The sequence below is a fragment of the Campylobacter concisus genome (genome assembly GCF_002092845.1).
Classification (GTDB): Bacteria; Campylobacterota; Campylobacteria; order Campylobacterales; family Campylobacteraceae; genus Campylobacter_A; species Campylobacter_A concisus_AQ.
The window spans coordinates 56760-113576 of record NZ_LVXF01000040.1 but is presented as its reverse complement, the minus strand read 5'-3'; the positions used below and the strand labels follow the sequence as shown (position 1 = coordinate 113576).

Annotated in this window: 63 protein-coding genes, 4 tRNA genes and 1 other RNA gene (2 of these 68 running past the window's edge); 40 read left to right on the top strand and 28 right to left on the bottom strand. The window is 37.5% G+C overall.

The genetic code is table 11. The features are described from left to right. The 3 genes in view from A3854_RS08675 to A3854_RS08665 are tightly spaced (at most 15 nt apart) and all read left to right on the top strand, a layout consistent with a single transcriptional unit that may run on beyond the window. Positions 1–988: the 3' portion of an AI-2E family transporter gene (locus A3854_RS08675; protein WP_084042133.1), read on the top strand. It extends 53 nt beyond the left edge of the window; 988 of the gene's 1041 nt are visible here — the last part of the coding sequence; its start codon lies beyond the left edge, outside the window; it ends in the stop codon at positions 986–988. Positions 989–1003: 15 nt separating this feature from the next. After that, the gene (locus A3854_RS08670) at positions 1004–1375 is read left to right on the top strand and encodes an HIT family protein (RefSeq protein WP_084042132.1); all 372 of its coding nucleotides are present in this window, start codon (positions 1004–1006) and stop codon (positions 1373–1375) included. Continuing rightward, complete coding sequence (locus A3854_RS08665; protein WP_084042131.1) at positions 1368–2255, top strand: cache domain-containing protein; 888 nt, start codon at positions 1368–1370, stop codon at positions 2253–2255. Before A3854_RS08670 ends, A3854_RS08665 begins: the two co-directional genes overlap by 8 nt. A 49-nt stretch (positions 2256–2304) precedes the next feature. On the opposite strand, the gene ssrA is transcribed toward A3854_RS08665, so the two are convergent. Next, positions 2305–2663: a transfer-messenger RNA gene (gene ssrA, locus A3854_RS08660) on the bottom strand. 26 nt (positions 2664–2689) lie between these two features. Next, positions 2690–3094: a phosphorelay protein gene (locus A3854_RS08655; RefSeq protein WP_084042130.1), complete on the bottom strand. Its 405-nt coding sequence runs from the start codon at positions 3092–3094 to the stop codon at positions 2690–2692. An 85-nt stretch (positions 3095–3179) separates the two neighbouring features. Between A3854_RS08655 and panB the strand changes: the two genes are divergently transcribed. Next, on the top strand, positions 3180–3989 hold the full coding sequence (gene panB / locus A3854_RS08650; RefSeq protein WP_084042129.1) for a 3-methyl-2-oxobutanoate hydroxymethyltransferase: 810 nt from the start codon (positions 3180–3182) through the stop codon (positions 3987–3989). Between the two features lie 47 nt (positions 3990–4036). Here panB and A3854_RS08645 read toward each other — a convergent pair whose 3' ends face one another. The 11 genes from A3854_RS08645 to A3854_RS08595 form a co-directional block, all read right to left on the bottom strand. Then, on the bottom strand, positions 4037–5056 hold the full coding sequence (locus A3854_RS08645) for a bifunctional 3,4-dihydroxy-2-butanone 4-phosphate synthase/GTP cyclohydrolase II (protein ID WP_084042128.1): 1020 nt from the start codon (positions 5054–5056) through the stop codon (positions 4037–4039). 264 nt (positions 5057–5320) lie between these two features. Then, positions 5321–5397 (bottom strand) — tRNA-Asp (locus A3854_RS08640). 8 nt (positions 5398–5405) lie between these two features. Next, positions 5406–5481 (bottom strand) — tRNA-Val (locus tag A3854_RS08635). An 18-nt stretch (positions 5482–5499) separates the two neighbouring features. Beyond that, positions 5500–5575 (bottom strand) — tRNA-Glu (locus tag A3854_RS08630). A 13-nt stretch (positions 5576–5588) separates the two neighbouring features. After that, positions 5589–5664: transfer RNA gene (locus tag A3854_RS08625), tRNA-Lys, on the bottom strand. Positions 5665–6247: 583 nt separating this feature from the next. Further along, positions 6248–6508 carry a 30S ribosomal protein S18 gene (rpsR, locus tag A3854_RS08620; protein WP_021091467.1) on the bottom strand — a complete coding sequence of 87 codons (261 nt, stop codon included), beginning with the start codon at positions 6506–6508 and terminating at the stop codon, positions 6248–6250. A gap of 15 nt (positions 6509–6523) precedes the next feature. Then, positions 6524–7081 (bottom strand): single-stranded DNA-binding protein, encoded by a 558-nt coding sequence (locus tag A3854_RS08615; RefSeq protein ID WP_084042127.1) that lies wholly within the window; start codon positions 7079–7081, stop codon positions 6524–6526. Between the two features lie 13 nt (positions 7082–7094). Beyond that, positions 7095–7514 (bottom strand): 30S ribosomal protein S6, encoded by a 420-nt coding sequence (gene rpsF / locus A3854_RS08610; RefSeq protein ID WP_021091458.1) that lies wholly within the window; start codon positions 7512–7514, stop codon positions 7095–7097. A 77-nt stretch (positions 7515–7591) separates the two neighbouring features. Beyond that, positions 7592–8590, bottom strand: coding sequence for a DNA polymerase III subunit delta (holA, locus tag A3854_RS08605; RefSeq protein ID WP_084042126.1), 999 nt, complete (start codon positions 8588–8590; stop codon positions 7592–7594). Further along, entirely contained in the window at positions 8583–10502 is a 1920-nt protein-coding gene (locus tag A3854_RS08600) for an RNB domain-containing ribonuclease (RefSeq protein ID WP_084042125.1), read from the bottom strand. The genes holA and A3854_RS08600 overlap by 8 nt, the downstream gene beginning before the upstream one ends. Next, positions 10499–11317 (bottom strand): HDOD domain-containing protein, encoded by an 819-nt coding sequence (locus tag A3854_RS08595; RefSeq protein WP_084042124.1) that lies wholly within the window; start codon positions 11315–11317, stop codon positions 10499–10501. The genes A3854_RS08600 and A3854_RS08595 overlap by 4 nt, the downstream gene beginning before the upstream one ends. A gap of 142 nt (positions 11318–11459) precedes the next feature. Here A3854_RS08595 and ilvC point away from each other — a divergent pair, with 142 nt between their 5' ends. The 4 genes from ilvC to ruvX are packed head-to-tail and all read left to right on the top strand — an operon-like array spanning position 11460 to position 15024. Next, on the top strand, positions 11460–12482 hold the full coding sequence (ilvC, locus tag A3854_RS08590) for a ketol-acid reductoisomerase (protein WP_054196937.1): 1023 nt from the start codon (positions 11460–11462) through the stop codon (positions 12480–12482). Positions 12483–12485: 3 nt separating this feature from the next. Next, positions 12486–13877, top strand: coding sequence for a divergent polysaccharide deacetylase family protein (locus A3854_RS08585; protein WP_084042123.1), 1392 nt, complete (start codon positions 12486–12488; stop codon positions 13875–13877). Beyond that, positions 13874–14644: a DNA-processing protein DprA gene (locus A3854_RS08580; RefSeq protein ID WP_084042122.1), complete on the top strand. Its 771-nt coding sequence runs from the start codon at positions 13874–13876 to the stop codon at positions 14642–14644. The genes A3854_RS08585 and A3854_RS08580 overlap by 4 nt, the downstream gene beginning before the upstream one ends. Continuing rightward, positions 14641–15024 carry a Holliday junction resolvase RuvX gene (ruvX, locus tag A3854_RS08575; protein ID WP_084042121.1) on the top strand — a complete coding sequence of 128 codons (384 nt, stop codon included), beginning with the start codon at positions 14641–14643 and terminating at the stop codon, positions 15022–15024. The genes A3854_RS08580 and ruvX overlap by 4 nt, the downstream gene beginning before the upstream one ends. A 21-nt stretch (positions 15025–15045) precedes the next feature. On the opposite strand, the gene A3854_RS08570 is transcribed toward ruvX, so the two are convergent. From A3854_RS08570 to A3854_RS08540, 6 genes are all read right to left on the bottom strand, one after another. Beyond that, on the bottom strand, positions 15046–15846 hold the full coding sequence (locus A3854_RS08570) for a hypothetical protein (RefSeq protein WP_084042120.1): 801 nt from the start codon (positions 15844–15846) through the stop codon (positions 15046–15048). After that, positions 15843–16865 carry a tRNA preQ1(34) S-adenosylmethionine ribosyltransferase-isomerase QueA gene (gene queA, locus A3854_RS08565; RefSeq protein WP_084042119.1) on the bottom strand — a complete coding sequence of 341 codons (1023 nt, stop codon included), beginning with the start codon at positions 16863–16865 and terminating at the stop codon, positions 15843–15845. Before queA ends, A3854_RS08570 begins: the two co-directional genes overlap by 4 nt. Continuing rightward, on the bottom strand, positions 16858–17616 hold the full coding sequence (gene tatC / locus A3854_RS08560; RefSeq protein WP_084042118.1) for a twin-arginine translocase subunit TatC: 759 nt from the start codon (positions 17614–17616) through the stop codon (positions 16858–16860). The genes queA and tatC overlap by 8 nt, the downstream gene beginning before the upstream one ends. Beyond that, positions 17616–18014: a Sec-independent protein translocase protein TatB gene (tatB, locus tag A3854_RS08555; protein ID WP_084042117.1), complete on the bottom strand. Its 399-nt coding sequence runs from the start codon at positions 18012–18014 to the stop codon at positions 17616–17618. Before tatB ends, tatC begins: the two co-directional genes overlap by 1 nt. 67 nt (positions 18015–18081) lie before the next feature. Then, positions 18082–19128 carry a radical SAM family heme chaperone HemW gene (hemW, locus tag A3854_RS08545; RefSeq protein WP_084042116.1) on the bottom strand — a complete coding sequence of 349 codons (1047 nt, stop codon included), beginning with the start codon at positions 19126–19128 and terminating at the stop codon, positions 18082–18084. A 55-nt stretch (positions 19129–19183) separates the two neighbouring features. Continuing rightward, a complete protein-coding gene (locus A3854_RS08540; protein WP_084042115.1) occupies positions 19184–20068 on the bottom strand; it encodes a helix-turn-helix domain-containing protein in 885 nt (294 codons plus the stop codon). A gap of 106 nt (positions 20069–20174) precedes the next feature. Between A3854_RS08540 and A3854_RS08535 the strand changes: the two genes are divergently transcribed. From A3854_RS08535 to cmoA, 12 genes are all read left to right on the top strand, one after another. Beyond that, positions 20175–22121 carry a TonB-dependent receptor domain-containing protein gene (locus A3854_RS08535; protein ID WP_084042114.1) on the top strand — a complete coding sequence of 649 codons (1947 nt, stop codon included), beginning with the start codon at positions 20175–20177 and terminating at the stop codon, positions 22119–22121. Position 22122: 1 nt separating this feature from the next. Then, positions 22123–23220, top strand: coding sequence for a PepSY-associated TM helix domain-containing protein (locus A3854_RS08530; protein ID WP_084042113.1), 1098 nt, complete (start codon positions 22123–22125; stop codon positions 23218–23220). 63 nt (positions 23221–23283) lie between these two features. Next, positions 23284–23748, top strand: a complete 465-nt coding sequence (locus A3854_RS08525) for an RNA pyrophosphohydrolase (protein WP_021091471.1) — start codon at positions 23284–23286, stop codon at positions 23746–23748. Continuing rightward, complete coding sequence (locus A3854_RS08520; protein WP_084042112.1) at positions 23748–24950, top strand: aspartate kinase; 1203 nt, start codon at positions 23748–23750, stop codon at positions 24948–24950. Before A3854_RS08525 ends, A3854_RS08520 begins: the two co-directional genes overlap by 1 nt. Continuing rightward, positions 24950–25492, top strand: a complete 543-nt coding sequence (locus A3854_RS08515) for a HobA family DNA replication regulator (RefSeq protein WP_084042111.1) — start codon at positions 24950–24952, stop codon at positions 25490–25492. Before A3854_RS08520 ends, A3854_RS08515 begins: the two co-directional genes overlap by 1 nt. After that, positions 25493–26113, top strand: a complete 621-nt coding sequence (locus A3854_RS08510) for a DNA polymerase III subunit delta' (protein ID WP_084042110.1) — start codon at positions 25493–25495, stop codon at positions 26111–26113. Next, on the top strand, positions 26110–27249 hold the full coding sequence (gene folP, locus A3854_RS08505; protein WP_084042109.1) for a dihydropteroate synthase: 1140 nt from the start codon (positions 26110–26112) through the stop codon (positions 27247–27249). Before A3854_RS08510 ends, folP begins: the two co-directional genes overlap by 4 nt. Positions 27250–27280: 31 nt before the next feature. Next, positions 27281–28141, top strand: coding sequence for an NADAR family protein (locus A3854_RS08500; protein ID WP_084042108.1), 861 nt, complete (start codon positions 27281–27283; stop codon positions 28139–28141). A 41-nt stretch (positions 28142–28182) separates the two neighbouring features. After that, positions 28183–30126, top strand: coding sequence for an NAD-dependent DNA ligase LigA (gene ligA / locus A3854_RS08495; RefSeq protein WP_084042107.1), 1944 nt, complete (start codon positions 28183–28185; stop codon positions 30124–30126). Next, complete coding sequence (tlyA, locus tag A3854_RS08490) at positions 30116–30829, top strand: 23S rRNA (cytidine-2'-O)-methyltransferase TlyA (RefSeq protein ID WP_084042106.1); 714 nt, start codon at positions 30116–30118, stop codon at positions 30827–30829. The genes ligA and tlyA overlap by 11 nt, the downstream gene beginning before the upstream one ends. Then, positions 30795–31688, top strand: a complete 894-nt coding sequence (locus tag A3854_RS08485) for a bifunctional riboflavin kinase/FAD synthetase (RefSeq protein ID WP_084042105.1) — start codon at positions 30795–30797, stop codon at positions 31686–31688. The genes tlyA and A3854_RS08485 overlap by 35 nt, the downstream gene beginning before the upstream one ends. Continuing rightward, positions 31685–32389: a carboxy-S-adenosyl-L-methionine synthase CmoA gene (cmoA, locus tag A3854_RS08480; RefSeq protein WP_084042104.1), complete on the top strand. Its 705-nt coding sequence runs from the start codon at positions 31685–31687 to the stop codon at positions 32387–32389. The genes A3854_RS08485 and cmoA overlap by 4 nt, the downstream gene beginning before the upstream one ends. A gap of 147 nt (positions 32390–32536) precedes the next feature. On the opposite strand, the gene A3854_RS10045 is transcribed toward cmoA, so the two are convergent. Together A3854_RS10045 and rpsO are read right to left on the bottom strand one after the other, a co-directional pair. Further along, positions 32537–34816 carry a molybdopterin oxidoreductase family protein gene (locus tag A3854_RS10045; RefSeq protein ID WP_307781498.1) on the bottom strand — a complete coding sequence of 760 codons (2280 nt, stop codon included), beginning with the start codon at positions 34814–34816 and terminating at the stop codon, positions 32537–32539. A 413-nt stretch (positions 34817–35229) separates the two neighbouring features. Next, a complete protein-coding gene (gene rpsO / locus A3854_RS08465; RefSeq protein WP_004317763.1) occupies positions 35230–35502 on the bottom strand; it encodes a 30S ribosomal protein S15 in 273 nt (90 codons plus the stop codon). A 146-nt stretch (positions 35503–35648) separates the two neighbouring features. Between rpsO and A3854_RS08460 the strand changes: the two genes are divergently transcribed. Genes A3854_RS08460 through A3854_RS08430 form a run of 7 tightly spaced genes read left to right on the top strand, consistent with a single transcriptional unit; the run spans position 35649 to position 42153 of the window. Beyond that, positions 35649–36053, top strand: coding sequence for an RrF2 family transcriptional regulator (locus A3854_RS08460; protein ID WP_054196916.1), 405 nt, complete (start codon positions 35649–35651; stop codon positions 36051–36053). 2 nt (positions 36054–36055) lie between these two features. Continuing rightward, entirely contained in the window at positions 36056–38248 is a 2193-nt protein-coding gene (gene flhA, locus A3854_RS08455; protein ID WP_084042103.1) for a flagellar biosynthesis protein FlhA, read from the top strand. Between the two features lie 9 nt (positions 38249–38257). Further along, complete coding sequence (locus A3854_RS08450) at positions 38258–39283, top strand: DHH family phosphoesterase (protein ID WP_084042102.1); 1026 nt, start codon at positions 38258–38260, stop codon at positions 39281–39283. Beyond that, positions 39280–39507 carry a hypothetical protein gene (locus A3854_RS08445; protein WP_021089755.1) on the top strand — a complete coding sequence of 76 codons (228 nt, stop codon included), beginning with the start codon at positions 39280–39282 and terminating at the stop codon, positions 39505–39507. Before A3854_RS08450 ends, A3854_RS08445 begins: the two co-directional genes overlap by 4 nt. Before the next feature lie 9 nt (positions 39508–39516). Further along, positions 39517–39927: a tetratricopeptide repeat protein gene (locus tag A3854_RS08440; protein WP_084042101.1), complete on the top strand. Its 411-nt coding sequence runs from the start codon at positions 39517–39519 to the stop codon at positions 39925–39927. Between the two features lie 16 nt (positions 39928–39943). Continuing rightward, entirely contained in the window at positions 39944–40873 is a 930-nt protein-coding gene (locus tag A3854_RS08435) for an aspartate carbamoyltransferase catalytic subunit (protein ID WP_021091436.1), read from the top strand. 2 nt (positions 40874–40875) lie between these two features. Beyond that, a complete protein-coding gene (locus tag A3854_RS08430) occupies positions 40876–42153 on the top strand; it encodes a dihydroorotase (protein WP_084042100.1) in 1278 nt (425 codons plus the stop codon). Between the two features lie 82 nt (positions 42154–42235). On the opposite strand, the gene A3854_RS08425 is transcribed toward A3854_RS08430, so the two are convergent. Genes A3854_RS08425 through A3854_RS08410 form a run of 4 tightly spaced genes read right to left on the bottom strand, consistent with a single transcriptional unit; the run spans position 42236 to position 45191 of the window. Continuing rightward, the gene (locus A3854_RS08425; protein ID WP_084042099.1) at positions 42236–43525 is read right to left on the bottom strand and encodes a M28 family peptidase; all 1290 of its coding nucleotides are present in this window, start codon (positions 43523–43525) and stop codon (positions 42236–42238) included. Between the two features lie 16 nt (positions 43526–43541). Continuing rightward, positions 43542–43799: a heavy-metal-associated domain-containing protein gene (locus tag A3854_RS08420; protein ID WP_009294141.1), complete on the bottom strand. Its 258-nt coding sequence runs from the start codon at positions 43797–43799 to the stop codon at positions 43542–43544. Further along, the gene (locus A3854_RS08415; protein ID WP_021092272.1) at positions 43792–44115 is read right to left on the bottom strand and encodes a hypothetical protein; all 324 of its coding nucleotides are present in this window, start codon (positions 44113–44115) and stop codon (positions 43792–43794) included. The genes A3854_RS08420 and A3854_RS08415 overlap by 8 nt, the downstream gene beginning before the upstream one ends. Then, positions 44112–45191, bottom strand: a complete 1080-nt coding sequence (locus tag A3854_RS08410; RefSeq protein WP_084042098.1) for a transglutaminase-like domain-containing protein — start codon at positions 45189–45191, stop codon at positions 44112–44114. The genes A3854_RS08415 and A3854_RS08410 overlap by 4 nt, the downstream gene beginning before the upstream one ends. A gap of 93 nt (positions 45192–45284) precedes the next feature. Between A3854_RS08410 and A3854_RS09665 the strand changes: the two genes are divergently transcribed. The 4 genes from A3854_RS09665 (at position 45285) to A3854_RS08395 (ending at position 48316) form a co-directional block, all read left to right on the top strand. Further along, positions 45285–45452 (top strand): hypothetical protein, encoded by a 168-nt coding sequence (locus tag A3854_RS09665; RefSeq protein ID WP_178139671.1) that lies wholly within the window; start codon positions 45285–45287, stop codon positions 45450–45452. Position 45453: 1 nt separating this feature from the next. After that, positions 45454–46323: a tRNA 5-methoxyuridine(34)/uridine 5-oxyacetic acid(34) synthase CmoB gene (gene cmoB, locus A3854_RS08405; protein ID WP_084042097.1), complete on the top strand. Its 870-nt coding sequence runs from the start codon at positions 45454–45456 to the stop codon at positions 46321–46323. Between the two features lie 8 nt (positions 46324–46331). Further along, positions 46332–46865 (top strand): thioesterase, encoded by a 534-nt coding sequence (locus A3854_RS08400; RefSeq protein ID WP_084042096.1) that lies wholly within the window; start codon positions 46332–46334, stop codon positions 46863–46865. A 200-nt stretch (positions 46866–47065) separates the two neighbouring features. Continuing rightward, positions 47066–48316 carry a porin gene (locus A3854_RS08395; protein ID WP_084042095.1) on the top strand — a complete coding sequence of 417 codons (1251 nt, stop codon included), beginning with the start codon at positions 47066–47068 and terminating at the stop codon, positions 48314–48316. Between the two features lie 168 nt (positions 48317–48484). Here the strand turns inward: A3854_RS08395 and A3854_RS08390 are convergent, their stop codons facing one another. Further along, positions 48485–49087 carry an MBL fold metallo-hydrolase gene (locus A3854_RS08390; RefSeq protein ID WP_084042094.1) on the bottom strand — a complete coding sequence of 201 codons (603 nt, stop codon included), beginning with the start codon at positions 49085–49087 and terminating at the stop codon, positions 48485–48487. 120 nt (positions 49088–49207) lie between these two features. Here A3854_RS08390 and A3854_RS08385 point away from each other — a divergent pair, with 120 nt between their 5' ends. The 6 genes from A3854_RS08385 to kdsB are packed head-to-tail and all read left to right on the top strand — an operon-like array spanning position 49208 to position 54533. Beyond that, positions 49208–49945: an NAD+ synthase gene (locus tag A3854_RS08385; protein ID WP_084042093.1), complete on the top strand. Its 738-nt coding sequence runs from the start codon at positions 49208–49210 to the stop codon at positions 49943–49945. 10 nt (positions 49946–49955) lie between these two features. Then, positions 49956–51086 carry a DegT/DnrJ/EryC1/StrS family aminotransferase gene (locus A3854_RS08380; RefSeq protein ID WP_084042092.1) on the top strand — a complete coding sequence of 377 codons (1131 nt, stop codon included), beginning with the start codon at positions 49956–49958 and terminating at the stop codon, positions 51084–51086. Further along, positions 51079–51999, top strand: coding sequence for a tetraacyldisaccharide 4'-kinase (locus A3854_RS08375; protein ID WP_084042091.1), 921 nt, complete (start codon positions 51079–51081; stop codon positions 51997–51999). Before A3854_RS08380 ends, A3854_RS08375 begins: the two co-directional genes overlap by 8 nt. A gap of 50 nt (positions 52000–52049) precedes the next feature. Continuing rightward, complete coding sequence (cutA, locus tag A3854_RS10040; protein ID WP_084042090.1) at positions 52050–52379, top strand: divalent-cation tolerance protein CutA; 330 nt, start codon at positions 52050–52052, stop codon at positions 52377–52379. Next, positions 52360–53823, top strand: a complete 1464-nt coding sequence (thrC, locus tag A3854_RS08365; protein ID WP_084042089.1) for a threonine synthase — start codon at positions 52360–52362, stop codon at positions 53821–53823. Before cutA ends, thrC begins: the two co-directional genes overlap by 20 nt. After that, complete coding sequence (gene kdsB, locus A3854_RS08360) at positions 53820–54533, top strand: 3-deoxy-manno-octulosonate cytidylyltransferase (protein ID WP_084042088.1); 714 nt, start codon at positions 53820–53822, stop codon at positions 54531–54533. The genes thrC and kdsB overlap by 4 nt, the downstream gene beginning before the upstream one ends. Positions 54534–54638: 105 nt before the next feature. Here kdsB and A3854_RS09660 read toward each other — a convergent pair whose 3' ends face one another. Continuing rightward, positions 54639–54812 carry a hypothetical protein gene (locus tag A3854_RS09660; protein WP_021091517.1) on the bottom strand — a complete coding sequence of 58 codons (174 nt, stop codon included), beginning with the start codon at positions 54810–54812 and terminating at the stop codon, positions 54639–54641. Then, the gene (locus A3854_RS08355) at positions 54813–55058 is read right to left on the bottom strand and encodes a DNA-binding protein (protein WP_072594609.1); all 246 of its coding nucleotides are present in this window, start codon (positions 55056–55058) and stop codon (positions 54813–54815) included. Between the two features lie 347 nt (positions 55059–55405). Here A3854_RS08355 and A3854_RS08350 point away from each other — a divergent pair, with 347 nt between their 5' ends. The 3 genes in view from A3854_RS08350 to dnaK are tightly spaced (at most 35 nt apart) and all read left to right on the top strand, a layout consistent with a single transcriptional unit that may run on beyond the window. Beyond that, a complete protein-coding gene (locus A3854_RS08350; protein ID WP_084042138.1) occupies positions 55406–56200 on the top strand; it encodes an HrcA family transcriptional regulator in 795 nt (264 codons plus the stop codon). Then, positions 56197–56739, top strand: a complete 543-nt coding sequence (gene grpE, locus A3854_RS08345; protein ID WP_084042087.1) for a nucleotide exchange factor GrpE — start codon at positions 56197–56199, stop codon at positions 56737–56739. Before A3854_RS08350 ends, grpE begins: the two co-directional genes overlap by 4 nt. Before the next feature lie 35 nt (positions 56740–56774). Further along, positions 56775–56817 carry the 5' portion of a molecular chaperone DnaK gene (gene dnaK, locus A3854_RS08340; RefSeq protein ID WP_084042086.1) on the top strand. 1832 nt of this gene lie beyond the right edge of the window, so the window shows 43 of its 1875 coding nt (coding positions 1–43); its start codon is at positions 56775–56777; the stop codon falls past the right edge of the window.

Sequence of the window (56817 nt, the reverse complement as noted above, 5' to 3'; positions counted from 1 at the left end):
GGTCTATCTTTTTAAACCATATCTGCTTGATATTTTTATCGCTGCACTGCTTGCTGTCGCGGTTTCAAATGTCCAAATCGCGTTTTTATCGCTCACTAAAAACCGCAAGACGCTTTCATCGGCTCTTACCACATCTGTGCTTCTTTGCTTATTTATCGCCCCACTTCTTTATGCGGTGGTTGAGATCGCAAAATACGCAGCTGGCTTTGATATAAACAATGTCACAAAGACTATCGAATTTATCAAAAATTATGATTTTAGGATGCCTGAGTCGATAAATTTTTTAGAGCCAAAGATAAAAGAATTTATCGGTGGACTTGATATTAAGATGCTTTTTTCTCAACTTGCGACAAATCTTGCAAGTCTAGGTAAGTTAAGCCTTAAATTTGGCGTTGATATGATCATTATTTTGGTCTTTTTCTTCTTTTGCAATCTTTATGGCAATGAACTAATCAGCTATCTAAAATATGCACTTCCGCTAAAGCAAGATGACACAGAATCTATTTTAAGCGAAGTTGGCAACGTGATGAGTGTGGTTTTTTACTCAACCATTGCAAATATGATTATTCAGGGCTTTTTATTTGCTATTATCACAAGCTTTTACGGCTATGACGGCGTGCTAACTGGCATCTTTTTTAGCTTTGCTTCGCTTATTCCAGTTGTTGGCGGTATTTTGGCATGGGGGCCTATTAGCATTTATGAGTTTGCAAATGGCAACATAGCAGCAGCGATAACTATCGCAATTTATACGATCGTAGTGATCTCATTTGCAGCTGATACGCTTTTAAAGCCACTTGTTATTAAATTTATAAACTCGAAGCTGGTTAAAATACCAACAAAAATAAATGAACTTCTTATATTCTTTGCGATGCTTGCAGGTATCACGACATTTGGGTTTTGGGGCGTGATCCTTGGACCAGCGATCGTGACATTTTTTATCTCGACTATCAAGCTTTATACGCTTTTAAGAGAGAGAAATTTTGTATAAAAAATAGGAACAAATATGATCTATGAAGATAAATTTATAAAAATCGAGCGTGAAGACAACGAACTTCCATGGATAAAAATTTTTACCATTAAGCCATTTCGTGAGTTAAGCGATTGCGATGAAGCGAGTAGGGCAAGGCTATTTGAAGCGATGCTAGTAGCTGAAAAGGCGATGCTTGAGTTTTATAAACCAACCAAAATAAACATTGCAAGCTTTGGCAACTACGTGCCACACGTGCATATTCATGTTATTGCTAGATTTAGTAATGACTCATTTTTTCCAGATAGCGTTTGGGCTAATCCAAAAAGAAAAAGCGAGCTTGCGTTGCCAGAATTTGATAAATTTGCAAAATTTTTAGAAGAAAAGTTAAGGGCTAGTTTTGAATAAATATAAAAAATATTTTAATGTCTATATCGTTTTTATCTTTATCATAGTACTTGGAGGGCTTTTTTACTTTCTTTACAGCTCTTATATGGCTGAAAAAATGCAAAATAATATGCGAGTCTTTTTTGATTACCAGGTAAAACAGCTTAATAAAGGTATAGATGATGAGAAATTTTCATCAATGGCGATCTCTATCTTACTTGCTCAAAATGAATCCATACAAATGTGCTTGCTAGGGCAAAGTCGCGACGAATGTATAAAAAATATCGAAAATTTAACCAAAACCCTTGGCGCAGCTTCGATGTATAACAACATTAAGCTTCACATTTATGATAAAGATCTAAAAAGCTATGTAAGGAGTTGGGATCTAAACAGATATGGCGATATGATCGCTAGTAGTAGGTTTTTAGTGCAAGAGTCAAGGCATCAAAACAAGCCCATGGTCGGCATCGAGGCGTGGTATGCTGGAACGCATATAAGGGCTGTCTCAAACGTAATACGTGATGGTAAAATTATTGGTAACATCGAGGTTTTGTTAAATTTTGACTCACTTGGAAATTATTTTAAAAAGCAAGGAATTGATCTATTTGTTCTTTTGGCAAAAGACAAGATGCCATCTCGTAAAAGCATTCCAAGTGATCAAATTTTAAATGATTATTACATCGAAAATTTAAGCAGTGCAAATTTAAACATAGTAGGTTTTTTGCGTGATATTAATTTTAAAGAATATGAATTTTACGTTTATAAAACGCACTACTTTTGCGTGGTACCACTAATAGATGCTAGCAACACACAAATAGGCTATTATGTGCTTCATGTAAATACCAATGAAAAAGAGCGAAATATTTCACAAAATTATTTTGAGTCAGAAGAACTCTTTTAGATTCTATTTATCTGATAAATTTTTGTATTTATAGTGTAAATAAAAAGAATGGTGGAAGCGAGGGGGATCGAACCCCTGTCCAAAAACAAAATGCATACAGCCTCTACACGCTTAGCAAAAGTGAAAATTTCATCTAAAAAGGCTCACTTCCCAAAACCAAAATTTAGACTAAGACTAAAATTTCAGCTAGCAAGCAGTCACTTTGCGAACCTACTCTAGCTAAATTGCTTGCTTTTGTCCTAGCTAGAATTAGACTAAGCAAGGCTCAACTGAACTTACGCAGCTTTAGCGTAAGCAGGAGCGAAATTAACGTTGTTTGCGTTTAAATTTAATTTGAGCTTTTTACGCTTTGCTCAAAGCGACGTGCCACCGTATACACTCTGCTCCTGTCGAAGCCAAGTCGCTCCCAAAAAATAAAATGGTTAGTGAATTATTTAGTTAAGTTTTGCAGGCACATCAATGATTTTTGGCTCAAGAACACTAAAATATTCAAAATCGTTCTCGACGTCATCTTTGTATTTATTAAACTGATCGCTAATAAGTAGCAACCAATCTATAAATTTATCATTTGCTGGACCCTTTAGACTTCTTGCCTCTTGAGCTATCTCTTCAGCTAAAGTTGTAAGCTTTAATATCGGATCAAGATGCATGAATCCTGCTGCTGATTTAATATTATGAAAAATCCTAGTAAGCTCTAAGATACTATCTTTATATTTATCAGCTCTTCCTAAATTTATTATCAAAGGCTCGAGTAAATCGCACATTAAAGCATAGTGAGATAAAAATTCTTCAACTATGTCATAAGAGTAATCTATTTCAAGCCTTTTTAATATACCCATTTTTATGTCCTTAAGAAATTGGCGTAATTGTAGCAAAAATTTGATAAAATTGTTAGCCTTTTAGGTAAAATCCTTGGAGCTTGCAATGAAAAATGAAAAAACTCAGAAGAAAAAACTAAGCATAAGTGATATAAAAAACAAAAAAGGTATTGAACCTATTGTAATGATAACTGCCTATGATGCGTTATTTGCTAAACTTTTTGATGATTATGCTGATATTATTTTGGTTGGCGATAGCTTAAATATGAGTTTTAATATGCAAGAAAGTACGATAAGTGCGGATATGAATACCATGCTTTATCATACAAAGGCCGTTTGTAACGGAGCTAAAAATACTTTTATCATGGCTGATATGCCATTTGGTAGCTACACAAATGAAAAGCAAGCAATAAAAAATGCGATGAAATTTTTTAAACAGACAAATGCCGATGCGGTAAAGCTCGAAGTTGGCATGCACCAAGTAAATTTAGTAAAGCGCCTTTGTGAAGAGGGCATAAACGTTATGGCTCACATTGGCTTAAAGCCTCAGTTTTATAAATTTGAAGGTGGATATAAGATAAAAGGCAGAAGCGAGATAGAGGCAAAAAGGCTAGTTGAAGAGGCTTTGGCATTTGAGCAAGCTGGAGCGTTTGGTATCTTGCTTGAAGGTACGATGAGTAGTGTGGGTAGCGAGATAACAAAGCAAGTTCATGTACCAGTTATTGGTATCGGATCTGGAGTAAACGTCGATGGACAAGTGCTTGTATGGTCTGATATGCTTGGGTTTTTTGAAGACTTTAAACCAAAATTTGTAAAACGCTATCTTGATGGAGCGGATATTGTAAGAAAGAGCGTGCAATCCTACGCAAATGATGTAAAAGGCAAAATTTTCCCAAGTGAAGAATTTTGCTATTAGGATGATTAATATCCGCGTTAAATAAAAAGCGCCAAAAGGCTATCTATTTAAATTTCTTTATAGCCCTTTATATCAAGACCAAAACCTGCAAGGCTTACAAATTCTTTATTTTTACTTGAGCTTAAAAGCTCAATTTCACTTATGCCAAAATACTTTAAAATTTGTGCCCCAATGCCATAATCTTTTTGTGAGCTTGCATCGCTTTTATTGCTGTCTAAAAATAGCAACACTCCGCCATTTTTACTTAAAAAATCCAACGACTTTAATAAATTATCAAATTTATCTCCGCTTAAAAGCTCATGGTCTTTGCTTATTTTTTGAAATTTTACATTAGTTTGCACTTTTATCTCTCCGAAAACATAGGCAGCGTGATTTTTATTTTCGTGATCTTTTATGCCATATCTTTTTGCTTCAAAACCACAGATTTTTACACTCTTTGCGGGCGAAACCTCTATTAAGCTTTCGTGGCTAAGTCTGTATTCTACTAATTCAGAAACGCTTATCATATTTAGGTTAAATTTTTTACAGAATTCCTCCAGATAATCACGTCTTGCCATTGTGCCATCTTCTTTTACGATCTCGCAAATAGCTGCCATTGGACTAACGCCAGCAAGTTTGCAAAGATCAACTGATCCTTCAGTATGACCTGTGCGAACGAGGACGCCACCTTTTTTTGCAATAAGCGGAAATATGTGCCCAGGCCTTACAAAATTTTCAGGCACTGAATCAATACTGGCAGCAAGTCTAATCGTCATATCACGCTCATAAGCACTTACGCCTGTCGTTGCCTCCTTTGCGTCAATTGTGACAGTAAATGCGGTTTCGTGACTGGATGTATTTTTAGAAACCATTAGCGGCAAATCAAGTCTTTTTGCATTTGCTTCATCCATTGCAAGGCAAAGCACACCTTTTGCATGGGTGATCGCAAAATTTACCTTTTGCATATCGCTGCTTGCCGCTGAAAAGACCAAGTCTCCTTCATTCTCACGGTCCTCATCATCGACCATAATTACCATTTTGCCATTTTTTATATCTTCAATCGCTTTTAATACATTTTCAAATGCCATAAATTTCCCTTATTAAATTTTTACGATTATATTGATTTTTTGATAACTTAGAGATAAAAATATTAATTTTGATTTGTCTTGTATCAATTATTTAGAAATTTTAGAAAAGATTTATTTTTAAATATATGTGATTTGGTAGCGATAAATTAGATTTTATTGTTCAATTTATTTTATACATAAATTTTAAAAATATAAATTTTCAATAAAAGAAACTTGCTTTAAGAATTATAGTAACAGTGAAAATGAAAGTCAAAGAATAAATGATGGCGCAGCGGACGGGGCTCGAACCCGCGACCTCCGCCGTGACAGGGCGGCATTCTAACCAACTGAACTACCGCTGCACCTAAAATGGTGGTCGCTATAAGACTCGAACTTATGACATCCACCTTGTAAGGGTGGCGCTCTACCAACTGAGCTAAGCGACCTAAAATTTAAAAAATATCTGGCGACCCTTAGAGGATTTGAACCTCTGTTTCTACACAGAGAAAGTAGAGTCCTGAGCCACTAGACGAAAGGGTCATAAACCCAAAAATGGTGTCCTGCGTTGGATTCGAACCAACGGCCCCCTCATTAAAAGTGAGATGCTCTACCGACTGAGCTAGCAAGACATTTATTTAAAAAAGAATTGAAATTATACAAAAAACATTATTACATGTCAAGAAAAGGATGTTTAAAATTTGTTTTTAGCTAACATGGTTGCATGGTTAGGTTGGTTTGGCATCAATAAGTTTTCAAAATAAAATATCCCATCAAGCCCACTTGCAAGATATGCGGACACCAAATGGATGAATATTGGATTTACTAAGATATGTTTTTATTATAAAGTTTTTCTATATTAAGTATCTTACTTTTTAGCCTCATGCGAACAGTTATTGCTATACGATAGATGATGCGTAATTCGTTGTAAAAATTGTGAATAATATGGATCAACTATATTGATTGTACATATGGCTAAATAAATTATTTTGAACTAATAAATTGATGCTATAGAGTTATTTAAAGACAGCATATATTTGAGATATTCACCTGAATAAATTCTAATTGTCTCGTGTAAGTTAAACCAAAATTATAGATAGTACTTGAAAAATATTTTAAACTGCAGTCAATAAATAAAAATCTATAAGAACATAAATCTAGGATATTTAAGATTAGGATTAAACCCCATTAATAGGGGTTTAATAAATTAAATAATTATAGTCCATCAAAAGGATTTGAAACTACATCTTTGCGATCTACTATGTAAGGTATAATAGCTGCATGACGAGCTCTTTTGATCGCTTTTTCTACCATTTCTTGATGTCTTTTTGATGTGCCAGTTAAACGTCTTGGCATGATTTTAAATCTCTCTGATAAACAATACTTTAAAAGAGAAGTATCTTTATAATCTATAAAATCAATTTTTGCTTCTGTAAATTTGCAATATTTACGTGAATATTTTCTTTTTTCTGCCATTTTCTATCCTTTAAATTAAAACGGTATTTCGTTGTCGCCATCAAAATTATCGGCGTCAATGTTTATATCAGGGATTTTCTCCTCATAGTACTCTTCTTGTGCTTTTTTATTTTGTGGTTGCGTTTGCTGTCTTTGTGGTGCTGAATTTTGATATCCACCATTGCCATAGCTATTAGTTGAACCATTATTTCGTTGTTGTGAGTACGAACTATTTTGATTAAATCCACCTTGACTTTGTCCATTAGCTCCGCTATTTCCGCCAAGCATCTCCATATTTTCAACTACGATTGAGTGCTTTGAGCGGTTTTGTCCATTATTGTCGGTCCATTGATCAAATTTTAATCTTCCTTCAATCAGAAGCTTAGAGCCTTTGCTTAAATATTGATTTGCTATCTCAGCTGATTTGCCAAAGAATGATATGTCAATAAAGCATGTCTCTTCACGTTTTTCGCCGTTAGTATTAAATTTTCTAGTAACAGCAATACCGGAATTTCCTATAGCAGATCCACTAGTAGTGTATCTTAGCTCGATATCTCTTGTTAAATTCCCAACTAGTACTACTTTATTGAACATTTTTTATCCTTGATTATTCTTCTGTAAAAGTTTGCTCGTCTACTTTTTCAACTCTTGGCTCACGCGGTGCTCTTGGCTCACGAGGCTCTTTTTTTATAGTTTGTTTGATACCTTTGCAAAGTCTTTCCCAAGCTGCGATTTCGCGTTTATTTTCATATTTAACGCTTAAAAATCTTATTATATCTTCAGTGATCCTTACATTTCTCGTAAGCTCTGCAAGAAGTGCTGGTGGTGCTTTGTAATAGATAACAAAATATGTTCCACGCTCATATTTTTTGATGGTATAAGCTAGTTTTCTAGTGCCCATCTCAACGACAGTAGCGATTTCGCCGCCATTTTTTGTTATAACTTCTTTTACGAAGTCAACTTTAGCTTTAACTTCCTCTTCCGTTAATGTCGGCTTAAGAATAAATAAAAGCTCGTAATGTTTCATTTCTTCTCCTTATGGATATTTAGCTCACTTTGTGAGCAAGGATTTTGCTTTAAGCAAGGGTGGATTCTAGCTTAAAGTTACTTAATATTTGCTGTTGATATAAGATGTTGCAAATTTAAAATAGTTGATAATGCAAAAATTTCTTTATCCATTTTTATGTTTGTTTTTAGCTCTAGCTCGGCTAAATTTAGCGTTTTAAATATCTCCAAATAGGTATTTAAATTTAGTTTTAAGCTATTTGCTTTTAATAAATTTGCGACATTTACAGGCGGTTGATAACCAATCGCCTCATCTAAATTTAAGCGGCCATTTATCTTTATATAAGAGTAAATTTTAAATAGCCTAAAAAATGCTTTGTAAAGTGAGTTTAGAAGTAAAATTTCATTAAAATTCGGATCTTCTAGATAGGTAAAAAAGTCGTTTTTTATGTCTTTTAGAGCCATAAATTTGTTAAAAAAATCATCAAAATTTATCACGCCAAGTCCAAAAACTAGCCTTTTTACATCATCTTGTTCGATGTGTGTGTTTAGGCTCTTTAACTTTGTTAGCTCGCTTGCTGCAAGGTATAAATTTTCATTATGCGTAAAGTAAAGTTCATAAAGTGCGTTTTTGGTTATGTTTAGGCCTATTTTGGCTGAGCTTTTAGCTAGTAAATTTATCGCTTCATCTGGAGTTGAGGGCTTAAAAAATCTAGCAAAATTTGCCCCAAATGCCTTTTGCGTATCAAAAAGTAGTTTCATATCGGACTCATAAAGCTCAAACAAAAAGTAGTTGTCACGACTTTTTGAGCAAAGCGATATGAGCTCTTTTAGCTCTTTTGCTGGGATCTTTTTGTCGCTTTTTACATAGAGGATATTTTTGCCGCCAAAAAGTGACTGCTCGCTTAGGTGAGAGCTTGCTTGAGCGTAGTTATACTCGTCAAAATAAAGGCTTAATAAATTTGCGTCTTCGCTTGAGTAAAAGCTCAAAATTTCTTTGCCAAAAAGTTCGATCTGAAACTCATCCGCTCCAAAAAGCAAGAAATAGTTGCTTAAATTTGCATTTGCTAAATTTAGCTCCAAATCTTTTCTATACATCGATCTTTCTTACCACTTTTGCAAAAATTTTAGCGCTTGCGATATCGGCCTCTGTGATCTTTACAACGAGCTTTTGAAGTAAATTTGCGCTGTATCCAGTGATGAAAATCCTAGCTCCAACAAAATAATCATCAAGCTTAGCGACCAAGACATTTTGGTTTTCGCTCACGTAGCAACGCACCTCTTTTCCAATGTTTGCGGCTGCCCAGCGTGCAAATTTCCTATCCATAAAGTCGTAGGCTACCTTGTCAGCTTCTCTTTCGAGCTCGCTTAAATTTGCGCAGGTGCTTTGGATGTTTAAAAGCAAGAAGTTGTAAAGCTTCTCATCTTTTAAAATTTTAGCCTTTAAAAGCCTATGTAAAATAAGGTCGGAATAGCGTCTAATAGGGCTTGTGAAGTGCGTGTATCTGTCAAATCCAAGCCCAAAGTGGCCTAAATTTTCACTTGAGTACTCAGCTTTTTTTTGAGACTTGATGATGAGCTTATCTATCTCTTCGCGGTTGCCCAGTTCATCGGCTTTTATTTGGATCTTTCTTATCAAATTTGCAAGGTCACTCTCGTAGGTAAAGTCAAGCCCCAAAAGTTGCAAATCTTCAAGCAAGGTATCTATCTTTTTAAAATCAGGCGAAGCGTGGTTTCTAAAAACACCCTTTGTGATGAGCTTTGCGGCGGCTTTATTTGCTAAAAGCATGCAGTCCTCGACAAGTCTATGTGAGTCGGAGTCACTTTCAAATCTAGTTTGTAAAATTTGACCCTCTTCATCAAGGCTCATTCTAAGCTCTTTTGTCCTAAAGTCAAATGCGTGCAAAAGCCTTTTTTTGCGAAGCTTTGTGGTGAGTTTAAAAAGTGGCTTGATCCATGAAATTTCACACTCTCTCTTGCCTTCTAAAATTTCATCGATCTCGTCGTAGTTAAAGCGCCTTTTTGAAAGGATGATCGTCTCAAAAAGCTCCTCTTTTTTTACCTCATTATTCGCATCAAGTGAAATTTTAAAACAAAATGCAAGGCGCGGTACATTTGGCTTTAGCGAGCAGATATTTTCACTAAGCGCGCGCGGTAACATCGGCACTGAGATGTGCGGAAAGTAGATAGAAAAGCCTCTTTTTTTAGCCTCGCTGTCAATAGCGCTATATGCGGTCACATACTCGCTTACATCAGCGATTGCGACGTAAATTTCACGCTTTTTCTCATCAAAATATATGGCATCGTCAAAGTCTTTGGCATCGACTGGATCGATCGTGCAAAACTCTAGATTTCTTAGATCAATTCTGTTTGGATACATGCTAGCATCGACTTCATCACCAAAAGCCTTTGCTTCAAGCTCGCAAGCCTCGCTAAATTTATCATTTTTATTATAAATGGCAAGCGAAATTTTCTCATCGCTTAGTGGATCTTCTAAATTTCCTAAAACCTCGACTATTTCGTTATTTAGGTTGTTTACCTTAAGTAGCGTCCCAAGTGGGAGCATCTTTAGGCTTTTTTGCGTCGCTTTTAAGGTCGTGCTTAGTCCAGTTTTTAAATTTACTCCTAAAATGGCCGCTCCAAAGCGTTTTGTATAGACCACACTTGTCTCATTTGCAAGCTTTAGACTCATTACTATCTTAGCGCTTTGGCGTTTTTTCTTAAGCGGCAAAAGCTTTGCTAACACTATATCGCCAAGGTGTGAATTGTTTAAATTTTTATTTTCAACAATGATGTCTTGCTTGAAGCGTTTATCAAACGGCATGATAAAGCCAGTTGCGTTTTGGCTGATGTCTAGCTTGCCACAGACGTATCCATTGTTTAGATAAAATTTATCTTTATGAGAGCTTACGGCACCAAGATTTAAGAGATTTCGTAAAATCTCTTTATCTTCGTTTGAAACTTCTTTTTCCTTGATGCCAACTAGTAGTGAGGTTAGAAATTCTTTCACAAATTATCTTTGACTTTAGCAACAGCCATTAAAAACGTATCATGTCCAAAGCCGTATTCGTCAAGAAGGGGTAGAGTATTTTGTATGCTTATATCATCAAGTTGATTAAAGATATTTACAGCTGTTTTTATCACTTTTAGGGCTTTTGCGTAATCTTTTATATGATCTGGTGCCTCTTCTGGATTATTTGAATAGAATATTGAGCTGCTAAGCTCTGTCTCAAGGTTCCATTGTTCAAAAATTTTAGCTGTAACTTCTTCATTTGACATATCTAAAATTTCTGTTTCAAATAGGGCAAGATCGATTGGGCTAGATATATTTTTAAGTTTTTCTCTAAATTCGACGTCTTGTTTATTTTCAGCTAATTCATGAGCAAGAACTATCTTGCCAATCTCAAGCATAAATGAAGCTGGAGAGAGAATTTCTAGACTTTTAGGATTAACTTTAGAATGCCAATTGTACATCAGTGCATTTTGTATTATCGAGATATTTAAAAAATCTTGTGTAGTAATGCCATAAGGCTCTAAATTTATAGAAAAACTCTTTTTAATCGTACTTGAAAGCGCAAAACCTCGAATAGTAGCCATACCAAAAAGAGAAATAGCTCTTGCGATGGTTGTGATCTCTTGAGAAAACCCATAAAGTGGAGAGTTTGCTGAACGCAAGATATTTGCTGTTAGCATCGGATCCTTTTCGACGACTTTTGTAAGATCACTTATTGAGCTGTTTTCGTCCGCATGTAAGCGTTGAATTTGTATAACTGTGTCATCTAATGGTGGAAGTGCTTTGATTTTTTTAAAAACTGATTCATTCATTGAGTTATCTCTTTTTTTGAAATTTCAGCGTATTTTATCAAAATAAATTATCATAAAACTTAAAAAGAGTTTCTATATATTTCAGCCGAATTTTTGCTGGCTAAAGTTATAATTTTGCCAAATTTTAATAATAGGAGTAACAATGGCTATAAATGTTTATTATGATAAAGACTGTGATTTAAGCCTTATTCAAAGTAAAAAAGTAGCAATCATCGGCTTTGGCTCACAAGGTCATGCACATGCTGAAAATTTAAGAGATAATGGTGTAAGCGTTGTGATTGGCCTTTCAAAAGGTGGCAAAAGCTGGGCAAAAGCTGAAGCAAAAGGCTTTGAGGTAAAAACCGTAAGCGAAGCTACAAAGGGCGCTGATGTGGTTATGATTTTAACTCCAGATGAGCTTCAAGCAGAAATTTATAAAAACGAGATTGAGCCAAATTTAAAAGATCATGCTGCTATCGCATTTGGACATGGTTTTAATGTTCATTTTGGTCAAATCAAAGCTCCAGCAAATATAGATGTCATCATGATCGCTCCAAAAGCTCCAGGACATACAGTTAGAAGCGAATTTGTAAGAGGTGGTGGCATACCTGATCTTATCGCTGTTGAGCAAAATGCAAGTGGAAAGGCAAAAGAGATCGCTCTAAGCTATGCTTGCGGTATAGGTGGCGGTAGAACTGGCATCATTGAGACAACATTTAAAGATGAAACTGAAACAGATTTGTTTGGTGAGCAAGCTGTTCTTTGTGGCGGTCTTTGCGCGCTAGTAAATGCTGGTTTTGATACGCTTGTAGAGGCTGGATATGAGCCTGAGATGGCGTATTTTGAATGCTTGCACGAGCTAAAACTAATCGTTGATTTGATGTATCAAGGCGGTATGGCCGATATGCGTTACTCTATCTCAAATACAGCTGAATACGGTGATTACGTAAGCGGTGTAAGAGTGGTTGGCGAAGAGAGCAGAAAAGCTATGAAGGAAGTTTTAAAAGAGATTCAAAATGGTAAATTTGCAAAAGACTTCATCCTAGAGAGAAAAGCGGGTTATGTTAGAATGAACGCTGAACGCGGTATAGCTGAGAGAAGTTTGCTAAATCAAACTGGCAAAAAACTTCGTGCGATGATGCCTTGGATAACTAACGGCAAACTTATAGATCAAAATAAAAACTAAGCCTTGAGCGAAAAAAAGATTACAAAGAAGCGACCTGCAAAAAAAAGTACAGGTCGCTTTCACAACAAAACCTATCTTGGTATCGGCATTATTGCAGCTATTTTGATAATAGCACTTAGCGTAGCTCTCAGTATAAAAAATAATGGTGCAGAACAGATAAGCAAAACAAATGAGCCAAAGATAGAGAAACAAATCCTAAAAAAAGCTGAGCCAAAGGTTGCTAGTAAAGAGAAAAAACAAGAATACGAAAAGAGAAAATACCCTCTAAAATTTGATGAAGATGAAAATTTAAGTAAAATTTTTACCGATCCTAAGCATAAAAGTGAGCTTGCTTTAAATTCAAAAGTTGAGCCAAAAGAGCAAAAAAAGATAGCTGAAGTAAAGAGTGAAGCCAAAAAAGAAGAGATAAAAAAAGAGCAAAACGATACTAAAAATTTACTCGCAAATTATAAAAATACAGAACCTAGCGTAATAGAAAATGAACAAAAGATAGAGCCATTTTATAGCTCAAAAACCGAACAAAAAACCGAGCTAAAATCTCAAAATTTTGAAGTAAAAGTCGATCAAAATAAAAGCACTGAAATAGAAAAAAAAGAGAAAATTAAAAGCGAGAACACAAAAGTCGAGCCAGCTAAAAAAGCTGAAAATTTAACTACCAAAAAGATAGAAAAAACAAAATACGAAGAAAAAAATATAAAAAAAGATAGCTTTGAAGCGGTACCTTTTATGCCAAACGCCAGCATAAAAGGGCGCGCAAAGCTCGTCATTATAATAGACGATGTGGCGACATTTGAACATGCAAGTATGATAAAATCGCTTGGCTTAAAAATTACGCCGTCTATTTTTCCAGCGACAAAGACTCATCCAGATACGCCAAATATCGCAAGAACATTTGAGTTTTACATGATACATCTTCCGATGCAAGCAAAGCACTTTGATAGCCCAGAGATAGGAACTCTTACGATCAACGAGAGTTTTGAGAGCATGCACGAAAAGATAAAAAAGATACGCAAAGACTTCCCACGTGCAAAATACACAAACAACCACACAGGATCACGCTTTACAAGCGATTTTGACGCTATGGATAAGGCTTATAGGGCGCTGATAGAGCAGGGCTTTGTCTTTGTTGACAGCAAAACTATCGCTCAAACCGCAGTAGCAAGAGCTGCAAAAAAACATAATCAGCCATACATCTCAAGGGATATATTTTTAGACGACGATCCATCTGCCGTAGCTGTTAGGCGTGAGCTTGTGGTTGCTGTAAATTTGGCTAAAAAAAGAGGCTACGCGATTGCCATTGGGCATCCAAAGAAAAATACGATTGCAGTGATAAAAGAGAGCAAAAATAATCTTTTAAAAGATGTTGATGTTGTTTATTTAAAAGATATTTTATGAGACTTGACTTTATCCCAGAGCCGTTAAATAGACTAAAAAATCCACCAAAACAGCTAAATTTTATCGGAGATACTTCGCTTTTATCTTTGCCAAAGATCGCAGTTGTTGGCTCAAGAAAGGCAAGTGTTTATACAAAAGAGTGCGTCACAGCACTTTGTACAGCACTAAAAAGTGCAAACGTCTGTGTGGTAAGTGGCGGAGCTATCGGCGTTGATATCGCGGCTCATAAAGCTGCTATTCCACGAACGATTGGTATTTTTGCGAGCGGACTTGACACCATCTATCCAAGCCAAAATAAAGTGGCGATAAATGAAATTTACACCAAAGCCTTGGCACTTAGTGAGTATGATGAAGGTGAGCCGCCACTTGCTTATAGATTTTTGGAGCGAAATCGCATAGTTGTAGGGCTTTGTGAAGCTCTAGTCGTCGCACAAGCTGATTTTAAAAGTGGCTCTATGCAAAGTGCAAGGCTTGCAAATGAGCTTAAAATTCCAGTTTATGTACTGCCACAGCGCATGGGCGAAAGCGATGGAACAAATTTTTTGCTTGCAAATAAAAAAGCCGAGCTTATTGATGACTATCATAAATTTGCTTCACTTTTTGGCGAGATAAAAGAGCAAGAAAAGACTAGTGACGAGATTTTAGAATTTTGTGAAAATGGCGTAAGCCTTGATGAAGTTTTGGCAAAATTTGGCGATATCATCTATGAGTATGAGCTTGAGGGGCTAGTTGAAATTTCAAATCTAAGAGTAAAGAGCGTGCTATGAGAGAGAAATTTATAGCCATTGATGTTGGACTAAAGCGAATAGGACTTGCCTTTGGTTTTGGCGAGATCGTGACTCCGCTTGAGCCAGTGCTTAGAAAAAATAGAAATCAAGCCGCAAGAGATGTGAGCCAAAAGGTAAATGAATATGCCCCAGATACTCTAGTGGTTGGCGTGCCAATCGGCGGTAGTAGCGAAGATGAGATGAGAAGACGCATCGAGCATTTTGTCTCACTTCTTGATGTAAAGGCAAATATCGTCTATCAAGATGAGGCCTTTAGTAGCAGTGAAGCTAGTGAAATTTATACCAATACAAGACGAGATGGCAGGCTAGATAGCATTTCAGCCACTATTATTTTAAAAAGATATCTTAGGATAAATTAAAATTAAAAAGTAAAAATCGGTCTATTTTTCGAGCGAATTTTTAAAAGCTAACTGAAAGCTATCTGTGCTAAAAGGCTGCTTTAATACTGTGACATTATTTGGCAGATCGTTAGCCGACTCATCGTTTTTGCAAATGGTTACAATACGAAAATTTTTAATATTTTTAAACTCAAGTATATCTTCTAGCATCGCTTCATTTTTTAAAATTTTACTATCGATAAAAATAACAAATGGGGTAAAAATAGAATCTTTTATATGTCTCATTAGATTGCTAATGTCGTTTTTGCCGATAACCTTTAGACCTAAAAAATTTATCTGAGCACTAATGGTGTCAAATAAAGCATCGTCATCGCAAGCGACTAAGATATTTGTATTTGTTTGATTTTTGATATTTATTTGTCTCTGGATAGCTCTATCGCCCGTTAGTGCCGCGCTAAAAGATATTAAAAATTCTCCATCATTATGAGAGATCATAGATTCATTTGCTTTTTTTAGATAGTTATTTATCTTGCTGAGGTAGTAGTGACTTGGTCTCATTACGCTATGGCTAGATTTTATCTTAATGTCAAAATGTACAGATTTAGGACTATAATTTTTAAGTTGAAAGAGAATGTAAATGTCTGCATATTCGGTAGAGTAAAGGAAAAATTTGCAAATATTTTCAAGTGTTTTTATGAGATTTGTAGCATCAAATTTTAAAAACCTTGGATAACTTGGATCGTAACTAAAAATGATGGAATTTTTAGTGTCTTGCGCATCTTGGTATATGGCGCTAAGAAAAATTTCCATTCTGTTTATGATATCGATAGGTTTATCTTTCATATTATCAACATCCCGTCGCCGTATGAGTAAAATCTATACTTTTCATCAACTGCCGTTTTATAAATCCTCATCGTCTCTTCAAGCCCTATAAAGCTGGTAACTAGCATTATTAGAGTTGATTTTGGTAGGTGAAAATTTGTAAGAAGGTAGTTTTGCCTGATAGGCTTATTATTTAGGTTTAAAAATAGCTTGCAAAAGCCGCTTGTTTGCTTGCTTCTTGCAAATTCTTCAACACATCTAGTAACCGTCGTGCCAACGCCAAGGATTGGTTTATTAGAATTTATAATCTCTTGAGCTTGCTCGCTTAGCTCGTAAAATTCTGAGTGCATTTTGTGGTCATTTATATTTTGGCACTCCACACCTTTAAATGTCCCAGCGCCAACGTGAAGCGTAATGTAGGCGACTTCATGCTTTGCTTTTATCTGCTCTAACATTTGTTCACTTATGTGAAGGCTAGCTGTCGGAGCTGCTACCGCACCGCTATTTTTAGCAAATATGCTTTGATACCAGCTCTCATCATCCTTTGTATCAGCTCTTTTAATGTATGGCGGAAGCGGGACGTGACCAATCTTTTCAAGCTCACTAAAAAGGTGAACATTATCAAGCAAAACGCCATTTTGCGTAAAATTTACCACTCTTGCGCCATCATCATTTAGCTCAAGGACATTGACTTTTAGATTATCAGGAAAATTTAAAACGCTACCGACACTTACTCTGCCCCTTATATAGACGCTAAATTTATTCTCGCCTATGGGCTGATTTAGCATCACTTCGCAAGCCCCACCGCTTTCTTTTTGTCCTAAAATACGAGCTTTGATAACTTTTGTGTTATTAAAAATGACCGCTGCGTCCTCTGGGATGAGGCTGGAGAGATCTTTAAATTTGTAGTGTTTTATCTTTTTTGTATTTTTAAAATAGACGAGCAATCTTGCCTCTTCTTTTGGCAAAACTGGCTCTTTTGCGATGAGCTCTTCAGGCAAAAAATAATCATAACTTGAGACGTCGTTTATATTACTCATCGCTTGCTACGTCGCTGTTTTGTTCTTCTTTTTCGTCTTCATCGTCGCTCTTGTTAGCTCTTTTGGCGACGATTATTGAAATTCCATAAAGTCCGATGAGAGGTAGTGCCATTAAGACTTGACTTATTACGTCAGGTGGTGTAACGATAGCTGCAAAGATAAAGATGATAACAACAGCGTATCTGAAGTAATCTTTTAGCATTTTGTCATCGACAAGTCCGATCTTTGCTAGAAAAAATGTAATGACTGGTAGCTCAAATGAAATTCCAAAGCCAATTAGTAGTTTTGCAAAAAAGCCAACATACTCGCCAATGCTTGGTAATGCCGTAAAGAGCTGGCCACCAAAATTTACCAAAAATGCAAAGCCAAGTGGGATGACCACGTAGTAACAAAACGCCGCCCCGCACGCAAACATAAATGAAGCTGAGATAACAAATGGGATCACATATTTTTTTTCATTGTCATAAAGTCCAGGTGCGACAAATAGCCAAAACTGCCAAAAAATGATAGGTAGCGCGATCACGACACCAGCAAAAAATGCAACCTTCATCGCTGTAAAAAAGGGCTCTTGAATTTGAGTAAATATGATATTTGAGCCAGCTGGCAATACCTGTTTTAGCGGTTCGCTCATCCATGCAAGCAGCGGGTTCCAAAACGTAAAGCAGATGCCAAAGCAGACAAAAACGCTTACTATGCTTATAAAAAGTCTCTTTCTAAGTTCGATTAAATGGGGTCTTAGCTCTTCAAACATTACGCCTCTTTTTTATCGTTTAAGATCGCATCTTTAACTAAATTTGTTGGATTTTGTATATTTTCTACCGTTTTTTTCGTGTCGCTTACGACGTTTTGTATGCTTTCAGTGACATCGCTTGCGCTTTTCTTGATCTCGTCAAGCTCTTCAAAAGTAAGCTTTTTGCGCACATTCTGCGTGCTTTTAGTTATGCTTTCTTTGTATTTTTGGGCATCTTCTTTTAGCTCTGCTATCTTCATTTCTTGATCAAATGTTGATTTTGCGTCGTTTATGCCTTTTTTAAACATTTTTAGAAATTTTGCAATCTGAACCATCGCGCTTGGCAGCTTGTCAGGACCTAAAACTAACACTGCAATAATGGCGATAACTAAGATTTCAGAAAAACTCATTCCAAACATTTTTGCCTCTATTAAATTTTATTTAAGCTTTGTATTTTATCTTGACTTTGCTCAAAATTTTATAAATTTAGCCCTCGATAAAGAGTGCGATTTCGTCGCTTAGTAAGAAATTCGGATTGTAAAATTTACTATTTTTAAAGAGCAGTTTTTCATTTTCCACAAGCAGATTTGCTCTTTTTTTCTGAGCCTCACTTAAGCGTCCAGCCTCCACGCCAACTATGCTTCTAAGCCCTAAAAATATATGCTCTCTTACTAATTCACTTTGGCTTAAAATTTCTTTTTCTCTGTAAGTTGGTTGCGAGATGTAGGCATCTATGCTATTTTTGGCGTAGTATCTGATGCCGTCCACGAAGCCCACGCTATAAGCACCCACGCCAAGGTAGTTTTTGCCTTGCCAGTAGCCAAGATTATGTTTGCAAATTTGCCCGAAATTTGAAATTTCATACTGCCCAAAGCCAGCAAGCCCAATTTGCTCTATCATAAATTTAGTCAAAGTGTCGCTATCTTTTTTATAGTTTTTTTTGCCAGCAAATGGAGTGTTTTCTTCAAGTGTGAGCGAGTAAGCACTTAGGTGCGTGATAGCAAGGCTTTTTAAATTTTCAGTTTCAGCCAAAAGGCGCTTTTTAGTGTCAAATTTGGTGTCATAGATGAGGTCTAGATTTATATTGCTAAAGCCAGCTGTCCTGGCATTTTCAACTGCTTTAAAAATTTGCTCTCTGCTGTGAATGCGCCCAAGAAATTTTAGCTTATCTTCAAAAAAACTTTGAGCGCCAAAGCTTATGCGATTTGCGCCTAAATTTTTAACATGCTTTAGCCAAGCAAGGCTTGCTGAGTTTGGATTTGCCTCGAGAGTGATCTCGGTTTTAGTCGTGCAAAGAGGCGCTAAAATGCTAAAAATTTCATCATAAAATTTAGCATTTACCGCACTTGGTGTGCCGCCACCAAAAAAGATAGTAGAAATTTCTTTTACATTTTGGTTTTTTAGCTGAAAATTTAGATCAAGGTAAAGTGCCTTAAAATAGGCGCTAACCTTGTTAAATTCGTCATCGCTTGAGCCAAAAGCACAGTAGGGACATTTGCTTTCACAAAATGGCACGTGGATATAAACTTGCAAATTTCTCTCTTTTTAAAATTTTGGCGATTATAAGAAATTTGGCATTTATAGCAGTTTAAAAGTAGCTTTTGGTCTTTAAGAGTTTGCTTGGCAAAAAGCCAAAATTTATCTTAAAAATTTTTGCAAAATGTGCAGTATTTGCGTAGCCTACGATATTTGCGGCTTCTTTTATGCTGATATCATTTTGCTCTAAAAGAGTAAAAGCTAGCTTTAGACGCTCTTTTGCTAAGAGTTGATAGATCGTATCTTTGAAAAATAGCTTAAAATTTTTCTTTAGCCAAAAGTCATTTGTGCCACAAAGATGAGCTAGCTCTTTGATGCTTGGAGGATTTTGCATACGACTTAACAAGATCATTTTAGCCTTTAAAAGAGTCTTTTCTTCATCTCTACTAAGTGAAATTTCGCTCTCTTTTCGTATTTTACTTTTATAAATAAGCTCTAAAATTTTTGACTCGGTAAAAATTTCCCTCATCGCGCCTTCATATAAATTTGTCGTATCAAGTTCATTTAAAACGCAAATTTGAGCTAAATCTTTTTTGTGTTTTAATAGCTCAAATTTATCATCAAATCTAAGTCCAGCAAATATCTCAAGCTTATTTGCATAGCTTTCGTCAAAAAGTAGTGTTTTTGTCTTATAAAATTTATTTTGATACTCAAAGACACCTTTAAAATCATCATTAACAAGCCCAATGCAAAATTCATCTTTGTTTAAAATATACTCTTTTCTATCAAGCTTAAAGCAAAGATCGTTTTTATCCTCATTAAACATTAAAAATAGGTATTTTTTAGACTTGTGGCGATCTCTTTTTATCTTGCCATTACATAAAATTTCACTTTTTAGATAGCTGATGCCACTGCTTTGCTTGAAAAATTCTACGCTTACTTGTTTTTCCTTTTGAGATATTTTGCTAGTCCCATATTTTTTGTCTAAATTTATCATTTTATCCCTCAAGCGTTAAATTTAATCCCTTTAGCGTTACGTATGATATTGATAACGATTATTTAATTTTAGTAAAATGTGCATTAAATTTTTATAAGGAGTTTTTGTGAAAAGTGCATTAAAAATTTCTATTTGTGCGGCAATTTTTATAAATTTACCGCTTTTTGCAAATGAAGATAAGGTTCTACCAGAGGTTAAAGTAGTGAGTGCGACAGGATTTGAGCAAAATATAAAAGACGCACCAGCAACGCTTAGTGTTATAACCAAAGAGGCATTAGAAAAGAAAAACCATAAAGATATCGAGAGCATGACCAAAGATATCCCAAGTCTTTTTGGAACGACTCCAGAAGCGGCAAATAGACGAGGAATTTCTATACGTGGATTCTCTCCAAGATTTACTAAAATTTTAGTAAATGGCATGCCAGTACCAGGCGATAATGCCTATAAAGGCCTTAGAAGTGTTGGAGGATCATATAGTTTCATTCCACCAGCAAGTGCGATAAGCCGTATCGAAGTGATACGTGGACCTATGAGCTCGCTTTATGGAAGTGACGCGTTAGGTGGAGTTATAAATATCATTACAGATGAGTTTAGTAATGAATTTGGCGCAAATCTTGGCTCAAGCTATAAATTTGCTAGGAATAAAAATATAAGCGGCGAGTTTTACAACAGCCTTTATTTGCACTCTGGACTAATTGACGATGTTTTAAGTGTTTCTGTTTATGGTAAAAATTTAAATAAATCAGAAGATAAAATTTCTTATGCAAATAGAGAGCAAAAGGATAGAAATTTTGGTGCGAAGCTATTTTTGAAGCCAAATGAAAATAATGATCTTACGCTTGAGCTTGCAAGAAGCGATGTGAAATATAAAAGAACTAAAGGTAAAACACTATCAACTGGCACTAACTCAGTTGCTAGCGAGAGAATAAAAGGCGATGTGATAAATTTAAGCCACGAAGCAAGGCTTGATAATATCTTGCTTCAAAGCTATTTATCTTATGGCAAGATAAAAGAGATAGCACAACAAAATTTGACGCTAAAGACTCTAAATTTTGATACAAAAGGCTCATATTTTACTGATAATAACGCCTTTACATTAGGACTAAATGCTAAAAAAGAAAAGCTTGACGAAAAGGCAACCACAGCGGATGCTGCGAATGTAAAGAGGTATGATTATTCGGTCTATGCTGAAGATGATTATCGCCTTATAAAAGACTTCATTTTAAGCACAGGTATTCGCTATAACTACGATGAGAACTATGGCTCGCACGTTTCACCAAGAATTTATGGTATCTATAACTTAAATGACTTTTTTGCTCTAAAAGGCGGAGTTAGCACAGGTTATGCGACACCTGATATCAAGCAACGCACGCAAGATCTTGCTTTGCCATTTGCTGGAGGACGTGGAGCACAGCTTGGTAGAAGCAGCCTTAAGCCAGAGACAAGCGTAAGTTATGAATTTGGTGGCGTTTATAATAACAATGAAGGTTTTGAAACATCTTTAACTGGCTTTTACACAAGTTTTAAAGATATGTTAAGTTACAGGCCTATCTGCTCAAGAGGCAGTGTTTGCAGGCATAAAGGCAAAATTTATCCAAATGGCATTTGGGAGAGTATAAATATCGGTAAGGCTGAAATTTACGGAGTTGAGCTAACAAATGAGTGGCAGGTAACAAATGCTCTTAGACTAAATCAAAGCTATGTTTATACAAAATCAAAACAAAAAGATGGATCAGAAGTTGGCAAAAGCTTAAACAACTATCCGCTTCATACATTTAAATTTGGAGCGAACTACGAGCTAAATAGATGGCTAAATTTCTGGTCACAGATAAATTATTATGGTAGAACTAAAAACTCATTTAGCTATGCTGATGATATGAGAGCTTACGTTATCGCAGATCTTGGTATAAACTACAATGTAACTAAAAATTTCAGCCTAAACTTAAGCGTTTATAATCTCTTTAACGAGTTTTTTACGACAAGATCAGGCAGATATGATGTTTTGATAGTTGATGGACAAAAGATCGAGCTTGGCTTTAATTTGAAGTTTTAAAATGTTTAAAATTTGGCGGAAATTTCACTTAATTTTAGCTCTTATCTTTGCTTTACCGCTTTTGATAATTTCAATTAGTGGAGCGATTATTTCGTACCATGATGAGATAATTGAGGCTTTTAGCAAAGATGAGATAGACATAGCAACTAATAAAAGTGCTTTAAAAATAGATGAAATTTTAAAGGTCTTTAGTAAGACTTGGCCAAATTTTAACCTTAGTTATATAAAGATAAAAGGCGAGGCAAATAGAGCTTATGTAGTAAGTGGCACAAGTGAGAATGGCGAGTTTAAGTCGTTCTTTATAGATCCTTATACGGGCGAGGTAGTCTCTGAAAATAGCGTGGAAAAATTTATAGGGCTAGCTTTAAATTTACATAAAAATTTAGGACTAGCTCTATTTAAAAATGAAAATTTATCTAAATTCGCAAGCGAGATAGTGGCGATTTCAACGCTTGCACTACTTGCGATTTTATTAACTGGAGCGTTTATACAATTTTGGAGATTTAGAAGCAAATTTATGAGTGCCTTTAAGCTAAATCTAAAGGCAAAGAAATTTGCATTTTTATATTCGTTGCACGGATTTTTGGGGCTTTATTTGGGAGCCATTTTGCTTATTATCTGTGTTAGTGGTCTATACTTTTCTTATGAGAGTTTTGCTAAGGCTATAAATCAAATTTATGGCGAAGAGAAGGTCTTTAAAAAGCCAAATTTTACTAGCAAAAATGGTTTTAGCCTAAATGATGAGCAAAAGGTAGAAAATCTTAAAAAAGCTTATGAAATTTTTACTTTAAAATTTGGAAATGAGTTTGACGCTTTAAATTTTATCCTCAATAAAGACGGCGTAAAATTTATGATCTTTTACTTGCCAAAAGGTGCTAGTGAGAGTGATGGCGTTAGACTTGTAGTCGATACGGCAAGTGGAGAAATTTTAAAAAACACCATGCCAAAATCTTTTGAAATTTATAAATTTATGCTTGATCTGCACGCTGGATATACATTTGGGGAGGCTGGAAAATTTATCTTTTTTATGGCTTCTTGTGGAGTTGGCGTGCTACTTTTTAGTGGCTATGTGATTTACTACAAACGTCGTAAAAGGTAGTCTTATTTATCTATCTCTTAACTCTTTTTAGTTATTATCCCAAATAAAATTTTTGGAAAAATCATGCAAAAAAAATACAGACCAAATGTGGCAGCTGTTATTTTGTCTAGCTTGTATCCATTTAAATGTGAAATTTTAGTCGCAAAAAGGGTGGATATGGATGATATTTGGCAGTTTCCTCAAGGCGGAATAGATGAAGGTGAGAGTCCAAAGCAGGCCTTAAAAAGGGAGCTTAAAGAAGAGATCGGAACTGATAAAATCGATATCTTAGATGAGTATCCGCAGTGGCTAAGCTACGACTTTCCAGCTAATGCGGCAAAGAAATTTTATCCATTTGATGGACAGACGCAAAAATATTTTTTGGTTAGACTTAAAAATGGAGCCAGCATAAATTTAAAGACAGAGCATCCCGAGTTTAGCGAGTATAAATTTGTAGATTTTGGTAGAAGTTTAGAGGGAATAAATCACTTTAAAAAGCCTATTTATGAAAAGGTTTTGAGTTATTTTAAAGAGAAAGGATATTTTTGATGTTGATCGTTCAAAAATTTGGCGGAACTAGCGTAGGAACACTTGAACGCATCGAAGCTGTGGCAAATAGAGTCATTGAGACAAAAAATAGCGGTGCAGACGTAGTTGTGGTAGTTTCTGCGATGAGCGGAGTTACAAATCAATTGGTTGAATATAGTGAGTATTTTTCAAAACATCCAGATGGCGTCGCCACTGATATGCTTTTAAGCTCTGGAGAGCAAGTAACGACCGCGCTTTTAACGATCGCACTTAATGCAAAAGGCTATGCGTGTGTAGGTATGACAGGTGCGATGGCAGGCATAATTACCGATGATATTCATACAAAAGCAAGGATCGAAAGGATAGAGACTGCTAGGCTAAAAGCCGAGCTAAAGGCTGGCAAGATCGTGGTTGTAGCTGGTTTTCAGGGGATAGATGAAAAAGGCGATATCACAACCCTTGGTAGAGGTGGCAGTGACCTTAGTGCAGTTGCATTAGCAGGAGCGCTAAATGCTGATCTATGCGAAATTTTTACCGATGTTGATGGAGTTTATACAACTGATCCAAGGATAGAAAAAAAGGCAAAAAAACTAGAGCAAATAAGCTACGATGAAATGCTTGAGCTCGCCTCTGCTGGCGCAAAGGTGCTACAAAATCGCTCAGTCGAGCTAGCAAAAAAACTAAATGTAAAACTCATTACAAGAAGTAGTTTTAATCACAATGAAGGTACATTAATAGCAAAGGAAGATGACAATATGGAAGCAGTTTTAGTAAGCGGAATAGCACTAGATAAAAATCAAGCAAGAGTAACACTAAGAGGCGTAGTTGATAAGCCTGGCATTGCAGCAGAAATTTTTACAGCTTTAGCTCATGAAAATATAAACGTAGATATGATCATCCAAAACGTAGGACATGACGGCACTACAAATTTAGGCTTTACAGTGCCACAAAATGAGCTTGAACTAGCAAAAGAGACTATGCAAAAGCTCTCAGCTGCAAAACATATAGAATTTGATGATGCGATCGTGAAAGTTTCAGTTATTGGCGTCGGCATGAAGAGCCATAGTGGCGTAGCATGTTTGGCATTTGAAACGCTTGCAAAAGAGGGCATAAATATCCAAATGATCTCAACAAGCGAGATAAAAATTTCAATGATCGTTGATCAAAAATATGGCGAGCTAGCGGTTCGCGTACTTCACGATGCTTATAAGCTAGATAAATAATGCAAGATTTTATTCAGTGGACGTTAAAGGCTATTAGGGACGAAGGCCCTTTGATGAGCTGGATGGAGGAAAGGCGTGTTGAATGGACGCCTTTGCTCGCATCTAGGCTTAAATTTTTACTTGAAGGAAGGTCTTTTATAACTATAAGTGATGAAGAGCGAAGATGGTTTGAAATTTATCTCTTAAAAAAGATGAACCATTCAAAAAGCATAAGGCCATTTTTGCCATTTTTTAGCCTAAGATCGCTTTATCCATCGCTTGATGAGATAGAGACAAATGAACAAAAGCAGCTTCTAAAAGATATGTTAAGTCTTGCTTTTCCAAACGGATACTTGTTTTTTTATATCGGAAAGAGCCTTGATAGATATGCGAATTTAGCTAAAAGCGATGAGGATAGCTATATGTGGCTATTTGACGAGCAGGCACAAAATAGCTTTACTCTTAGCTCAAGCGATGAAAATTTAGACATTAAACTAATAAGTCTTTGCAAAATTTTTGATAAAAGCATCGATGCTGCGCTCTTTGCTAAGGTGATACTCTAAATGCTTAATAAAATCGTCGTTACAAGCGATTTTGAAAATTTAAAAGCCAAACTTGAAAGCGAGTTTGGCATAAATAATTTAAGATTTTTTATAAGCGATGATTTTTTGCTAGAAAATGCAAAGGAGGTCATCGCAGAAGCATACATTGCTGAAAAAGATGAAAAAATTTTAGTAATAAATGCTAATTCTTTTAGGACAGAGGCTCAAAATGCACTTTTAAAAATCATAGAAGAGCCTCCAAGAAATATCAAATTTATAATAGTAACGCAGAGTAAAAATTTACTTCTACCAACGATTAGATCAAGAATGCTCATAGAAAATAATCTCACCAAAAAGCCAAAAATAACTCTTGATCTAAACTTAAAATCGCTTAGCCTAAAAGAGCTAACAAGCTTTATCGATCAAAAGATCGCAGACGAGCAAGCTCAGAAATTTGGCAAAAACGAGCTAAAAGAGCTTGTGGGCGTTATCGTGACAAAGGCGGTCGATAGCGGGTATAAATTTAGCGGCGATGAGATGGATTATTTTTTCTCGCTTATCAAGCTTGCGGATCTAAATGCCAAGTCTCACGCCGTACTAACGCCACTACTGCTTACTATATTTCAAAAAGGACGACGTTGAAAATTTATAAGATAGATAACAAAAGCGACTTTGATGAAATTTGCAAAGCTATCTCGCCAAGTCCTGCTGGTGCGAAGCTCATGCATGAAAAGAGCGAGATAAATTTTATATTTATAGATGAGATAAAAACCCCGGCGGCAAATATCCTAAAGCAAGATGCTCTAAGCGTTGGAGCTGAGCTTGTGACGCATAAAGATACGATTTTGGGTCGTGAGAGTCTAAACAAAGCCTTACTAATGGCGACAAATGCGCAGCTTAGGCAGCTAGCTAAAAAAGAGAAACTGCAAGACTTTGGACTTAAAAATTTAGCAGCCTTTTTAGAGACAAAATTTATAAAGCCGACAAAGCCTCTTATAATGGGCGTTGCAAATATAAACACAGATAGCTTTAACGAACAAAGCCGCATAAATACGCAAAATGGCATAGCAAAAATCGAAGCCATGATCGAAGCAGGTGCAGACTACATCGACCTTGGTGGCGTTAGCTCAAGGCCAGGGAGCCAGTATTGCGGCCGCGAAGAGGAATTTAGACGCATAAAGGATATCGTAGAGGAAATTTACAAGCTAAATTTACATGAAAAGGCGAAATTTAGCCTTGATAGCTTTGATGAGTATTGTTTGGAATTTGCACTAAATCACGGCTTTAAAATGATAAATGACATTACGGCAAACGCCTCACTCGCCACGCTTGCGGCACGATACAATGCTGAGTTTTGCATGATGCATATGCAAGGCGATCCTGCGACTATGCAGGTCGCACCAAAATATAACGACCTAATCGGCGAGATAGCAGACTTTTTTGAGCAAAAGATAGCCCTTGCAAGAGAGCTTGGCGCCAAAAAGCTAGTGCTTGATGTGGGTATTGGCTTTGGTAAGACGGCTGAACAAAATTTATTGCTTATTAAGCATTTGGAGCATTTTTTAAAATTTGACTGCCCACTACTAGTAGGTGCTAGCCGCAAATCAGTCATAAATCACTATCATCCAAGTGAGGTCAAAGACCGTTTACCAGGCTCACTTTACCTGCATCTAAAGGCCTTCGAAAACGGCGCTCAGATCATTAGGACGCACGATGTGGCCGAGCACAAACAGCTTTTTGATATGCATGAGGCGATGAAGCAAGCCACGCTTTGGTAGGACGAGGCTAAATTTTGATAAAAGAGGCCAGATGAGAAATTTACTTCCGCCACCTTGGATCAAATTTCCAAGTATGGATCCATTTTCCATCGGCTGGAGGATGGGCGCTGGCGAGGATTATAAGTTTAAATTTAATGACTGGCTAAAAACACTGAGCCAAGATGAGCAGCGTCAATATCAGCAGCTTTTTCCTGAGCCTGCAACGTGGTGTGGATACTGGGATGAGAGGCTAGGCTTTGATGAGAGTGCGCTTTTTATCAACGATGATTTTGCTATCGACCTTTGGGAGTACGAGCCTAGATATGAGTTAAAATGGCTTAAAAAGCGCTACAACGCTGGCAAGTCGGATAAATTTCTACTATTTTGGGGTCATCAAAAGAGCGCTAGTATAAGTGCAAGTTGCCTTAGTCAGTGGTACACCTCTAGCTTTTGGCAAGATGAAACTAGATACCTTTGCGCTGAGCAATATATGATGGCTAAAAAGGCTGAGTGCTTTGGCGATAAAGAGGCGTTGGAGCAAATTTTATCCGCCAAAGATCCAGCGCAGATGAAGGCGCTTGGCAGGCAAGTGCGTAGCTTTGATGCTAAGGTCTGGGATGAGGTCAAATTTAGCGTCGTGCTAAATGCGAGCTATCTAAAATTTAGCCAAAATGCACCTTTGCGAGACTTTCTGCTCCAAACTGGTAGTAAAGTTTTGGTTGAGGCAAGCCCTGTTGATAAAATTTGGGGCATAGGTTTGGCCGCAAGTGATGAAAATGCGAAAAATCCTACGAAGTGGCGCGGGCAAAATTTGCTTGGATTTGCGCTGATGAGGGTGAGGGACGAGATAGCAAAGGTCTATAAAAATATCCATTTATGTGACGCAAGAGAGTTAAATTTAGATCATTTATAAAGTATGTTTAAGATAAAATGCGGTGTAAATTTGGAGCAAAAATGACAAAACAAGAGTACGAAAAAGCGGTAGAGACGCTAAATGCGTGGGCAAAGGCCTACTACGACGAGGATGAGCCACTTGCAAGTGACGAGGAGTATGACGCGCTATATCACGCGGTGCTTGATTATGAGCAGGTAAATCCAAGCGAGATTTCTATTTTTTCACCTACAAAACGCGTGGGCGGCACCGTAAAAGAGGGCTTTAGTAAGGCTAATCACATCAAACGCATGTGGAGCATGGAAGATATTTTTGATCTAGCCGAGCTTGATGCGTGGCTAAAGCGTGGCGATAAAGAGAATTTGACCTTTGTCGCTGAGCCAAAATTTGACGGAGCGAGCTTAAATTTGCTTTACGAAAACGGCGTTTTGGTTAGGGCAATAACTAGGGGTGATGGCGTTACAGGCGAAGACGTGACACAAAATGCAAAGACGATAAATTCTGTTTTAAAGAGCATTGATTACAAAGGGCTAATCGAAATCAGGGGCGAGGTTGTTATAAAAAAAGAAGATTTTGAGCTACTAAACGCAGAGCGCGCAAAAGATGGCGAGGCGCCGCTTTCAAACCCTAGAAACGCTGCAGCTGGCAGTCTAAGACAGCTTGATAGTGCGGTGACTGCTAAAAGAAAGCTACTTTTCATACCGTGGGGTGTGGGCGAGCAGAGCCTTGGGCTAAAAGATCACAGCGAGGTAATGAAATTTGTGCGTGATCTTGGTTTTGAAAGAGATGATTTTTTCAAAATTTTAAAAAAAGATGAGCTTGAAGCTGCATACAACGAGCTACTAGCCAGCCGTGACTCAAAGAGCGTGATGATGGATGGTATGGTGATACGCGTAAATGACCTTGCACGCTGCGAAGAGCTGGGCTATACGGTCAAATTTCCAAAATTTATGGTAGCGTTTAAATTTCCAGCCATTGAAAAGGTGACTAGGCTAAAAGATGTCGCACTTCAGGTTGGCAGAAGCGGCGTAGTAACACCTGTTGGCGTGCTTGATGAGGTAAATATTGATGGCGCAAATGTAAAATCAGCCACGCTTCATAACTTTGATGAAATAGAGCGCCTTGGTGTCATGAAAAACGACTATATCGGCATTATCCGCTCAGGTGATGTCATACCAAAGATCACAAAGGTTTATAAGGATAGGCGCGATGGTAGCGAAGAGGCGATAGAAAGGCCTAAATTTTGCCCAGTTTGCGGCTCGCACCTACTTGATGAAGGGGTCTTTGTAAAGTGTCAAAATTTAAGCTGCAGGGCAAGAGTGGTAGGCTCAATAATTCACTACGCGTCGAAAAAATGCCTAAATATAGACGGCCTTGGCGATGCGATTGTAAATTTGCTATTTGACAAGGGGCTGATTGCTTGCATAAAAGACATCTACAGCCTTAAATTTGATGATCTCATGGCGCTTGAGGGCTTTAAAGAGAAAAAGGTAAATAACCTTTTAAATGCTATCGAAGCCAGTAAAGGTGCGGAGCTTTCGCGCTTTATCACGGGGCTTGGCTGCGAGCACATCGGCGAAGTAGCGGCTAAAAAGCTTGCAAGTAGTTTTGGGCTAGGCTGGCTTGATGCTAGTTTTGAAGAGCTAACCTCGCTTGAGGGCTTTGGCGTGGAGATGGCAAATAGCTTGATAGACTTTGCTGATGTAAATAGAGCAGAAATTTTAGCTCTTAGCCAGATCGTGCAGCCAAGCGTGGCGCAGGTGCAAAGCATCTCAAACGCGCTAAGTGGCAAAACGGTGGTGATAACTGGTACGCTAAGTCGCCCAAGAGATGAGATAAAGGCCGAGCTTGAGAGTTTTGGTGCAAAGGTTTCAAGCTCAGTTTCTAAAAAAACAGACTTTGTCTTAGCTGGCGAGGAGGCTGGCAGTAAGCTAGACAAAGCAAATGAGCTAGGCGTGCGAGTGATCGATGAGAGCGAATATGAAAGGCTAAAACTTGAGGTTTGATAACTACGTCGCAAGCGTTTTAAACATAAGTAGAAACAAGGCTAGCGAGCTAATAAAATCTGGCAAGGTGCTAACAAATGGCGAAATTTGCACCAAGGTTTCAAGCGAGGTTAACGAGGCTAAAATTTCGCTGCTTGATGAAATTTACGTTGGACGAGGAGCGCTTAAGCTAAAGAGTTTTTTAAAAGCAATGAAATTTGATCTAGCTGGTAAAAACGCACTTGATATAGGCAGCTCAACAGGTGGCTTTATGCAAATTTTGCTTGAGCGTGGCGTAAAAAGCGTGACTGGTGTGGATGTTGGGACTAATCAGCTTGACGATAGTTTAAGAAGCGATGAGCGAGTAAGAATTTATGAAAAGACCGATATAAGAGAGTTTGCCAAGCAAGAGCAAGATAAATTTGATCTAATGACCTGCGATGTTAGCTTTATCTCTTTAGCTGAAATTTTGCCTGCCATTTGTGAGCTAGCAAGTGAGAATTCGCTCATTATCACGCTTTTTAAACCGCAGTTTGAAGTGGGCGTCGGCGTAAAACGAAATAAAAAAGGCGTCGTCACTGATATGAAAGCTATAAATTTAGCGATGAAGAGATTTGAAGTGGTGGCTAATGGCTTAGGATTTAAAATGATAGCTTGCAAAGAGTGCGAAGTAAAAGGGAAAGAGGGAAATGCCGAATTTTTCTACGCTTTTAACAAAAGATAATATCACTGCCGTTGCGATTGGGCACTTTGACGGCGTGCATAGAGGACACAAACAGCTTTTAAAGCAGCTAGGCAAGTTTGGCGGACTTGTCGTGATCGATAAGAATAAAGCCAACATCACGCCAAAGCTAAAGCGAGCGGAGTACTCAAACTATCCTTGCTTTTTGTATGATTTTGACACTATTAAAGGGCTGAGCGGTGAGGAATTTATTGCGCTACTAAAACATGATTTTAAAAATTTAAAAAAGATCGTTGTTGGCTTTGATTTTAGATTTGGCAGAAATAGAGCGTGGGATAAGCACGATCTGAAAAGAATTTTTGATGGTGAGGTTGTTGTCGTTGATGAGGTTTGTTATGACGGCATGGGCGTGCATAGCTCATCCATTAGAGAGCTGATACGCCAAGGCAACATCGAAGAGGCAAACAGGCTAATAGGCAGGGAGTACTCAATCGAGGGCAACGTGATAAAAGGGCAGGGCATCGGTGCAAAAGAGCTAGTTGCAACGCTAAATTTGGATGTAAAAAATTATATTTTGCCTAAAGATGGAGTATATGCTACAAGAACCAGGATAGGCTCATATACCTACGGCTCGGTCACATTTATAGGCAATAGGCTTAGCACAGATGGAAATTTTAGCGTAGAGACACACATCTTAGACGAGGTCGCGCCAAAAGTAGCGAAGCATGTCGCAGTTTGCTTTATAAAACGCTTGCGAGATAATAAAAAATTTGACACACTTGAAGAGCTAAAAGAACAGATCAAATGCGATATAAACGGAGCTAGAGCTTGTGTTGGTGTGTGCGATCTTTTTGGCAATGAGACAATGAGATACTTTGACGGATACGGAGCTGGTATATGAGAGATGAAATTTTTAAAGAGCCTATAAGCAAGCAGTTTGAATTTGATGACTTTGTGGCGAGTGTTTTTGATGATATGATCTCGCGCTCGGTGCCGTTTTACGACGTTAGCTCAAATTTAAACGCAAAGTTGCTTGCTAAAATTTTGCCAAAATCAGCAAAAGTGTGCGACCTTGGCTGCTCGACGGCAAATAGCCTGCTTTTGCTAAACAACCTTAGAAACGACCTCGTGCTAAGTGGCGTGGATAACTCTGAGGCGATGCTTGCAAATGCTAAAAACAAGGCAAAAGCTTATGGAGCAAAGATAAAATTTTTGCTTGATGATATTTTAAAGTGCGAGCTAGTGGGCTTTGATGCAGTTTTGGCAAACTATACTTTGCAGTTTATAAGACCACCAAAAAGAGCTGATCTGGTGCAAAAAATTTATAACGGACTAAATGAAAATGGAGTTTTTTTGTTTAGTGAAAAGATCATCTTTGAAGATAAAAAGCTTACTAAAAGCGTCATAGAAATTTATGAAGACTACAAGCAGGCGCAAGGCTACTCACGCTACGAGATCGCTCAAAAGAGAGAGGCGCTTGAAAATGTGCTGGTGCCATACACCGAAGAAGAAAATAGAAATTTAGCCCTAAATGCTGGCTTTAAGCGAGTCGAGAGCACATTTAAGTGGGGAAATTTTATGAGCTTTTTGGCATTTAAATAAATTTAAAAATATCTGCTTTTGTATTTAATATAAAACTTAACCATAGACAGTGAAGTTAAAATTTAGATTTTTTGGCTTCGCAATGTCAAAATTTTTGGATTATGAAATTTGGTAGTAAAGAAATTTAGCGGGAGTTACCCGCTAAATTTACTCATTTATCGCCGCATTTCCATGATGGTGGAAGTCGTCGTAGATGATCTTTGAAGTTTGGAATTTTATGCGTTTTAGTTCGCGAACTCGTAAAAATTCTTCTTCATCGATCTTTTTGATCTGAATAGCTGCTTTAAATGTCGGAGTCTTACTGATGTAGTCCCAGCCACTGCTTGTTAGCTCATTGCAAGAGCTCTCCCAGTAGTGGAAAGTCATCTGAATGATGCCATCAGGCACGATGTCTGTTACTTCGGCTTTTACGACGATGTAGCCATATCTACTCCATGCTTTGATGAAGTCGCCTTGTTTTAAACCATATCTTGCAGCAAGTGCTGGATTCATTTCGGCGATAGGTCCGATGCTATCTCCACCCTCTTCGATGGCGCGTGAGCGTCTTGTCATGGTGCCAACGGTGTATTGATAGACCTTTCTAGTGGTTAGAAGCTGTATCGGATACTCATCGTCAGTCTTTTCATCGACTGAGCCAGCCATGATAGGGTACTCAGGAGACATATTCATCTTCTTAGCAAACTCAAGTTTTGCACTCTCGATCTTATCGGCTTTATCCACAAAGAGGCATGGCACAAAACGACCTTTGCCATCAGGTGTGAAAAATTTCTTATCAAGATAGAGGCTCTGACCGCCCATATCATCTTCATTTGGACATGGCCAGTGTAGTCCATGATATTTTTTGATACGGTAATAACTCATGCCACCATATCGTCTTGGATCGCATTTTCTAACTTCTTCCCAAATTTCTTCTGGTGAGTTGAAGTTAAAGCCCTCAGTTGCCCCTAAACGGCGTGCGATCTCGCAAACGATCCACCAGTCTTGTCTAGCATCTCCTGGAGGTGTGATGACTGCTTCGTTGTGTTGTACGCGGCGCTCTGCATTTGTATAAAGTCCTTCTTTCTCGCTACTTGCAACGCCAGGAAGTATGACGTCAGCTTTTAGTGAAGTCTCGGTTAAGAATAGATCTTGAACCACGTAGAAATCAACATGAGCTATACCTTTTAAGAAGTGGTTTGTATTTGGCTCAGAGATGACTGGATTTTCGCCGATAGTCCAGAAGAAATGCACTTTGCCATCAAGGATCGCATCAGGTACTTCGGTTTTGTGAACGCCTATTTTTGAGCTCAAAAATCCAGGTTCTAGGTGCCACATTTTCTCAAACCAAGCTCTTTGCTCTGGATCAGTTACTGAGCCAAGATTTGGGAATATGTTTGGTAAAACACCCATATCGCAGCAGCCTTGAACATTTTCTTGTCCACGTAATGGTAAGTCGCCTGTGCCAAGCTCGCAGATGTTGCCGGTGATCAAGAATAAATTTGATACATCGCAAACTCCGCCAACGCCGTGGTTAAAGTGAGTTACGCCCATACCGTGAGTGATGACAGCTGGCTTTGTGGTAGCGTACATTCTAGCAGCTGCTCTGATATCCTCTGGATTTAGCCTTGTATATTTAGCCACGACCTCTGGAGCATAGTCTTTTACAGCTTCTTTGACATACTCAATGCCGATTGTGTGATCTCTTACAAATTCTTCATTTACAAGGCCTTCTTCAATGATAGTGTAAAGAAGTGCGTTGATAACTGGGATATTGTGCTCTGGCTCTAGTTGTAAGTGAATGTCAGCTCTGCTTGCAAACTCAGTCTTAATAGGGTCGATGACGATCAGTTTCGCACCACGGTTTAGCGCTCTTTGGATGTGCATAGCTGCGATTGGGTGACCATTCTCTGGGTTTGAGCCTATCATTAATATACAGTTACTATAAGTGCCAATCTCTGTAAAGCTATTTGTGGCAGCTCCGTTTCCGATTGTTTTAGCAAGTCCTGCTACTGTCGGAGCGTGTCAAATTCTAGCACAGTGATCGACGTTGTTTGTGCCAATTACTGCGCGCATTAGTTTTTGAGCAACGTAGTTGTCCTCAAGCGTACAGCGTGCTGAGAAATTTCCGGCTAATGCGTCTGGGCCATATTTTGCCTTGGTTTCTTTCATCTTTTCTACGACAAGATCAAGCGCCTCATCCCAGCTGGCTTCCTCAAAATCACCATCCTTTGAAAATACGCCATTTTTTTTTCTAATAAGTGGTTTTGTGAGTCTATCTGGACTTGCAACGTAATCCCAGCCATAAAAGCCTTTTAAACATAAATTTCCTTGATTGACTGGATTGTCTTCGACACCAGTGGCGGCACGAACGACATTGTTTTCCACATGCAAGGTTACTTGACAGCCTGTCCCGCAATAAGGACAGATGACTTTGCCTTCTTTCATCATTTTCTCCTTTGCTATGCAATATTTGCATATTTCTATATGAGTAATATTACTAGCCGAATTCTTAATCTTTAATAAAAATTCTTTATTATTAAAAATAAATTTATATTTTAAGTTAAAATTAAATAAAATTAATAAAAATCGCTTATTTTAGGGTTTTATAGCAAATATAAATTTTGTATAAATTTAATATTTTTAGTAAATAAATAATAAAATACTTAAAATTGATATTTAAACTAAAACAAGAAAATTAATTTTAATTTAACCTTATTAAAAAAGATTAGTAGTATTAAATAGATATAAATTAATACTAAAAAATAAAAAATTTAGCAATAAAATAGAAAATTAAAGAAACAGAATTAATAAAATATAAGGAAACGAATTTAAATGGAGAGCCTCCGGGGCTCTCTGTAGGATTATTTATCTCTTAAGCCAAGCTCAGAGATTAGTTTTGAATATGTAGTATAGTCTTTATTTTTAAGATACTTTAAAAGTCTTTTTCTTTGACCAACTAGTTTCAAAAGACCTAAGCGTGATGAAAAGTCTTTTTTGAAAATTTTAAGGTGTTCTGTAAGTTCAGTTATTCTAGCTGTTAAAAGAGCTATTTGAACTTCTGGAGAGCCTGTATCTCCCTCTTTTCTAGCGAATTTCGCAACTATTTGAGCTTTTTTAGCCGAATCCAAAGCCATAATGACCTCCTGATTGGTGAATTTTGAAAGAGCGATTATAGCATTTAAAACATAAAGTTAGATAAAACTACGCTTTTTAAAAATTAATGAAAAATGCAGTAAAAATTTAATAAAATTAGGGCTATTTAAAGACTTAAGGAAGATAAATGCTTTTTACAAAGGCAAGCGAATACGCTCTACTTTCACTTATTTTAATATCTCAAAAATCATCTCCAGTTGATGTTGATACGATCTCAAATGAACTTAAAATTTCAAAAAGCTTTTTAGCCAAAATTTTACAAAATCTTGCAAAAGATGGAATTTTAAAGTCGTTTAAAGGGGCAAATGGCGGTTTCGCGCTAAATAACGAACCTGAAAATTTAAGCATAAAAAAGATAATAGAGTGCGCTGAAAAACGTGAACTTAACGTCTTTGAGTGCTCATCTTCTGCGGATGGCTGCCCGTCAAATAAAGCCTCAAGCTGTCAAATTTGGTCGATGTTTAGCGGCCTTCAAAGCAAGATCGACGAGATGCTTGATGCGATCAAGCTAAGTGACATCGTTAAGAAGTAGACTTGGCAAAGCAAAAAAATAATATCTTAACTCTTGTTGCGCCGTTTCTTGCGCCAATTGTTAAGTTTAAAAGTCTTAGCATCGTTGGTATCATTGTTGCCATCCTTGCTATCATCATCGTACCGCTTCCAAGCGCGGTGCTTGACTTTTTCCTAGCACTTTCTATTTCGATTTCTGTGCTTATAATCTTAATTTCGATTTATGTGCCAAAACCAACCGATCTTAGTACGTTTCCGACGCTAATTCTTATCGTTACGCTTTTTCGCCTCTCGCTAAATATCGCAACCACGCGTATGATCTTAAGCGAAGGTCACAACGGTCCAGAAGCGGTCAGTGAGATCATCTCAAGTTTTGGAAATTTCGTAGTTGGCGGCAATTTCGTTATCGGCACCATCGTCTTTTGTATCTTGGTTCTCATAAATTTCATGGTCGTAACAAAGGGTTCAACCCGTGTGAGTGAGGTGCAAGCACGTTTTACACTTGATGCGATGCCAGGTAAGCAAATGGCGATAGATGCGGATTTAAACGCAGGTTTGATTGATGAAAAAACAGCGCGTGAAAGACGCCAAGCCATCATCGGTGAGGCAAATTTCTATGGCGCGATGGATGGTTCATCTAAATTTATAAAAGGTGACGCCGTCGCTGGCATCATCATCACTATTATCAACATCATCGGTGGCTTTGCTATCGGCTCGTTTCAGCATGGCCTTGATATGGCGACATCGGCTCAGTATTATACGATCCTAACTATCGGTGATGGCCTTGTGAGCCAGATCCCAGGGCTTATCACATCAACAGCGACTGCTATTATCATCACAAGGGCTAGCAAGGATGACGAGGACTTTGCAGAAGGCACGTTAAATCAGCTATTAGGGGATTATAAAACCTTGCTAATAGTGGGCTTCATACTATTTATGTTTGCCCTTGTGCCTGGGCTTCCGACTCTTTCTCTTGGCTTTATTGCAGTACTATTTTTGGGACTTGGCTACATCATCAAGCAGACCAAAGATGGTGGATTAAATTTAAACCTTGCACCAAAAGACAAAGCTGCTTCTAAAAAGGCTGGAGCCGCTACGCAAGGTGGAGCAGGAGCAGCTGCTAGTGGTGCCACTACTAAGGTGCCAAAGAAGAGCGACGAAGAGATCGCAAGAGAAGAAGAGACTAAGATAAACGACATCTTAAAGCTTGAAATTTTAGAGCTCGACCTAGGATATGGCTTGTTAAAGCTAGCTGACGTGGATCTCATTGAGAGGATTCGTGCTATGAGGCGAAATATCGCTTCAAGTCTTGGCTTTTTGATGCCAAAGATAAGGATCCGCGACAACCTTCAACTACCGCCAAATGAGTACCGCTTTAAGCTAAAAGGTATCGTGATCGGTCAGGGTGAAATTTATGCGGATAAATTTCTAGCGATGGATAGTGGACTAGTTAGCGAAGATATCGAGGGGATTCCGACAAAAGAGCCAGCTTTTGGGCTGGACGCACTCTGGATCGATGCTAGCGTCAAAGAGGACGCCATACTTAGTGGCTACACGATAGTTGATCCTGCAAGCGTCATCTCAACGCACATGAGTGAGCTTATCAAGCAAAACGCAGCCGAGCTTCTAACTCGCCAAGAGACGCAAAATTTATTAGACAAACTAAAGATCGACTACCCAGTTGTGGTCGAGGATACGCTAAGGATCGCACCTATAAATTTGATCCAAAAGGTTTTAAAAGCGCTGCTTAAAGACAATATCCCGATCAAAGATCTGCTTAGCATACTTGAATCAATTAGCGATATCGCCGAGGTTAGCAAAAACCTAGACATGATCATCGAGCACGTGCGCGCAGCGCTCTCACGTGTCATCACTTCGCTTTATGTTGATGAAAAAGGTCAGCTAAATTTTTACATTTTAGATAGTGCTGCGCAGCAAAAGCTTATGGATGCGGTGCAGTATAAAGATGGTGCGTATCACCTGATGATAAATGTAGCTCAAACTTCAGCGATCGTTCAGGCTCTAAGGCATGAAAAAGAGAAGCGTCCGATGAGTCAGCATGGCGAAATGGTGCTTTGTGTGGAGCCAAGCCTAAGAAAATTTATAGCAAATATCTGCGCAAATTTTGCCATCGACATCGTGGTGCTAAGTTTTGCTGAGATCTCGGCAAATACGCCATTTGAAACGGTTGGCGTCATAGAAATAGAAAATTTATAAAGGAAAACGATGAAAATTTATCACCTCTCGCACACCGATCTTGACGGATACGGCGCGCAATACATAACAAATTTTTACTTCAAAGATGTGAAATTTCTAAACTCAAACTACGGCAGAGAGATAGATGATAAATTTGCTCAAATTTTAACTGAGATAGATGCCTCAAATGACGATAAAAACATCATCTTGATCACCGATCTAAATTTAACTCTAGCTCAGTGCGAGAGCTTTACTGAGATGATAGAGGGTAAAAATATAAAGCTATTTTTGCTAGATCATCACCAAAGCGGTGCCGAGTACGCGAGCACTTACGCTTGGTACTTTTTGGATAGCTCAAGGTGCGCTACAAAGATCACTTACGACTTTTTTGCAGGAATTTTTGGCAAAAACAAAGAGCTTGAAATTTTTAGTGACGTCGTAAATGCCGTAGATATCTGGCTAAAAGATGATAAAAATTTTGAGATGGGAAAGGTCTGCTTGGGACTTGTGGCAAATGCTAAAGAGATAAATAAAGTGATGTTTGAAGCTGAAAACAACCTCTATATGGATCACATCTTAAAAGAAGCTAGCAAATTTTTTAACGAGAAAAATGACTATATCGGGCTTGATATGCAGGTGCATGCTATTAAGAAGTCATTTTTCAAAGAGGATAAAGACGATACACTAAGCAATCTAATCTCAAACTACGTCGTAAAAAAACTTAGTGAAAATAAAGAGAAATTTAGCATAAGCTATAAAGATCATAAAGGAATTTTAACCTACAATGTCGGCAATGTTTCGGTCATCGGCAACGACTTTTTGGTGGCAAATCCTGAATTTGACTTCTTTATCGATGTGACAAATAAAAAAACGCTAAGTTTTCGTGCAAATGGCAAGCTTGACGTTAGCGCCATGGCAAAGCACCTAGTTGGCGGCGGCGGACACGTGAATGCAAGCGGCGGACTATTTGCAAATTTTAAAGATGGCTTTAGCTACGAGCCGATCAAAGCACAGATAATCGATCTAATAACTAAAAAAACACAGGAGGAGATATGAAAGAAGAAGAGGTAAGCGTAGAGGAGCTTAGCTATGAGCTTAGTATGGTGCTTGAGGCGATGTTTTACTATGCTGGAGTGAAAAAAGATAAGCTTGAAGAGGCGGCAAATCTTTATGTTGAGTGCATCGATGATGCGTTAGAAAATTCTGACGCTAGCGGTAGCGACGAGGTCATAGAGATAGTTGAGTATATGAAAAAACATCATTCGAAATTATTTAAATAAGGAAAGAAAATGAAGAAAATTTTAGTTTTAGTGGCAGCGGTTTTTGCGTTAAATGCTATGGCAAATGAAAATTTAGACAAGGCAAATGAGCTTTATGCAAAGAAAAATTTTAATGAAGCTTATCTTTATTTTAATAAGGCTTGTGGAGAGGGCGAGAAGAAAGCTTGCACGATGAATGCGATCATGCTATTTAACGGAGACAGCGTAGCAAAAGATAGAGTTCAGGCTGAGAAAATTTTTACAAAAATGTGTGATGAAAATGAGGGCATGGCGTGCGAAAAACTAGGCGAAATGATCGCTTATGGCCTTGTAAAAGATAAAGACGCAAACGAAGCAAAGAACGAAGAAAAAGCAAAGGCTTTATTTAAAAAAGCTTGTGATAACGGCTACCAACCAGCTTGCGACTTCGTAGCAAAATAAATTTAAGAGGCTTAAAATGGGCTACAAACATAAAGATTTGATAGGAACTAGAGAGCTTAGCAAAGAAGAAATTTTATATTTTTTAGAGGCGGCGAAAGAGTTTAAGGAGCTAAATTTAAGCCAAGTGAAAAAAAATGACTACCTTCGTGGAAAGACCACGATCAACGCATTTTATGAAAACTCGACAAGAACTAGAACATCCTTTGAGATTGCAGCAAAGAGGCTTGGGGCTGATACGATAAATTTCAGCTCATCAAGCTCTAGCGTGACAAAGGGCGAGAGCCTAAATGACACGATGAATAACATGGCTGCTATGAGAACCGACATCATCGTGCTTCGTCACCCAAGCTCTGGAGCGGCGAAATTTGCAGCTGATAGGACAGAAGCTAGCGTCGTAAATGCAGGGGATGGCACAAATGAGCACCCAAGCCAAGCCTTGCTTGATCTTTTCACACTAAGAGAGCATGGCAAAATTTTAGATAAAAACCTAAACGTGGCGATCATCGGCGACATCGCTAGAAGCCGCGTGGCAAGGTCAGACATCTGGGCGATGAAGAAATTTGGCATAAATTTAAAGCTCTTTGCGCCAAGGATGATGATGCCAAAAGATGCTGAGGTCTTTGAGTCTAAAATTTGCAAAAATATGGAAGAAGCCTGCGAGGGCAGTGATGTCATCATCATGCTTCGCATTCAGCTAGAGCGCGGCGGTGCGGACGTGGCGTTTCCAAGCTCTAGAGAGTACTCGAAATTTTTTGGATTAAATAAAAATAGGATAAAGCTAGCCAAACCTGATGCGATCGTACTGCACCCAGGACCGATAAATAGGGGCGTAGAGCTAAACTCAGACGTGGCTGATGGTACACACTCAGTCATACTAAATCAAGTAGAAAACGGCGTTGCTATAAGAATGGCGATACTAAATACGCTTGCAAAAAATAGGGGCTAACGATGAAAATAGCAATAATTAACGGCACTACCGTAAATAGCGACGAGAAATTTAAGGCAAATATCCTAATAGAAAACGGCAAAATAGCCAAAATGGGAAGTGAGAAATTTGACGCCGATAAAGTCATAGATGCGACAAATAAGCTTGTCATGCCAGGACTTATCGACATGCACGTGCATTTTCGAGATCCTGGTCAAGAGTACAAAGACGACATCATCTCAGGCTCGCAGGCGGCCGTAGCTGGGGGCGTCACGACTTGCCTTTGCATGGCTAACACAAACCCAGTAAATGACAACGCCTCGATCACAAGAGCGATGATAGAAAAGGCTAAAAACTGCGGACTGATCGATCTTTTACCAATCGCAGCCATCAGCAAAGGACTTGGTGGCAACGAGATCGTCGAAATGGGCGATCTTATAGAGGCTGGCGCAGTCGCATTTAGTGACGATGGCCTACCAGTGACTAGCTCAAGCGTGATGAGAGCAGCACTTGAGTATTCAAGCATGTTTGGTAGCTTTTGTATAAGCCACTCAGAGGACTGCTCGCTTTGCAGGCAGGGCGTCATGCACGAGGGCAAGGTCTCAGCCATACTTGGACTTCGCGGAATGGCAAGAGAGAAAGAGGAGATCGCAGTTAGCCGTGATATGCTACTTGCAAAGCTTACCAAAGCGCACATCCACATCGCTCACGTAAGCTCGGAGTACTCGCTAAAGATCATCGAAATGGGTAAAAAAGAAGGCATAAACATCACTTGTGAGGCGACACCTCACCACTTTAGCTTTAGCGATGATGAAATTTTGAAAAATGCCTATGACACAAATTTCAAAATGTCACCGCCGCTTCGTGAGATAAGCGATGTAAAAGCGGTGAGAGAGGCACTAAAAAGTGGCCTTATAGACGTTATCGCCACCGATCATGCCCCACACCACACGGACGAAAAGATAGTAGAATTTGACAAGGCGCCATTTGGTATCATCGGACTTCAAACCCTTGTGCCACTTACCTTAAAGCTCGTAAATGAGGGCGTTATAAGCCTAGAGCGCATGGTGGAGTTAACTTCTACAAACGCAGCTAAAATGCTAAATTTAAAAGATAAAGGCAGGCTTGCTGAGGGCATGCTAGCTGATATTGCGGTGATAGATCCTGAGATCGAGTATATTTATGATGAGAAGATAAACCGCTCAAAATCGATAAATTCTCCGCTTTTTGGCAAAAAGCTAAAAGGCGCAACGACTACTACGATAAAAAGTGGCAAGATCGTTTATGAGTTTGGAAAATAATATAAATTTGCTCGTGCTTGCGAGTAAATCCTAAATCTTCAAAATCCAAAATTTGCTAGAAATTTCTAGCAAATTTTATTTTTTATGAGTTATATTTTTTAACGATACCGCGAACGACTTTTTCTATAAAAAGTGCAGATTCAATCTCACAGCACTCTCTTGTTGAGTGAGGTGAGTGGATGTTTGGTCCTATTGAGCAAGCGCTAAGACCCGCTTTTTTCTCCAAAAGCACGCCGCACTCTAAACCAGCGTGAACGGCTGTTATCCTTGCATTTGGCTTATAAATTTTTAGCTCTTCTAAAATATCGTTTGCAAATTTATCATTTATAGGCTTCCAAGCAGGGTTTCTATCTTTTGCAATGACGCTAAAGCCAAGCGCTTTTGCAAGCTCAGAAATTTCAAATTCCATCCTATTTAGTCCGTCTTTACTCATTGATCTAGCAAAAAACTCCACTTCAAGTGTGTCATCATCTTTGATCTTTGCAAGTGAGAGATTGACGCTATCTTGCGGTATGCCTAGCTCGCAGTTATAGGCTCTTACGCCTTGTGAAAATGAGTTAATAAGAGTTAAAATTTTATCGCCATTTTCTAAAATTTCTTCACCAGTGCCAAGCTTTTTTACGCTTAAATTTTCACACTCACTCTTTAGCTCTTTATCGCTTAAAACTAGTGCAGTTGCGTCACTTGGGATAGAGTTGCTTCGCTCACCACCTTCAAATTTGATAAGCTTACAGCCATTTTTAGTCACAAATGCCGCCAAAACCTTGATCGCATTTGGGATATTTTTATGTATCTCATTACCAGAGTGTCCACCTGGTAGGCCACTTACTTTTACTTCATAAAGCATACTCTCTTTTGTTTTTTTACTATTTAGTGCAATAGTGGCAAATAAATTTACACCACCAGCACAACCGATAGTGACGCGGTCGTCCTCTTCGCTGTCTAAATTTAAAAGCTTATCGGCTTTGAGATCGCCACTAAAGCCAGTGGCTCCGATCATGCCAACTTCTTCGTTGTTTGTAAAGAGGCACTCAATGTCGTCAAATTCGCTTATCATCTGCATCATGATAGCCACGCCGATGCCGTTATCTGCCCCAAGAGATGAGTTTTTGGCTCTCATGTAGCCATCATCGCCATAAACTATCTCGATCTTTGGAGCATCGCCCATGCAGACCATATCGTAGTGGCTTTGCAAGCAAATTTTTGGCTTACCTTTAAACGCATGAATGTTGCCAAATTTATCGACTGTAACCTCACAGCCCTTATCTTTTGCATAGCTAGCTAGAAAATCACGCATCTTATCGGTCTCATAACTGCAGTGCGGTATCGTAGTAAGTGTCTCAAATTTCTTTAAAATTTCACTATTTGACATATTTGCCTCCGTAAATTTATTTTATCTCGCCTTTATAGCCAGTTGCATCGACCGCCTTTAAAAGCTCTTTTTCATCGACCTTGTCATCTGCTATAACGACAGCTTTTCGCTCTTTTAGCGATACGTCTGCCTTTTTTACGCCCTCAACGCTAAGTGCGGCCTTTCGAACTATCGCCGTGCAAAGCGGACAGTGCATACTAGGCACTGAAATTTCTATCTTTTTATCAGCGTAGCTTGCAGCCACTAAAAGGGCTAAAACTAAAATTTTACGCATAAATTTCTCCTAAAAGCTCCGGATATGTAAGGAGCAAAAGCAAAATCACTCCAAAAAGTATATATATAAGTATCCATTTTTTCTTTTTGTAGGCTAGGTTGCAGCTTTTTGGCTTGTAAAATAAAGCAATGCCTGAGATCACAAAGCAAATGACGGCCACGACGCTTAAAGGGACGCGGTACTCGTATAAATTTTGTGTCCAAGATAGAAATGAAAAAGAAGTGCCAAAAAGCAAGAAAAGAAGTGCTGGCAAGCAGCACAAGGTAGCGCCAATAGCACTACCTATGGATGTGAGTATCAGCCAAAAGGCTCTCATTTTAGCTCGGCTGAGACGTAGTCGTAGCTAAATTCTTTTGGCGAATAATAATTTTGTGTGTTGCCATCAACTTCAGCGTATGGATAGCCAAAGTTATTTAGCGGAGTTTGCTCTGGAGTTGGCTTTAAGATAAAGTCGCGGCCGTAGTTAAAGCCTATCCAGCACATCTCCCAGTTACCAAAGCAATAATCTCTCACAGCTACGATCTTAGTGTCATCATTTGTTAGCTTCTCGCCCAGCCTTACCTTTGTAACGTCAGCTGGATCAACTGGTATCCAACCATAGCCTTTTAGATAAAACTCAGCCCTGCAGTGCTGTCCGCCTGAAATTTTAGCCACGCCATCTTTTGCGCTACCCATCTGATCTGAAAATCTAGACTGGCCAACCCTGATACCAAAAATTTCTCTTGCAGGGATGCCAACTGATCTGCAAAGTCCCACGAAAACTGAGTTTATGTCGGTGCATTTGCCAACTAGTTTTCCGCTTTCTAGGATGGCTTTAACGTCGCCTGTGCCACATCCAAGGATGCTGTTATCACGCTGCATAGTGTTTGCAACCCACGTATAGATCGCTTTTGCGCGCTCTAAATCGCCCTTTAAATTTCCAACTATCTCTAGCGCTTTTGCTCTTACGACGCCGTCAGTTGGGATGTGTGAAGTTGGTTTTAAAAACTCTAAAACTGCAGGATCGACCTTCTCGTTTGGATCGTAATTTACCTTGCTAAAGTCAGTGTTACGCTCTGTTGTTTGGATTTTAAACTGCACATTTAAGATAGGTCTTGGCTCATTTTCTTCAAAATCAGCATACATTGTAGGTATTAGAGTATCTGAAATATAGACGTTTTTAGCGGTTGTGTTTATGACGTAGTCTTGGGTTAGTTGCTGATAAGTGGTACTTAGTGGGAGCGGTAGCCAAATTCTTGAGCTTTTGCCCTTTTCAAGAAGCTGATGTTTGAAATTTACATCGAAATTTCTAACAACTGGACTTGCTGGCTCATCGCTAGCTAGGGTGACACTTGGAAGCAGACTTGCTGCACCTAAAAAACTACTGAATTTAAAAAAATCTCTTCTTTGCATAAAATGCCTTTTTTGCTTAATCTTAGCCAAACTTGGCTCTAAAACTGCCTGCTATTCTAGCATAAAATTTTTATTTATGATAAAATCCGCCACATGAAAAAGATTATATTTTTAGGCTTTATAGCGCTATTTTTCAACGGTTGTCTTTATATGAATGAGCGCGGAGTTTCGACTCAATATTATAATGATTGTAAAGAGTATTATGACGCGACTGGCACCTACCAAAAAGAGTGTCCGCATAACATCGTCGACTGGAAATAGCGTGGATCTTAGTAAATTTAATGAGCAACAAAAGCAAATTTTTAATAGGATAGAAAATTTAGCAAATTTTGACTGCGAGCTTAAGCTAAAAGATAGTGTAAATGTGAAATTTAAAAATTTAGATCAAGCAAAAAAAGATGAAATTTTTGATCTCGCCCTTAGCCTAAAGCCTTGGCGAAAAGGACCATTTTTACTTGATGATATATATATAGATAGCGAGTGGCAAAGTTTTATCAAATTTAATATCCTTGCCCCGCATCTAAATTTAGCTGGCAAAAGCGTGGCTGACGTTGGTTGTAACAATGGATATTATATGTTTAAGATGCTTGAATACAGTCCAAAAAGCATAACTGGCTTTGATCCTAGCGTGCATACATATTTACAGTTTGCTTTTTTAAATAAATTTATCCGCTCAAATATCGCTTACGAGCTTCTTGGAGTAGAGAACTTGCCTGAGTTTGGAGTGAAATTTGATACCATTTTTTGCCTTGGCGTGATATACCACAGAAGCGATCCTATCAAGATGCTAAAAGAGCTAAAATCTGCGCTAAATCCAGGTGGCGAGCTATTTTTAGATACTATGTATATAGATATGGATGGCGATTTTGCGCTGAACCCAAAGGATAGATACTCAAAAATTCCAAATATCTACTTTGTGCCAACACTCTCGGCACTTCAAAACTGGTGCGAGAGAGCTAAATTTAGGGATTTTACCTTACTTGAAACAAAGGCAACTGATCTAAATGAGCAGCGAAAAACGCAGTGGATAGATGGCGAGAGTCTTGGAAATTTCTTAGACCCAGACGATAATACAAAGACTATCGAGGGCTACCCAGCGCCAAAAAGAGCATATGTTAGAGTTAAAATTTAAGGATAAAAATGGCAGAAGAAAATATCTATGATGTAAAAGACGAATCGCAAATAATCTTACCAGAAGATGAAAATCCATTAAGAAATGAGATCAAAACCGCTCCACTTACAAAGCTAAATTTTAGCGGAACGGCATTTTTACTTGAAAAAAATCACGCAAAGACTAGATTTTTTACTACAGATGATATGGTGTGCGATACTGAGGGGCTTATTCATAGCGGATTTATTTTTATGGGCGCAAATCATGCTGCACTTTTAGCCATTAATGAAGAATTTTGCGTTAGTATCGGGGCTAGGATAAATTTCTTTGGGCCACTAAAGCTTGGTGATGTAGTGGAATTTGACGCGCAAGCAAGATTTGAAGAGAGTAGAAAAAGAGAAGTGAAAGTGCTTGGATATGTTAAAGATATAAAAATTTTTGAAGGAATATTTCAACTTGTCACACTTGAAGAGCATATCTTTGTCACCCAGCAAAAAAATATCCAAAAAGAAGCCGCCATAAGGCAAAAGAAAGAGCGAGAAGAAGCTAAGGCAAATAGCTAAAAGAAAGTAAGTAAGAATTTTTGATTTTCTTATATTTAATCCCAAATAAAACGAAATTTTAAAAAGACAACCTTTATCTCAATTATCCTATTTTGGTAAATAATTGGTAACATTTTTTAAATTTTTAAGGAAAATTAAGCAATAAAATTAATTTTCTGTGATAATATCCTTTCAAAGCTTTTTATCAAAAGGAGATTTAGATGAAAATTACAAAAGTTAGCTTAGCTGCTTTGGTTGCTTTAGGTGCATTTTCAAGCGTTGCAAGTGCAACTCCACTTGAAGAAGCTATAAAAAATGTAGATCTTTCAGGATTTGCAAGATATCGTTATACAAATGATAGTACTAAGAAAACTACAGCTGATACTGTAAAAGGTAATACTGCAGGCCATGCTTTTAGAATGCAAACATCATTTAAAGCCGCTATTGATGATAATTTCTTTGGTGTATTGACACTAAGATATGCTGCTACTGATGATTCAGGCGATAAAGTAGCAACTGGTACAGATAAAACAAATACAACAAATTCTTTTGGTGTATATGAGATGTATCTAGGATACAAAGTATCTGACACTACTATTACAGCAGGCAAACAACTTATCAAAACTTTCTATGATGATGGTGATATAGCAGCTACTGGTTTAAAAGTGGTAAGTACAGATGTGTCTGGTCTTACTTTAACAGCTGCTGCTTATGATGCTATAGAAAACAATGATAATGAAGTAGATGGACCTTTCTTAACTACTGTAACTAATAGCGCAACTTTCCATGATGCCCCTGCTAACCTCTATTATTTAGGTGCTGTTGGTAGCTATGATCCAGTATCATTTAAGGCAGCTATTGCAAATCTACAAGAAATAGCAACACTTTATGGTGCTGAAGCAGCATTTAGTTTTAATGTAACCGACGATATAAACCTAAACCTAAAAGGTCAATATGTTTATAGCGATTCAGATCACAAAAAAGTAGCTGATGCTGACTTTTGGGCTGTTCAAGCTGGAACAAAACTATTTGGTGCTAAATTTAATGCTGGTTACCTAGAATTTGACGCTAAAAATAAAGATAATGATGCTAGAAATAGTGGTAAAATCGCATTTACATCAATCGATGCAAATGGTCAGCTAATCAACCCAACTAAAATACTAAATAGCGTAATGAGTGGTGGTGGCAAACAATACTACAATAATATCAAAGGTGACAACGATTACTGGTTTGTTAATGCTGGATATGATATAGATAAATTTGGTCTTGGCGCTGGTTATACTCAAGGTAAAGGCACAAGCTATGCTCTTGATAAAGAGAGAGCAAAAAGAAATGAGTGGTATGCACAAGCTAGTTACAAATATAGCAAAAAACTTAATTTCCTAACTTGGTATGCAGCTGCTAAAGACAAAAAAGATGGTGAAAACTACAAACAAAATCGTATAAGATTTGAAGCAAAATATAGCTTCTAAAACCTTTATCCGAGCGAGCTTTCGCTCGGACCTTTTTAAAATTTAATAGACTCCTAAAATTTCTCTACTCTTTTTGATTGACTCTTAGTTTTATAAAAATATAAATTTTTAATAGTGATTAAGTGTACTTTAGAAGCTTGAAATTTGAAATTAATTCCACCGAAATTTTTAGCTATTTTTTACTATACCTATCCAATAACCAATATTGTTTTGCTCGGTCTTTAGTGTACTGACTTCTCCGTGCCCTGGATAAAGCGTGAAGTTGCCTTTTAAATTTTTACACTTTTCTAGGCTTTTTAGCATCTCGTTTTTATCTGAAAAAGGAAAATCCCAGCGTCCTATGCTTCCTCTAAATAAAAAATCCCCACTAAACATCGTGTCATCTATCTCTATCATCGAGCAGCCTGGTGTATGTCCTGGAAAATGATGAAATTTGATGCAAAAATCATCAATGTTAAAATTTTCATCATTATCAACTAAAACATCTGGCTTAAATACACTTTTCATATAGCCAAAAATGTCATTTTCACACATAAAAGCGTCAAATTTATTAATATAAACTGGAATTTCTAGCTCATCTTTTAATTTACCAGCATCAAAAATATGATCAAAATGCCCATGAGTGCAAAGGATGGCTTTTAAATTTTTAGCATTTTGTAAAACCCATTCTTTTGCCCCGTCTCCTGGATCTATCACTAAAGATGAATTATTTTTTGTAACGATGTAACAATTAGTGCCAAAATCTCCAAAGCTTTTGTGTATTACTCTCATTTTTTATCTTAAATTTATTATTTCTTAAAATTTTACATCTTTTTACTTAAACTTAAAGAAAAATTTTAAATTCAATTAGTATAATTTTTGCAAAAGGAAGCAAATCTAGGCAAAGGAAGAATGAAGGAGTATCAAAAGATTGAAGAAACTTTAGTTTTTAGCTTAAAAGATAAAACTAAAGATAAAAATTTGTTGTTGGGTGTTAGTGGAGGTATTGATTCTGCTGTGGTAGCGACTTTGTGTGCAAGAGCAAAACCAAATGAAACTCATGCACTCATCATGCCAACAGCATCATCAAGCAGACAAAATATGGATGACGCCTTAAATTTATGCGAAAAACTAAACATAAAATATAAGGTTTTATCCATAGAGGGCATTTTAAATGCCTTTTGCGAAACGATAGATGTAAATTTAAGCAATTTAAGAAAAGGGAATTTAGCAGCTAGAGTTAGAATGAGCTTGCTTTATGATTATTCATCTAGTATAAACGCTCTAGTTATCGGAACAAGCAACAAAAGTGAGCTTATGCTTGGATACGGTACGATATTTGGGGATTTAGCATGTGCAATAAATCCTATCGGAGAGCTTTACAAAAGTGAAATTTTTGAATTTGCAAAACATCTTGGGGTTGATAAAAACTTTATCAATAAAGCACCTTCGGCTGATTTGTGGGATGGACAAAGTGACGAAGGCGACATAGGTTACAGTTATACTGTTATTGATGAGATTTTAGAAAATTTAGAAAATAACAAGGAGCAAGTCATCAAAAAGTTCGGATTAAAAGCAGTATCGGATATAGAAAATAGAGTTGTTTCAAACAGGTTTAAACGACAAATGCCGTTGATAGTGAAAATTTAAAGGATTAAAGATGAGAGAGATTCCGTTTTATAGACCAACTATCACTGAGCGTGAAAGTGAGCTTATTGAAGAGGCTTTGCACTCTGAAAATACTACTAATATCGTTGCTAGATTTGAAGAGAAGTTAAAAGAGTATTTTGGTGCAAAATTTGTAGTTACCACAAATAATATCGCAGCCGCACATCACTTGGCACTAAGCGCGCTTGACACTAAACGCGGAGATAAGGTCATTTGCTCCATAAATGCTTTTCCTAGCATTGCACAAGCTGTTAGACATTTTGATGCTGAACCTATTTTTGTGGATGTTGATGAAGAAGATTTTAACATCTGCCCAGACGCCCTTGAGAAAGTGCTAAAAGAGCAAAATCATAAAAAATTAAAATGTGCTTTTATCTCTCACATCGCAGGGCAAAGTGCTAGGATGGACGAAATAACGGCGGTTTGTGAGAAATACGGTGTAAAAATTTTAGATGATGCAAATCGCGGTATGGGCTTAACATACAATGGCAAAAAAGTTGGCTCAGACTCCTTTTTGTCATGCTTTCAAACACATTCACGTGTGCAAAATCCTATATCAACGGTTGGATTTTTTACGACAAATGATGAGGAAATTTATAAAAGAGCAAAACTACTTCGCAACTATGCTCTTGTAAATGGCATTGATAAATTTGGTAGCTTGAGTTATATTTATGATGTCGTTGATATTGGCTTAAAGTATGATATAAACTCGATAAATGCAGCATTTTCTATTGCGCAGCTAGAAAGAACAGACAAGCTCATACAAAGAAGACAAGAGATCGCAAAAATTTATGATAAAGAGATTGGCGAGTGCCACAATATAACAATCCCTGTCAAAAAACGTGAACACATTTATACTCAGTATATTATTAAGATAAACAAAAATCGTGACGGCTTTGCTAGAGAGCTTTTGGAACACGGCATTCACACATCATTGCACTACATACCGATACATTTACTAAGCTATTACAAAAACAAATACTCACTTAAAGTAAATGATTTTCCAAATGCTTTAAAAAATTATCAGCAAGTGTTGTCACTGCCTATTTATCATAGTTTGAGTGACGAAGAGGTGCAATACATCTGCAGCAAAGTAAAAGAAATTTCTAAAACTCGTGTTTAAGAAATTAAATATTTTCTTGCATGCTTGGGCGAATGACTACTTCTTTCGCCCAAATTTCTTTCAAATTTTACTAGCATTTTTACTTTTGCCATTAAGTTTTATCTATTTTCTTATTGTTGTGCTTAAGAAATTTACTGCTAGAAAAATAGACTTTGGCATAAAGGTAATAAGCGTGGGAAATTTGACACTTGGAGGAAGTGGTAAGACCCCGCTTTGCGTGGCAATCGCTAAAAATTACGAGGGCGCTTTTATCATTCTTAGAGGCTATAAAAGAAAGAGCAAAGGCATGCAAGTTGTCGCGCGTGACGGCAAAATTTTACTTGACGTAGCAGCAAGTGGCGATGAGGCGATGATATATGCCACAAGTCTTAAAAACGCAAATGTGATAGTAAGCGAAGATAGGAAAGTAGCTATAAAATATGCCAAAGAGCAAGGTGCAAAGTATATCTTACTGGATGACGGATTTTCTAAATTCGACATAGTCAAATTTGACATTCTAGTACGCCCAAACCCAGAGCCAAGACTAAAATTTTGCTTACCAAGCGGGGCTTATAGATATCCATTTAGCTTTTATAAATTTGCTGATTTTGTGGCGATCGAAGGGCAAACTCATTTCAGAAAGAGTGAAATTTTAAATAAAAGTGAAAAAATGGTTCTAGTTACCGCCATAGCAAACCCAGCCCGCCTTGAAGCGTTTTTTAGCGAGTGTGTGGGACAGGTCTTTTTCCCTGACCATTATGATTTTTCAAAAGATGAGTTAGAAGAGATTTTAAAAAGATATGATGCAGCCTCGCTTTTGATGACGCAAAAGGACTATGTAAAGGCAAAGGACTTTGGGCTGAGAGTATCGCTTATAACGCTTGAAGTTACGCTAAGTGAAGAGTTTAAAAAGGTTTTAGAGCGACAAATTTAAGCCCAGTTTGTTATAATGAGCCACTTTCTTAAAGGAAAATTTAGATCAAAATGAGAATTTTAATCACCTCGGTCGCAAAGAAAAAAGAGGCAAAAAAACTAAGTAAAAAGCTCGTAAAAAAGAGCCTTGCAGCTTGTGTGAGTAGCTTTAGCACAAAAAGCATTTATCTTTGGCAAAAGGAGCTTTTTGGTGAAAAAGAGCAAATTTTACTCATAAAAACGGACGCGAAATTTAAAAAAGTAGCTAAATTTATAAGAAAGCACCACAGCTACGAAACCCCAGAAATCTTGGCACTTAAGCCAAAAGAGGTATTTAAAAAGTATGAAACTTGGATAAAAAATCAACCAAAAAAGGCAAAAAATGAGACTAACACCAACTAGAAGCGTAAAAGATGAAAAGGTAAAAAATGTAAATTTAAGCACAGCTATGCTTAGCCCAAGCTCCGCTCATGGCGGACTTTATGCGCCAAAAAAGCTGCCAAAGATAACAAAATCAAAATGGCAAGAGCTCTCAAGTCTAAGCTACGAAAAGCTCGCACTTCACATCATCTCACTATTTAAATTTGATGTGCCAGAGGTGTTTTTCAAAAAGGCGGTTAAGAGATACGCGAGTTTTGACGATCCAAAGCACCCAGTCATTTTTAAAAAAATAGATAAAAATTTATACGTAAATGAGCTATATCACGGCCCAACTAGGGCATTTAAGGATATGGCGCTTCAGCCTTTTGGCTCGCTGCTTAGCCAGCTAGCAAAAGAAAGAGGCGAAAAATACCTTATCATGTGTGCAACTAGCGGCGACACCGGCCCTGCGACACTTCAAACCTTTGCTAATGACGAAAATATCAAGGTCGTCTGCCTCTATCCAGATGGTGGCACGAGCGAGGTGCAAAAGCTACAAATGCAGACCATAGAAGGTGAAAATTTAAAGGTTTTTGGCATAAAAGGCGACTTTGACGACGCTCAAAGGGCGCTAAAGATGCTGCTTGCAAATGATAAATTTAAGGCTGAGCTAAAGAAAAAGCGCCTTAAGCTAAGTGCGGCAAACTCGGTAAATTTTGGCAGGATACTCTTTCAGATCATCTACCACGCCTACGCCTACGCAAATTTACTAAAGCAAAAGGCGCTTAAGGCAAACGAGAGCTTTGACATCATCGTGCCAAGTGGAAATTTTGGCAACGCACTTGGGGCGTATTACGCTAAAAAAATGGGCGCAAAGATCGGCAAGATCAAGATCGCCTCAAACGCAAACAACATCTTGACGCAGTTTTTTACCACCGGCATTTACGACCTCAGGGACAAAAAGCTGGTTAAGACGATAAGCCCTGCCATGGACATTTTGATCAGCTCAAATGTCGAGCGTTTGCTGTTTGATAAATTTGGTAGCGTTAGAACTAATGAGCTTATGCAAAGCCTCGCAAAAAACAAATTTTATAAGCTTAGCAAACAAGAGCTTGAAGCGCTAAAAGAGGACTTTGAGGCTAGCTGGTGCGACGATATGGAGTGCGAGGCATACATTGCAAAGTTTGCAAAGGGCGGCTACGCGATCGATCCGCATACAGCTACTTGCTTTAAAATGGTGGAGGCTAGCCGAATAAACGTCATTACTTCGACTGCGCACTGGGTAAAATTTACGCCAAGCATGATCAAAGCGTGCCAGATCAAAGATACAAAAGATGAAAAAGATGCGCTCGCAAAGACCGCTAAAATCTTAAACGACAGCGTGCCAAGCTCAATTAATTCGCTATTTAGTACAAAAATTTTGCATAAAAATATCATAAAAGAGGACGAGATCAAAAAGTGCGTCCTAGAATGGATTGAACGATGATAATCATCCCGGCTCGCCTTGCCTCAACAAGGTTTAGTAACAAAATTTTAAAAGAGATAAATGGCGTGCCAATGTTTGTGGCAACGGCTCTTAGAGTAAGTGGCGTGGATGATGTGGCAGTTGCTGTGGATGAGCAAAGTGTGCTGGATATCGCCAAAGCTCACGGCATAAAAGCTGTGCTAACTAGCAAAGATCATCAAAGTGGCACTGACAGGATAAACGAAGCGGCGCAAATTTTGGGGCTAAGCGAGAGCGAGATCATCATAAATGTTCAGGCTGATGAGCCATTTATCGAGCCTGAAAACATCGCTAAATTTAGGGCTTTTTGCGAGCAAAACAAAGGGAAAGCTTTTATGTTTTCTTGCTATAAAAAGATGGACGATGAGTTTGCGGATGATAAAAATTTAGTCAAAGTGGTGACTGATTTTGAGGGCTACGCGCTTTATTTTTCAAGATCAAGGATACCATTTAATAGAAGCGAGTGCAAAAGCTACAAGGCGCACCTTGGCATCTATGGATACAGCGTAAAGAGCCTAAAAGAGTTTTGCGGCCTCTTGCCTTCAAGCCTTGAAAATACCGAGAAACTCGAGCAGCTGCGCGCCCTAGAAAATGGCAAAAATATAGCGATGCTAGAGGTTGAAAGTCAAAGTATCGGCATCGATAGCGAAGAGGACTACCAAAGAGCGCTAGCTAAATTTGGTAAGAAATAAGTTGGCAAATTCTCTTTAAATAAAGTCAATATTTAAGGAGAATTTATCTAAATTATTAATCTTTAAATGCAGCAAAAAATATTTTTCTACTCAAATAATATAAAACTAATTTTTCTTGATTTTTATTTTTTTAATTCTGTCTTTAACTACGTAAAATTTTAAAATCGCACTCGAGTAAAAGTCTTTATAGAAACCTAAAAATTTAGGCTCTTTCTTAGTGCAGATAGCTGCAAACACGCTTTCAAGGTCTATTCTCTCTTTTTGTGTCAAATTTTCCATCTATTTTCCTAACAACTTTCTCATCTTATTGATAACAAATAATATTTCATCATCGTCAAGCTCACATAGTAGCTTACAAACTGCAGCAGCAGCTTGTGGCTTTGAGTTGCCAAGCCTCCAATCTTGATATGTTCTCATTGGTACACCAAGCTCTTCTGCCATTTTTGCTTGTGAAATTTTCTTACCGATATTTTTTGCCTCAACTGCATTGTGAAGCAAATTAAATATATCACTTGTTTCAATCATTAAAGTATTATACGGATTATTTTATTAAGTATACATAAAACAATATATAAATAATAGAAATACGTATAAATAAATTAAAATATATTATATATTATACTATAAAACATTATATTAGTACGTAAAAACGTATAAAAATATTAGAACGTAGAGGTAATATAAAAGACTTTTAAGTTTGTTTAATTATTTTTTATAATTTAATTTTTGAGAAAATTTATATAATTGATATTAGATAAGCTTAGTTATATAGACTAAAGATATATAAATAAATTATTTAAACTTAAATACTTGACATTGATAAACTAAAGTTGTATAATCCGCTTAGCAATTAAAAAGAAAGAGTGCTAAAAGTGAGTAAAACAAATAAACGTGATTTGATACTAAATTCTATCATTGAAGCCTATTTGCAGGACAATGCGCCTATTGGTTCAAACGAGCTTGGCTCTCGTATGAGCGCGGCTATTCCAGCTTCTACGATACGCGTTTATTTTAAAAAGCTTTCAGATGAGGGCGAGATCACAAAGCTTCACATTAGTGGCGGTAGGATACCTACAGTTGCAGCGATGAGAAGATATTGGAGTGAAATTTTTACTATAAGTGATATAAATTTGGAGATAAATGATGCCGAAGAACTGAAAAAGTTATGCGATGAATTTGAGCTTTATTGTATGATTTTTGGCACGATCGATAAGGAGTTGCTAGAAATTTTAAATTTAAACGATAGATATATGATCTTAAATTTTGGTGAAGATGAGATCGTTATTAAATTTGATGCTAGGATGTATAAATTTTTAAGTAATCTTGCCGGAGTTAGTTTAAACAAGCTTGAGCTTATCTGCTCTCAAGTTGGTTTAAGCGAACTAAAAAGTAAAATAAGAGAGCTTAAAAGGACTAAAATTTACTTCCAAGAAAACGAAATTTTAGCCTTTGATATGTTTAAGGATAGACGTTTTAAGATGGTTTTTGACCCAAGTTTTAGTCTGCAAATGGATGAAAAACTTACATTTTCTCCTATGTTTGATGAAAATTTTATGGGGCTCAAATTTAGTGCAAACTATCTTGGCAACGAAGCACAGATGATCTGTGCTGGCAGTATTTATACTGACTATGTGAAATTTATAAATCTAATAAAGGAGGCTGCGTGAGCGAAGAGGTAAAAGAGCAAAACCTACCTGAGGTTGAGCCTGTGCAAGAACTAGCTAATGATAGTGTAAATTTGGACGCACTTGGCGATATTTCAAAGGTTGAGAAACTTGAAAAAGAGCTCGGGGAGATAACTGATAAATACTATAGAGCAAATGCTGAGTTTGAAAATATTAAAAAGCGATATGAAAAAGAGAAGACGGACGTTGCAAACTATGCAAATGAGAAATTTGCTAGGGATTTGCTACCAGTCATAGATGCTCTTGAGATCGCTGCAAATTTTGATCCAGAAGATGATGAATTTGCTAAAAAGATCAAAGAGGGTATTTTGATAACTATAAATCAGTTTAAAAAATGCTTTGAAAAGCATGGCGTAAGCGAGATACCAACTGATACTGAGTTTGATCCAAGCGTGCATAATGCCGTTTTAAGGGTCGATAGCGAGGAGAAGCAGAGTGGTCAAATCGTGCAGGCTTTGCAAAAAGGCTATATGATAAATGGTAGGGTTTTGCGCCCAGCTATGGTCAGTGTAGCAAACTAAATTTATAAAAATAAAATCTAATAAAAAGGAAAAATATGTCAAAAGTTATAGGTATAGACTTAGGTACAACAAACTCTT

Coding starts and splice junctions, on each gene's coding strand:
- kdsB (WP_084042088.1), top strand. CDS start 53,820: ATGATAATCATCCCGGCTCGCCTTGCCTCAACAAGGTTTAGTAACAAA.
- tatC (WP_084042118.1), bottom strand. CDS start 17,616: ATGTTTGAAGAGCTAAGACCCCATTTAATCGAACTTAGAAAGAGACTT.
- thrC (WP_084042089.1), top strand. CDS start 52,360: ATGAGACTAACACCAACTAGAAGCGTAAAAGATGAAAAGGTAAAAAAT.
- cutA (WP_084042090.1), top strand. CDS start 52,050: ATGAGAATTTTAATCACCTCGGTCGCAAAGAAAAAAGAGGCAAAAAAA.
- A3854_RS08530 (WP_084042113.1), top strand. CDS start 22,123: ATGTTTAAAATTTGGCGGAAATTTCACTTAATTTTAGCTCTTATCTTT.
- A3854_RS08385 (WP_084042093.1), top strand. CDS start 49,208: ATGAAGGAGTATCAAAAGATTGAAGAAACTTTAGTTTTTAGCTTAAAA.
- rpsF (WP_021091458.1), bottom strand. CDS start 7,514: ATGAAACATTACGAGCTTTTATTTATTCTTAAGCCGACATTAACGGAA.
- A3854_RS08520 (WP_084042112.1), top strand. CDS start 23,748: ATGTTGATCGTTCAAAAATTTGGCGGAACTAGCGTAGGAACACTTGAA.
- A3854_RS08400 (WP_084042096.1), top strand. CDS start 46,332: ATGGCAGAAGAAAATATCTATGATGTAAAAGACGAATCGCAAATAATC.
- ilvC (WP_054196937.1), top strand. CDS start 11,460: ATGGCTATAAATGTTTATTATGATAAAGACTGTGATTTAAGCCTTATT.
- A3854_RS08445 (WP_021089755.1), top strand. CDS start 39,280: ATGAAAGAAGAAGAGGTAAGCGTAGAGGAGCTTAGCTATGAGCTTAGT.
- A3854_RS08570 (WP_084042120.1), bottom strand. CDS start 15,846: ATGAAAGATAAACCTATCGATATCATAAACAGAATGGAAATTTTTCTT.
- A3854_RS08510 (WP_084042110.1), top strand. CDS start 25,493: ATGCTTAATAAAATCGTCGTTACAAGCGATTTTGAAAATTTAAAAGCC.
- rpsO (WP_004317763.1), bottom strand. CDS start 35,502: ATGGCTTTGGATTCGGCTAAAAAAGCTCAAATAGTTGCGAAATTCGCT.
- A3854_RS08395 (WP_084042095.1), top strand. CDS start 47,066: ATGAAAATTACAAAAGTTAGCTTAGCTGCTTTGGTTGCTTTAGGTGCA.
- A3854_RS08415 (WP_021092272.1), bottom strand. CDS start 44,115: ATGAGAGCCTTTTGGCTGATACTCACATCCATAGGTAGTGCTATTGGC.
- A3854_RS09665 (WP_178139671.1), top strand. CDS start 45,285: ATGAAAAAGATTATATTTTTAGGCTTTATAGCGCTATTTTTCAACGGT.
- A3854_RS08410 (WP_084042098.1), bottom strand. CDS start 45,191: ATGCAAAGAAGAGATTTTTTTAAATTCAGTAGTTTTTTAGGTGCAGCA.
- A3854_RS08655 (WP_084042130.1), bottom strand. CDS start 3,094: ATGGGTATATTAAAAAGGCTTGAAATAGATTACTCTTATGACATAGTT.
- tatB (WP_084042117.1), bottom strand. CDS start 18,014: ATGTTTGGAATGAGTTTTTCTGAAATCTTAGTTATCGCCATTATTGCA.
- A3854_RS08595 (WP_084042124.1), bottom strand. CDS start 11,317: ATGAATGAATCAGTTTTTAAAAAAATCAAAGCACTTCCACCATTAGAT.
- cmoA (WP_084042104.1), top strand. CDS start 31,685: ATGAGAGATGAAATTTTTAAAGAGCCTATAAGCAAGCAGTTTGAATTT.
- A3854_RS08420 (WP_009294141.1), bottom strand. CDS start 43,799: ATGCGTAAAATTTTAGTTTTAGCCCTTTTAGTGGCTGCAAGCTACGCT.
- ruvX (WP_084042121.1), top strand. CDS start 14,641: ATGAGAGAGAAATTTATAGCCATTGATGTTGGACTAAAGCGAATAGGA.
- queA (WP_084042119.1), bottom strand. CDS start 16,865: ATGAGTAATATAAACGACGTCTCAAGTTATGATTATTTTTTGCCTGAA.
- rpsR (WP_021091467.1), bottom strand. CDS start 6,508: ATGGCAGAAAAAAGAAAATATTCACGTAAATATTGCAAATTTACAGAA.
- A3854_RS08485 (WP_084042105.1), top strand. CDS start 30,795: ATGCCGAATTTTTCTACGCTTTTAACAAAAGATAATATCACTGCCGTT.
- A3854_RS08460 (WP_054196916.1), top strand. CDS start 35,649: ATGCTTTTTACAAAGGCAAGCGAATACGCTCTACTTTCACTTATTTTA.
- A3854_RS08450 (WP_084042102.1), top strand. CDS start 38,258: ATGAAAATTTATCACCTCTCGCACACCGATCTTGACGGATACGGCGCG.
- panB (WP_084042129.1), top strand. CDS start 3,180: ATGAAAAATGAAAAAACTCAGAAGAAAAAACTAAGCATAAGTGATATA.
- A3854_RS08380 (WP_084042092.1), top strand. CDS start 49,956: ATGAGAGAGATTCCGTTTTATAGACCAACTATCACTGAGCGTGAAAGT.
- A3854_RS08515 (WP_084042111.1), top strand. CDS start 24,950: ATGCAAGATTTTATTCAGTGGACGTTAAAGGCTATTAGGGACGAAGGC.
- A3854_RS08430 (WP_084042100.1), top strand. CDS start 40,876: ATGAAAATAGCAATAATTAACGGCACTACCGTAAATAGCGACGAGAAA.
- A3854_RS08440 (WP_084042101.1), top strand. CDS start 39,517: ATGAAGAAAATTTTAGTTTTAGTGGCAGCGGTTTTTGCGTTAAATGCT.
- A3854_RS08355 (WP_072594609.1), bottom strand. CDS start 55,058: ATGATTGAAACAAGTGATATATTTAATTTGCTTCACAATGCAGTTGAG.
- A3854_RS08425 (WP_084042099.1), bottom strand. CDS start 43,525: ATGTCAAATAGTGAAATTTTAAAGAAATTTGAGACACTTACTACGATA.
- ligA (WP_084042107.1), top strand. CDS start 28,183: ATGACAAAACAAGAGTACGAAAAAGCGGTAGAGACGCTAAATGCGTGG.
- A3854_RS08540 (WP_084042115.1), bottom strand. CDS start 20,068: ATGATAAATTTAGACAAAAAATATGGGACTAGCAAAATATCTCAAAAG.
- A3854_RS09660 (WP_021091517.1), bottom strand. CDS start 54,812: ATGGAAAATTTGACACAAAAAGAGAGAATAGACCTTGAAAGCGTGTTT.
- A3854_RS08580 (WP_084042122.1), top strand. CDS start 13,874: ATGAGACTTGACTTTATCCCAGAGCCGTTAAATAGACTAAAAAATCCA.
- A3854_RS08615 (WP_084042127.1), bottom strand. CDS start 7,081: ATGTTCAATAAAGTAGTACTAGTTGGGAATTTAACAAGAGATATCGAG.
- A3854_RS08670 (WP_084042132.1), top strand. CDS start 1,004: ATGATCTATGAAGATAAATTTATAAAAATCGAGCGTGAAGACAACGAA.
- A3854_RS08645 (WP_084042128.1), bottom strand. CDS start 5,056: ATGGCATTTGAAAATGTATTAAAAGCGATTGAAGATATAAAAAATGGC.
- A3854_RS08390 (WP_084042094.1), bottom strand. CDS start 49,087: ATGAGAGTAATACACAAAAGCTTTGGAGATTTTGGCACTAATTGTTAC.
- A3854_RS08500 (WP_084042108.1), top strand. CDS start 27,281: ATGAGAAATTTACTTCCGCCACCTTGGATCAAATTTCCAAGTATGGAT.
- A3854_RS08435 (WP_021091436.1), top strand. CDS start 39,944: ATGGGCTACAAACATAAAGATTTGATAGGAACTAGAGAGCTTAGCAAA.
- A3854_RS08525 (WP_021091471.1), top strand. CDS start 23,284: ATGCAAAAAAAATACAGACCAAATGTGGCAGCTGTTATTTTGTCTAGC.
- holA (WP_084042126.1), bottom strand. CDS start 8,590: ATGTATAGAAAAGATTTGGAGCTAAATTTAGCAAATGCAAATTTAAGC.